Below are 57,671 nucleotides of genomic sequence, written 5' to 3' on the forward strand. Positions count from 1 at the left end.
GCCGTTGGAAGGTCGAGGAATTTCACAAATCCATCAAGTCGAACACGGGCTACGGGGCATCCCCGGCGCACACGGTTCGTAGTCAAAGCAACCATTTGTTTTTGGTGATGCTGGCCTTTGTTAAGTGGGAAGCCTTACGGCTGTCCACATCAAAAAATCATTTTGCTTTAAAGAAATTGCTGACGCTAAATGCAACTAAGTTGGCTTTGCAGGAACTCAACAGCCTCAAAAGTCAATCTACTCTATTGGCCAAGGCTGCGTAACATCAGTATGTAATTGTAAATGCTATTGATCTTGCACCTACGCAGACATCAGTACCACTAGTTTGAAAACATCGAATTAGCCAGCATTAAACTAAAAGGCAACGCTTTTTTATAATCCAGTTCATCGTATTCCAACCCCAACAGCCTGATATTTCGGTAATACAACTGGTGTTGCTGATAGTACATCTTCTCACTCTGTATGAACCAGGCGTTAGTGCCCAGTTTTTCGGCTAGAAACCACTTTTCAATCAATCGGGCACTTCGACCATTTCCGTCATTCCAGGGGTGAATTTTCACGAAGACTAAATGGATCAGAGCTGCGTGAAAGAAAACTTCTTCAAACGACATTTTTTTAGCCAGCAATAGCTTCAGGTCCTTAAAAAACTCTCCCATTTCACCAGGTACCCGTTCGGGCAAAGCAGCGACGTACTCAATGCGTCCGTCATCAGTAGCTACATACATGTGTTGGGTACGGTACCGGCCCATCCAGGCAGTAGCCAACAGGTGCCGACTCAATAGTTTGTGGACTTCCTTAACGTTTTCTTCGTTCAGTTTATTTGCCTGAGCAAAAAGGTAAGCATCATAGAGGTCATCAATCTTTTTGGTATAGTCGGGCTGAAAAGTAATGCCATCCCTTTTGTGCTTAATGTAACTATCTAACTCAATCGCTTCGCCTTCAATTTTGCTGCTGAACACGGAAGCTACCGATGTGTAAAAACTGAAATTGGGGGTAGACAATTCAGCATCCTGCAACACATTGAATGCCTGTTGCAATCCCCCCGGTACGTTCGAAAGGTATTGCGGCAGCAATTCAGCAGGTATCAGTTGTAAACGCATGGCTTATTGATTAATAACGTCTGCGAGGTTTCAGACTATTTTTTTACATCATTGATTGAGTCTCACCATAAACGATGTCAATTGTCACTCCTGCTACAAGGCTACGTTCAGTCGCTTCAAAATTTCACAAACACCACAGTTGCTTGATATCATTAGTCATCTTGCGTCAGAACGTTATTCGCCAGGTCAAAGCAATGAAACGGCGAATAAATGGTTCCACCCTTACGCATTAGTCGTAAGTTGAGTTTTCTGATTGAGTTTATAATTTCAGGCTCGGTCGATAGGATTCTTTCGAGTTCGTCCAAATCTGAAAAATGGAAGCGAATTTGGTCTACTCCTGCAGCTCTGTATCCAGTCCTTTCTGCTTCTAAGGTTTTAAATTTAGCACGAAGCCTGTCAAATTCATCACAGCTGTCAAAGAAAAAGTTGGTTAAGACGATGAAAGCGAACGACTCTTTTGTCTTGCGTTCATAGCCTAAAACAAACACTTCCATTGCGTTCACATTCATGCAGAAATACCTTGGATACGTGCCGCTGTTTGTTGAAGGCATACAGCTTAATGACCAAAAAGACAGTTCTGTTTTCTTAAATGCAGGTAGACAATTTCTGATATATAGATTCAAAATCCGTCTGATTTGTGCGTAATTACTGACTTGCTTCAGTCTATCGAAGTTTTGTCTGTATTTGATTTTATGTTTTATCTCAACAGATGAATATAGGTCATAACCGTAGTTTGAAATCTGTATATCATTTTCAAGCCAATCTTTTTGCTCTTTCGGCGGGATAACTAAATCAAGGTCAGTCTCCCCAATAATATTCGACACATATGTTTTGTTAGTCAGCAATACACCGTTTAACTCTGCTTCTTCAATTAGTCTTTGCTCAACTTCATTCAGTTGGCCTTTTACTACTGACTGAAACCAAAAGCGTACAATGTTGTCATAGTTCTTTCTGTGTTGAGCGAATCGCTTCGCTACATCTATAGCTTGCCCGATATAGAAAGTTTCGTCGGAGAAGTTAAGTAGGTAAATTCCGCAACGACTTTTCGATTTAGGAAACAGGTCTGCAATGGAAAGTCGTCCTTGCACATCGAAGGAGTCATCGAACTGAAATCCTAAATGATTGATTATTTCGGCGGTCATCTCACAATTGCGGTAACTATTAAGTGTACGAGCATTCCCACCTATAACGCTCAACTTTACATTCTTTAATAGGTGAGCGTTGGAAATTAATTTGCACCTACTTGCGCCCGAAATCCGCCGGATTTTCGCCCCAGACGGTGGTTTCCCATTTTAAAATAGGGTTGGCGAATTTGTGGGTCTGAAGCCAGGTTTCGGCCCGGTCGAGGAGGTCGAAGAGTTCGGTGTTGCGGGGCGTTTCTTCAAGTTTGGTATTCGCTTTTTTCTTCTTCACCCAGCCAATAGCCGTCCGGGAATCGGAATACACGGGAATGTTGCTGCCCTTCTGATGCAACAGGGCCAGGGCGTGAACGATGGCCAGAAACTCGCCAATGTTGTTGGTACCATCGCAATAAGGTCCTTTCAGAAATAGCCGCTGCCGCGTACCAAGATAAATACCCTGATACTCCATATCGCCCGAAGCGGTGTTCCAGGCGGCATCCACCACGAGGCTATCCTGTATGGGCAACCCGACCAGCCCGTCGAGTTTCCCCTGTTTGGCCGTGGGTTTCGCCCCTTGACCAACGTGCTGGTGTGGCTTGTCTTTGAAGGCTTTCAGGGCCTCCGGCTTGCTGTCAAACGATTTGAACAACGGTTTGGCAAACCCATCGGTCTGCGCTTTGGCATCGTCCCAGGAGTCATACACACCCGGTTTCCGGCCTTGCCAGACGACGTAAAATTTTGGTTTCTTTTTACCCATCTTCACGGAAAGTTACCCCGCAAAGCTATGAAATACGTTGCCGTTCTGCTACTCGTTCTGTTGGTCCGGGCGGGCATTGTAGCTAATCCAAACTCGTTGCGCCCTAAAAATCTGGCGTTCGGGGGGGGCGGTGCCTGGGGTAGCGCGTCGGTTTCCGAACTGCCGGCCGGCTCAATCTGAACAGATTGCCCGTCAGTTCTTAAAAAACGGGATGCTGTGTAGCTTACAGTACAGCCACAACTGGCATCAGCAGTCAAAAATCACTCCGCACCGGCCAGAAACTCCCCCGGCGACTGCCCCGTGAACTTCCGAAAAGCCCGGTTAAACGTCGCTTTCGAGTTGAACCCACAATCCAGGGCAAGGCCCAGAAAACTCAGGTGGGCATTGGCCGGGTTGCGCACCTGCCGCTTAAATTCATCCACCCGGTATTGATTGACGAAATCATTGAAGTTTTTGCCCGCCCCCGTATTGATTACCTGCGACAGCACCACCGGGTTGGTGTGTAACCGCCGGGCCAGATTAGCCAGCGAAAGTTCGGGTTCGAGGTAGGGTTTGTCGGTTGTCATGTATACCAGCAACCGGTCACGAAGCGGTCGTAACTCGTCCGGTATGCCCAACGGCTCCTTCACGGGTGGCCGGACAGCTACGCTGGCATTAACTTCCAATTCCGGCTCCGCTACGACGGGCACTAACGGGAAATCCGCTACGGGTAGCGGTGGAACGGACATCGAAAACGTCAGTTGACGACCCGACTGAACCTGCGCATAGCCTTGAATACTAACGTAGTAAATCAACACGACCGTAACCAGATTCCCCCACCAGTCCTGCCAGAAATCCAGATTTAGCCATATGTCAATAACCGTCATGAACAGATTAGCTGCTATTGTGATAGTCAGGGCAATCAGAAAATTACGAAACCAGCGAAAACTGATGGTTTCTGTATCAGAGAACTGCGTTTTGGTCCATACCCGATACGCCCGGTAAAGTTGAAACGACCAGTATAGGTACAAAAACTGCTGCCCCTCAGCCCCCACGTATTCAAGCCAGTCGATGCCCCGGTTATGTACGGCTTTCTCCCACTGATGTACAAAGGCTGGCCCCTGCGCAAATACCAGCACATGATAGAGTGTATCGACCACAAACGGGAGAAAGTGCCAGGCATCACGGAGCCGAAACCGGAAACCAGCATCACACTGCGCCCGCAGATAAAAATAAACCAGGGGTGGCAACAGGAAGGTCAGCGTACGCGGAAAAAACTCCAGCCGTTGCCAAAAAATCTCGATGCCGCCAAAGCCCAGCATGTATATCCAAATTTCGAATGCCAGAGCCACCAGCACCCAGCCCAGCAATTGGTCAGACAGCCGTTCCTCCCGACTGCCACGCACCCAAAGCAGAATGGCATAAACCCAGGCCTGCACAAATCCGAACAGTAAAGGCGTTGAATAGGCCGAAAAATAGAAAGTCATTGTAGCAGAAAGACAGGGATAGTCAAAACACAGAAGTTATTTTATATCAAACACCTGACCGTTATCCCCAGCCTTCATAGTCAAAAATGGCTTATCGCTATCTATTCGTTTGCCGCTCATAACTACGTCGACCTGTTTATCATCAGCAATGTACAACTTCGTGCCAACCGAAAACCGTACTGACCGGGTGCCTTTGGGGTTCATCACAAATATATTGGTACTGTTGCCAATTTCGCCCGGTTCGTAGCTGATAAGAGCCACTTTTCTGGGCAACCAACTGGTGTTGTGCAGCCGAACGGCAACAGTCCGTTTGGCTACCGGCGCAACAGTAGTAGGCGCGGATGCAGGCGCGTCTGTTTCTTTCAAACCAGTATCGGTTCCCAGCGTTTTACCTTCATCAGCAGCCGTTACGGTCAAAATAAGTCCCGAAGTAGTTTCCCCATCCCGACTGAAATATAGCCGGGAGCCGACGGGCCAATGGCATGGTACCGTTTCGCGTCGACCCATCGTGAAGTCGTAGGCAATACCCGGCCCTTCTACCCGGAACATCCGGTGGTAACCAAGCGTATTTTTAAGCATAAACGTAATGCGGCTAACCGGTTCGGCAGGCGTGATTTTCTGGGCAGAACCAGCACTGATACATAAGCTGGCAAGAAGCAGGACAAGCAGGAATCGGTTGGGGTTCATGGTAGTTGTATTTTTTGTTATTAGCTGATGCAAACATCGCGCATATGACAGGCTGGTTTCGACTCAAAAAGAATAGACAGGACTCAAATCACGCTTTACGGTTCGTTTTTCATTCAATCACGCTCGTTTACAAATTTCCTTTGGTTTTGATGCGGCTGGCATCGGTACCGGTTTCGCGGTCACGGACAGCTTTTACGTTTTGGTTGCCAAACCGATAACTGAACCGAACACTAACCCGGCGACTCTCCCACTTGCGGTAGATATCGAACTGCTGGTTTCCGGCGTTTCCGGCTTGCTGCCAGCGCATGGTGTTCAGCACATCGTCGACGGTGAAGGTGATTTTACCACGGTCCTGCCACACCTTTTTCTGCACACTCAGGTTCAGCGCCCCCAGTCCGCCAATGCGGTAAATGGTCTGGGTGGTAGGCGCGTTCCAGAAACCCGACACCTGCACCAGCCATAGCGGAGAAAGCCTGAAGGAGTGCTGCATATAGCCTTCGAAAGCAAACGCCCGCTGGTCGAACGGCTCGATGGGGGGAAAACGGCCCACGAACCAGTTCCAGGTAGCACCGGCATACGCGTAGCTACTCCACCAACTGGTAAACTGATACGGCGTACTGATTGACAGGTTCAGCGCATCGACCCGACCCACATTCGCTACCGTCTGGTAAGCAGCCAATCCATCCTGCCGGATGATGTCCGTAGCGTAATCGTTGGTGCGACTGAGGGCCAGTTTCAGGGTAGTGGCATATTTATAGGTATAACTCAATTCGGCATTTTGGGTGTAGGTGGGCCGTAAAAATGGGTTGCCCCGCTGACTTGTATAAGGGTCAATCTGATAAACGAACGGGTTCAAATCCTGGTAGTTGGGCCGTCCAATCCGGCGACCGTAGTTCAGGCCCAGCTGACTTTTGGACGTCACCTGATACTGCAAAAAGGCCGTTGGAAACAGGTTCAGATACATACTGTCGGGCTTCTTGATGCGGTTGTTCAGCAAATCCGTCGACTGTCCCTGAACAGCCGAATACTCAGCCCGGAGACCACCCTGCACCGACCACTTACCCACCGACCGATTCAGGGAAACATAGGCCGCGCTGACCCGTTCCCGATAAATAAAGCGGTTGGTCCGGTTCAGGTCCGGCTGTTCGGGCACGCCCGAGAACGCCAGCAGGTTATTGTTGGTCTGCACATCGGTATGTTTCAGGCCGGTTTCGAGTTTGACCGAAGCGTCGGAACGGGTGTGCGCTTTCCACTCCTTCACAACATCGCTTTTGAGGGTTAGAATAGTGATGTCCGTCGTTGCGTCGAAGCGGGTCCGGCGGGTGAAAAGCGGTTGTTCTGCCCTCCCAATGTAATCGCTCGTGATGGTGTTTGGTGACGTGTTGCCAAAGCCCGTAAAGTCGGCATTGACGTTTAATTCCAGTCCCGTCGTATCAGCGTAGCGGTAATTGAGGGCTGCGTTGATGCGGTTGTTTCGCGATGGATTATCGACCCGATTGAGAATAACTGTATCGGCAACAGTCTGGGGTGGACTGGTCAGAATATCGGTGGTCGTAACCGTACCAAAGCGATTCTGCCCGGTATTTCCCGACACAAGCAGGCCGACTGTGTGTCGTGTTCCCAACAGATAATCGACTCCTGCCTTGTACACCACTGCCCGGGTTCCGTCGGAGTCGTAGCCGCGCTGCAAAAACCGCCCGGCGTTTGTACTGCGGTCGTACCGTACATTGGTAAGCTGGAAATTATCACTCAGGGCTACGCTACCGAACAGATTCAGCCGTTTGGCCCGGTAGTTCAGGTCAGCGGCCATGTTCGCGCGGTGGTGGTCACTCTGCCCATACCCGCCCGACGCATTACCCGTGAGGCCAAGGGTTTTGTCGCGCCGGAATTTGATATTGATAATCCCGGCTCCGCCCTGGGCATCGTACCGGGCCGATGGGTTGGTTATCAGTTCCACTTTATCAATCGTGCTGGCGGGGGTGGCCCGGAGCAGATTGGCCAAGTCGGCCGCCGAGAGGTTCGTTGGTTTTCCGTTGATGAGAACCATTGCTCCCTGTTTTCCTGCCATACGGATGTTATCGTTCGGGTCGATAGCTACGCCGGGCGCCTGTTGAAGCAGTTCGTAGGCCGTTTTCCCCTGTGCCGTAGCATCATCGGCTACGTTCAGTACGGTCTTATCGACCTCGGTACGAATCAGTAGTTTCGGGGCGCGAACCGTCACGGTTTGAAGCTGCCGGTCGGGCAGTGTATCGGCGGGGGGAGTCTGCCGGCCAAGGATCGGCGCGGGAGCCATGACCAGCAGCAACCCCGCAAATGTGAAAAGATGGGACATACCTTCGGGTGGTTAAAATCTGTCCCAAAGGTGGTGTCATCAATATCACTCAATCGACCTAAAATAAATTGAGACGGCTCAACGTATGATTTGAGCCGGTTTACCAGGTGCTGGCGGCATTTCGGTGGCTGTGTCCGACGTAACGGGCATGGCTCACCCCGGATTACCGGGCCAGAATTCGTTCCGCTACGCCCAGCAAAAAAACTAGGGTCCAGCCGATGGTTCGTAGCCAGTTGAAGCTTACCAGTCTATGGAGCGTTTCGGGCGTGGCATCACCAGTGGCAATGGCATTGTGAATCGGTACGGCCTGAAAAGCCGTTGCAGCCCACATCAATCCGACCAGCACGGCCGATACCACCGTGAGCCACGAAACCCGATTCAGTACCGACCACCCGACCAGTATCACCTGTCCCAGCATCAGCGGCCCGACAATAACCGTTACCAGGTTTGAATATTTCGGATGCCAGATGGCGAGTTCGGCGGGGCTATAATACTGAAAACCAGGGTAAATAATTAATTGCACAAGCCAGATCAGCACGACTAAGCCAAAATCAACGGCGATGCGGGCCGTACTCACGCCCGCTCTTCCCAGACCTGCGCCACGTTCACGATTACATCGACAGCGCGGTGCATATCCTGCACCGATACCCACTCCAGCCGGGAGTGAAACGCGTGTTCGCCCGCAAAGATATTGGGACAGGGCAGCCCCATGAACGACAACCGGGACCCGTCGGTACCACCCCGGATACTCCGTCGATTGGCAGATAGCCCCGCCCGGTGAATGGCTTCGAGGGCATTATCGACAACGGCCGGATGCTGGTCCAGTACATCTTTCATGTTGCGATACTGCTCTTTCACGACCAACTCCGCCGAAGAGCCGGGGTAGTTGACCAACACATCGTTCAGTTGATTTTGCAGATAGGTTTCTTTCTCCTGCAGGCCCACTTCCGTAAAGTCGCGGATAATGAACTCCAGCAATGCCTGGTCCTGATTGCCTTCCATCCGGGTTGGGTGAACGAAACCTTCCTTTGCTTCCGTTGTTTCGGGCGAGAGGGATGTTTTTGGCAACGTCGCCAGCAGGTCGGCGGCAATTTTCAGGGCATTTTCGAGTTTACCCTTGGCAAAACCGGGATGCGTACTCACGCCCTGAATGGTGATTTTAACGGCGTCGGCCGAGAACGTTTCATCTTCCAGCGTACCCAGCGACTCACCGTCGATAGTATAGCCAAAATCGGCACCGAGTTTCTGAATATCCACCTTTTCAGTACCGCGTCCTATTTCTTCATCGGGAGTAAACAGCAATCGAATTCGGCCGTGTTTCAGTTCAGGATGCGTCAGTAAGTAGTTAGCCGCGTCCATAATTTCGGCCAGACCCGCTTTGTTGTCGGCCCCCAGTAGCGTAGTACCACTGGCCGTGATAATGTCGTTGCCCAGCTGGTTTTGCAAATCAGGGTGGTCGGCTACGCGGATAACCTGGGTTGCGTCATCCGGCAACGTGATGTCCGAACCACTCCAGTTTTGATGGATGATGGGTTTCACACCCGCCCCCGTCACGTCGGGCGAGGTATCGACGTGCGAACAGAAGCAGATAGTGGGTACGTCCGTCTTATCGGTGTTGGCCAGAATAGTCGCGTACACGTAGCCCCACTCGTCGAGTTCGGCATCGGCAAGACCCATATCGAGCAATTCCTGCAACAACACCCGGCTGAGGTCTTTCTGCTTTTCGGTACTTGGGTTCGTTTTCGACTGCGGGTCGGATTGGGTATCAATCTGCACGTAGCGCAGGAAGCGGTCAACGGCGGTATATGTATAGTTATTCATGGTTAGTTGGTAGTCATTAGGTAGTTATAGGTGGTCATTCGTTGTCATTGGATAGTCATAGGTGGTCTTTGGATTGTCATTAATGATTGTTGGGCGACCAGAAATGGGCAACCATAGTAGAAAGCGGGAAATGACCATTAATGCCAACAGAATGATCACTTAGTGCTAATGAATGACCGATCAATGACTATGAATGTACTATTCCTTCCAGATCGGCCGGGGAGTAGTTCACACTTTTGAGCGTCTTGTGGTCGGCATCGCGGTACACCAGAAATTTACCGTCCGACTCAATGAAGTGGCAGGGAACGCCTTTGGCCCGGTATTCGGCCACGGTAGCTTCGGCTTCGGCTACCGTTCCGCAGGCTTTGCTCATGTTGGAGCGCTGCACTTCATCGAACAATGCCTTGAACGCATCGCCCAGACCAAACTCCAGCACCGCCCCAGACAGTACATACTGCAAATCGCAGAGCGCGTCGGCCACGGCGACAATATCACCGTCGGCGATGGCTTCGCGGAGTTCGTCCAGTTCCTCGGTCAGCAACGATACGCGCAGGTTGCAGCGGGCTTCGGACGGAATTTGTGGGGTTTCTAAAACAGGGGCGTGAAAGGTGCGGTGAAATTCCGCCACCTGGTTAAGCGAATCGGGACTTTGCATAGTATCAAAGAGTGAAAGAGTGAGAGAGTGAATGAGCGAAAGGACGTTTTGAATACTTGTTTGCTTAGTCAGTCTTTCGCTCATTCACTCTTTCACTCTTTAATTCTCCTCCTCGTTGGTGAACGAATAGAGGGTAGTATCGAGGGATAAGGTATTGCTGGTGAAATGTTTGATGAAATCTTCAATGACTTCGTCGGTTACTTCGTCCACGTTCAGGCAAACATCCAGGGCAATGCCGTAATCGGACTCCATATCCACGTCAACATGTTCCTGCACTTTTACCGTTTCGGTCTCCTCGATCTCGTCGATAATCTCGGTCAGGGCCGTTTCTGCTTCTTCTTCCAGTTCCGGCGTAATTTTATAGTTGGGCTTACGGTCTTCGGGTGGTACGTATTCGGGGTAGGTTTTACGTACCTGTTCAAGGGCCATCTCATACACTAAACTGCTGTGGTGCAGTCGAAGTGTATATACCAGCGCATCGAAGATGACCTCATCGCCCTGATACTTACCAGGAAACTGAATATGAGCACATTCGCCCTCTTCCAGCACGTCCAAATCATCGTCCTCTACAAAAACGAACGATTTGCCCTCCTGCTGACATTCGTCTTTGAGGGCACTTATTTCTTCGGGGTCGTAACCCTCATTTTTATAGTTAGCCATAAGGCAAAGCTAGTGAAGATTTTTAGAATGGGGATAGAACAGACCCGACCAATCGGGGCAATCGGCCTAAACAGACCGAATTGGCCTGCGGTATTTACTGTATGGCCGTTTATTTCACCAGACAACCACCAACGCCTGAGCATCACGATAACAACGTCCGTGTAGTGCCTGCCCGGACAACCTGTATCAGCAGCCTGAAAGATGACCTTTTATAAAAACAGGCTTGTATTCATCCTCCCTACCCTGACGCATTCCGTTATTTCGTCCAACTTTTCCGTAAGAATGACTATGTATCGACCGAATACAAACTGATATTTTTGCAACTCTATAACCGAATAGTTAAAAATTCGACATGAACAACGCGCACGTCAGTACTACTTATTCCCTCGGCATCTCCTTCATTTCGGCGTTGGGCGGTTACCTCTTCGGATTCGACTTTGCCGTCATTGCCGGAGCGCTGCCGTTGCTGCGGGATGTGTTCGGGCTGACGGCCTGGTGGGAGGGTTTTCTGACGGGGACGCTGGCGTTGGGGTGCATGGCGGGATGCGTTATAGCAGGCCGACTCGCTGACCGCTACGGACGACGCCCCGCCCTGATGGTAGCGGCTGGCATTTTTGCTGTTTCGTCCATCGGAATGGCCCTGTCCGGTTCGCTGACACTGTTTATGGTGGCCCGGTTTGTGGCGGGCATTGGCGTAGGTATGGCCTCCATGCTGAGTCCGATGTACATTGCCGAGGTATCGCCCGCCGAAATCCGGGGGCGCAACGTGGCTATCAACCAGTTAACCATCGTCATTGGCATCCTGATTACCAACTTAGTCAACTACGGCCTGGCCGACAACGGTCCCAATGCCTGGCGGCTGATGTTCGGACTGGGCGCCATACCGTCGGTTTTGTTTCTGGTCGGCGTTGTCTGGTTGCCCGAAAGCCCCCGCTGGCTGATTCAGCACGGGATGACTGAGCGGGGAACGGCCATTCTGCAACGTATTGGTGGTAGCATGTTTGCCGAAAAGACGGTAGCCGATGTTCATATGTCAGCGGAAAATAAAACGAAGGTAGCCCTGTCGGAGTTGCTGGCACCGGGCATCCGGACGGCGGTTTTCGTCGGTATCGGGCTGGCGGTGTTTCAGCAGTTGTGCGGCATCAACGTTGTGTTTAATTACACCTCTACCATTTTCGAGACCGTGGGGGCAAACTTAGACCGGCAACTGTTCGAGACGGTAGCCATTGGCGTCGTCAACTTAGTCTTCACGGTCGTGGCCATGTGGCAGGTCGATAAGCTGGGCCGCAAGCCGCTGATGCTGTTTGGGTCGATTGGTCTGAGCGTTCTGTACGTCATCATTGCGACGCTGTTACAAACCGGAGCGTCGGCAGGATTATTATCCATCTTTGTGCTGCTGGCCATCGCCACCTACGCCACCTCGCTGGCTCCCGTAACCTGGGTACTTATTTCCGAAATTTTTCCGAACCGGGTGCGCGGATTGGCGTCTTCGGTAGCGATTCTGGCTTTGTGGGGGTCGTATTTCATCCTCGTTTTCACCTTCCCCATCCTCGCCGAAACATTGGGTACGTATGGCCCTTTCTGGCTCTACGCCGGTATATGCCTGATTGGGTTTGTGTTCGTGCTGCGCAACGTGCGCGAAACGAAGGGCAAGACGCTGGAAGAAATGGAAGAAGTTTTTATGCCCCACTGAGTATCACCTGACACTGTCTTTTCTAATTATCTATGCGCCTGATTATCCGTTTTCTCTTCGCCCTTACGCTGCTGCCGCTATCCCTTTCTGCCCAGGACGAGCTGTCGCTGGCAGGGGAATGGGACGTGGCTTTTGATACGAACCTGGATGGGGGCGCGCATCGGTGGCTGAAAAATAAATACCCCCACACGATGCCCCTTCCCGGCACAACGGATGAAGCCGGGCTGGGCGATTCCCTCACGCTGAAACCGTCGCTCGACCGCGAGGCACTGTACCAGCTGGCCCGGAAGCACCGCTACATCGGTACGGCCTGGTACCGGCGCACGGTCAATATTCCGGCGAACTGGAAGGGAAAACAAATCGAACTGATGCTGGAACGGGTGCTCTGGCAGAGCCGCGTGTACGTGGATGGGAACGAATCGAATCCGCAACAGCAGGAAAGCCTGACCACACCCCACCGCTACGACCTGACAAACCTGCTGACACCGGGAATGCATACCATTCAGCTGCGCATCAACAACAACCGGCAGTACGAAATCAGCCATAATACGCTGGCCCACGCCTACACCGATGGTACCCAAACGATCTGGAACGGCGTTATCGGTAAGCTTGCCCTCATTGCCAACGACCCAGTCTATATCACCCATCTGCGCACCGAAACGACGAACGCCAACACGGTTAATGTACAGGTCGGGATGCAAAACAAAACCGGCCGTGCCGCGTCTGGAACGTTGAAACTGATGGTCCGCCTGAACGGAAAAGACCTGCCCATTACCAGGCAAACCGTACGCGTGGATACGGGTCAGCAGCAGGTAAACATGACGTATGATTTAGGTCAGAACAAACAGCTTTGGGATGAGTTTTCGCCTTCTCTCTATCAGTTGACTGCCAAATTTGTGGCAGATGATGCCCAAAGCAACAGTCAGTACCAAACCACGTTTGGTGTTCGGCAACTGACCAATCAGAACAGTTTGCTCCATATCAACGGGCGAAGGTTGTTTCTGCGCGGCACACTCGAATGCGCCATTTTTCCGCTCACGGGCCATCCACCAACCAACCGCGCGGGTTGGGAGAAAGTGTTTGGCACGGCCCGGCAGTACGGCCTGAATCATATCCGGTTCCACTCCTGGTGTCCGCCCGAAGCTGCTTTTGCCGTGGCCGATTCACTGGGTTTCTATTTGCAGATTGAACTGCCGCTGTGGAGTTTGCAGGTGGGCGAAGACCCCAAAGCCGACCAGTTTCTGCGCGACGAAGCGGCCCGCATGAGCCTGGAATACGGCAATCACCCGTCGTTCTGTTTGTGGTCGATGGGGAATGAGCTGGAAGGGCGTATCCCCTTCCTGACCGGCCTGATGACCCACCTTCAGAAGACTGACAAACGCCATCTGTACACCACGACCTCCTACTCGTTTCAACCCCCGTACGGGAGTTGGCCCGAACCCGCCGACGATTATTTCATCACCCAACGGACTAAACTGGGCTGGGTGCGCGGGCAGGGCGTTTTCAACCAGCAGCCCCCGGCGTTTACCGACGATTACTCGGCTTCGCTGGTGGGAATGCCCGTTCCCCTCGTGACGCATGAAGTGGGGCAGTACGCGGTATTTCCGAACATGGCCGAAATAAAAAAGTACACGGGCGTACTGGAACCCATCAGCCTGATATCCATTCGGAATGACCTGCAAAAGAAGGGGCTACTCCCATTGGCCGACGACTACCTGAAAGCAAGCGGCAAACTGGCAGCTATTCTTTATAAAGAGGAACTGGAACGAATTCTGCGGACCAAAGGAGCAAGCGGAATTCAGTTGCTCGACCTGCACGATTTTCCGGGTCAGGGAACGGCGGATATTGGGTTGCTCGACGCCTTTTGGGACAGTAAAGGCATTCTGACCGCCGGGGAGTTCCGGCAGTTTTGCTCGCCCGTAGTACCGCTGCTACGCTTCCCGAAAGCGACCTATACCAACGCGGAGCCTTTCACGGCCACCGCCGAACTCGCCAACTTCGGAGCTATTCCGCTGACGAATGTAACGCCCGAATGGTCGTTGACGGACGAGACGGGCAAGAAGCTGGCCGGAGGAAAACTGCCCAAAACAACGATACCCGTGGGCAACGGTAACCCGCTCGGCAATATCGACGCAAAACTATCGGGTATCAAAACGGCCAGACAACTCACGCTGACCCTGTCGGTGCCCGGTACGCCCTACCACAACACCTGGCACGTTTGGGTGTATCCGGCCACCGTGCCCGATATGGCGACGGATGTAGTCTTCACGCAATCGACCGACGAGGCCATGCAGGCATTGGCGCAGGGAAAAAAGGTACTGCTCAATCCCGACTATAAACAGATGACGGGTATGGAGGGGAAGTTCGTTCCTGTGTTCTGGAGTCCGGTACATTTCCCGGCACAGGCCATTACGATGGGCCTGCTCTGCGACCCGAAGCACCCGGCCCTGCGCGGGTTTCCCACCGATTTTCACACCGACTGGCAATGGTGGGACTTGTGTACCAAATCGACCACGATGATTTTGCCTGACAACAAACTAACCCCCATTGTGCGGCAGATTGACAACTTCGCCAACAACCGCTATCTGGCAAGCATTGTGGAAGCAAAAGTGGGCGACGGGCGGCTGATGCTTTGTAGTTTCGACATCAGCAGCGACTTAAGTAACCGTCCGGTGTCCCGCCAGTTGAAGTATAGTTTACTGAACTACATGAATACGAAGGCATTTAACCCAACGGTCGCGCTGTCTGTTGACGAGGTCAAAGCACTCACGGCGAAAAAGTCCGAACAGGCCCTTAAAAAGTAGATTACTCATGAAACGACCCACCCAGTTCGCGGCCGTATTCGCCCTTTTTACTTTGCTGACGGCTTCCCGCCCGGCTCCATTCGATGTGGCTGACCCGGCCACTTTTTTGACGGACATCAAGACGGAACTGACAAAAGAATGGCCAAAAAACCGGTCGATTACGCTGCTGTTTCACGGGCACAGCGTTCCGGCGGGGTATTTCAAAACGCCGGTGGTCAACACGCTCGGTGCGTATCCGAATCAGTTGCTGAAACGCCTGAAAGAACGGTATCCCTACGCGGTCATTAACATACTGGTAACAGCCATCGGGGGCGAAAACTCCGAACAGGGAGCTGCCCGCTTTCAGACCGATGTACTGCCCCACAAACCCGACGTACTGTTCATCGACTACGCCCTCAACGACCGGCGAATCGGCCTGGAGAAAGCCAGAAAGTCGTGGCAGACGATGATTGAACAGGCGCAGCGGGCGGGTATTAAAGTCATTCTGCTCACGCCCACGCCCGATTTGAACGTAGACATGAACAATCTAGACAATAAACTAAATCAGCACGCCAACCAGATTCGGCAACTAGCGTCTATCTACCAGACGGGCCTGGCTGACAGCTATCAGGTCTTCGATGCCAAACGGCAACAGGGCGATACCCTAAGCCGGTACATGGCGCAGGGCAACCACCCCAACGAGGCCGGGCATTCGCTGATTGTGGACGAATTGATCAAGTGGTTTTAGGGAATCATTTTATCTGATACATACCATCACCTTTTTTTATCAGTACGCTATGTTACAAGAAGTTCGTGTCTGGGAAGAACCCGTAATTATCCCCACCTACGGCGTAGGAAAGCCCGAAAAGAACCCGATGTTTCTCGAAAAACGGGTGTATCAGGGGAGCAGTGGCGTGGTGTATCCCAACGCAGTTATTGAGAAAATAAACGACCATAAGGAAGATAAGACCTACCAGGCGGTTTATCTGGAAAACGAGTACCTCAAAATCATGATTCTGCCCCAGTTGGGCGGGCGGGTTCAGATGGCGTTCGACAAGGTTAAAAATCGTCATTTCGTCTATTATAATCAGGTCATCAAACCCGCCCTCGTGGGACTGACCGGCCCCTGGATTTCGGGTGGTATCGAGTTCAACTGGCCGCAGCACCACCGTCCCAGCACCTTTGAGGCCGTCGATTTTACGACGGAAGCACACGCCGATGGGTCCAAAACGGTGTGGGTAAGCGAAGTGGAGCGGATGTTTGGAACAAAAGGCATGGCCGGCTTCCGGCTTCACCCCGGCAAAGCGTACCTCGAAATTCAGGGGGTCCTCTACAACCGGACCGACGTGCCGCAGACGTTTCTGTGGTGGAGCAACCCGGCCCTGAAGGTGAACGACCACTACCAGTCGGTATTTCCGCCCGACGTTCACGCCGTTTTCGACCACGGTCGCCGGGATGTTTCGTCGTTTCCCATTGCCAAAGGCACGTACTACAAAGTGGATTATTCGCCGGGGACCGATATTTCGCGCTACAAAAATATCCCCGTACCCACGTCATACATGGCGGTCGAGTCGAAATACGATTTCGTGGGTGGGTACGAGCACGACACGCGCGGGGGATTGCTGCACGTGGCAAGTCATCACGTATCGCCGGGCAAAAAACAGTGGACCTGGGGCAACGGCGAATTCGGCTTCGCCTGGGACCGTAACCTGACCGATGAAGACGGACCATACGTGGAGTTGATGACGGGGGTGTTTACCGACAATCAGCCCGATTTTTCGTGGATTATGCCCAATGAAGAACGCACATTCGTACAGTACTTCATGCCCTACAGCGAGATTGGCATCGTCAAAAACGCTACGAAAGAAGCGGCTGTCAATCTGGAGTTTGCAGAAAAAGAAATTCAGATAAGCATCTATACAACAGCCGCTTATCCGGAAGCTATGGTTCGGTTAACAGATGCAGAGCAGGTCGTTTTTGAGCAGCGCGTTGACCTGTCGCCGGCAGCACCGTTTCTGCACAGCATAGCGGCAACGGTCAGTAAACAAACCGCTATACGGGTCAGTGTGACCAGTGCCGACGGCCTTGAACTGGTGGCCTACCAGCCCGACGACAGTCCGGTTGAACCGGCCATTCCGGAACCGGCCATCGCGGCCAAAGCCCCGGCCGAGGTCGAGAACAATGAGCAACTATTCCTGACCGGGCACCACATCGAGCAGTACCGCCACGCCACGTATTCGGCAACGGATTACTACGAAGAAGCCCTGCGCCGGGACCCGAAAGACAGCCGCTGCAACAACGCACTGGGGCTGTGGTACTACAAACGCGGGCAATTTACCAAAGCCGAACCGTATTTCCGGGCGGCCATTCAGACGCTGACAGCCCGCAACCCGAACCCCTACGACAGCGAAGCGTACTACAATCTTGGCCTGTGCCTGACCAAACTGACCCGGTACGACGACGCCTTCGACGCGTTCTTCAAAGCCACCTGGAATGCCGCCTGGCAGGATACCAGCTTTCTGGAACTGGCCCGCATCGCCACCCGCCGGAAAAACTATCAGCAGGCACTGGAGCTGGTCGAAAAGTCACTGGTACGTAATGGACACGGGCATTCGGCCCGGCACCTGAACGTGGCCCTGCTGCGCAAAACGGGCAAGATAGCCGAGGCCCAGCGGCTCATTGATGATACGCTGGCCATCGACAAATTTCATTTCGGCTGCCTGTTCGAGCGGGTGCTGCTGGAAGGCGCTGCTGGTCAATCGGTTGAACCACAATCCCGGCCGGCACTGAACGGCCTCATGCGGCAGTACGTCCACAACTACCTGGAATACGCCCTCGATTATGGCCGGGGCGGACTGTACGACGAAGCGGCTCAGTTGCTCATGGAACTGGTTAACTCCCAACCCGCTGTGTACCCGATTGTCTATTATTGCCTGGCCTATTTCTACGACCAACTGGGGCAAACCGACCGGAGTGCGACCTACCTCAAAAAAGCGACGGAAGCCAGCCCGGACTTTGTGTTCCCCAACCGGCTCGACGAACTGATTATCCTGCAATGGGCCACTACGCAGACCGGATACAACCACGCCCGCACGCGCCATTACCTCGGTAACTTCTGGTACGGCAACCGGCAATACCCGGAGGCCATCGACGCCTGGGAGCAGTCGGCCAAACTGGACGACACCTTCCCCACGGTGTTCCGTAACCTGTCACTGGCGTATCAGAACAAGGTACAGCGGCCGGATGATGCACTTCGGATGCTGGAACGCGCCTTCGCGCTCGACACCACCGATGCGCGGGTGCTGATGGAGCTGGACCAGCTGTACAAAAAACGAAACCACGCCCCCGCTGACCGGCTGGCTTTACTGGAAAAACACGGTACTGCCACCGAACAGCGGGATGATCTGTACCTCGAACGCATCACGCTGCACAACCAGTTGGGCCACTACCAGACCGCCCGGCAATTACTGGCCGCCCGGCAGTTTCACCCGTGGGAAGGGGGCGAAGGCAAAGTTGTCGGTCAGTATCTGATCAGCCACATCGAACTGGCCAAACAGGCGCTTCAAACTGAGAACCCGACGGAGGCACTCGACCTGCTGACCGCTGCCGAAACCTATCCCTTTAACCTGGGCGAGGGCAAACTATACGGCGTGCAGGAGAATGACATTTTCTACCTGAAAGGGCTGGCCCACGAAGCGTTGGGCGATACGGCTGCGGCAATCGCGCAGTACGAACGGGCCACGTCGGGCCTGGACGCGCCCGTACAGGCCATTTTCTATAACGACCAGCAACCCGACAAGCTATTTTATCAGGGTTTGGCCTGGAAAAAACTACACGACGGCGAACGGGCCGAACGGCTATTTGCGAAGCTGATTCAATACGGGGAAACGCACCTGAACGACGAAATCAAACTCGACTATTTCGCCGTGTCGCTGCCCGATATGCTGGTCTTCGATACAGACCTCAACGAGCGCAACCGGATTCACTGTTACTACCTGATGGCTATCGGCAACCTAGGTTTGGGCAACGACCATACCCCTCAGGCCATCACCTATTTTGATAACGTGCTGACGCTGAATATCAACCATCAGGGAGCCATCATCCACCGCAACCTGGTCGATTTTCTACTCACGCAGGAAGTGTCGGGTTAGACCTTCCGCAGCTTCCGAAAATCGCGGGGGGGAACGCCCATGACATTGGCGAAGACCCGGCTGAAGTGATACGGGTCGCTGTAGCCAATCTGGTAAGCTACTTCTTTGATGCGTATCTGGGTGTTTTCGAGAAGCCGACAGGCTTCCTGAATTTTCAGGAACGTGAAAAAATTGATGGGCGCACTCTGCACTTTCTCCCGAAAAACCGCCGAATAATGAGACGCTGACATACCCGCTATCTCCGCCAGTTCTTCCAGTTTGAGCGACTGACTGAGGTTTTGTTTCATATAGGTGATAGTCTGACTAATGGGGTCGTCCTCTACCGGGTTTATCGCATTCGGCGTGTACACGGCATTGTTGAACGTAGCCAGGAAGCGGGCCAGGCTGGTGTTGGCATAGACGATGCTGTCCATGTTGTACGACATCTCAACGTGCGACAGGATATCGTCGAACAGGGCAAAGCGCTCGGGCTGGGGTGATACGGTTAAGGGCGATGGGTCGCTATCCTGGTGTAGAAACGTCAGAAAATGATGGGCCTGCGCCCCCGTGAAGTGCAGCCAGTAGATGGTCCAGGGGTTGATATCATCCGTTCCGTATCGGTGCGCCACGTTGGCAGGTAATACAAATGCCTGATTGGGTCTGACCGTATATTTCCGATCATTCAGATGATACCACCCTTCGCCCTTGACGCAGTAAATCAGTATATATTGCGGGCTGCCTTTGCGCCGTTCCCGGGCATGAAGGGTTGCATGAGGATAATAGCCAATATCGGTGATATAAAGATTATCGCACAGGGGGTGCGTAGCAATCTGTCGCATTAGTTCCGTCGGCAGTACGCAACTGCGCTGCCCGGCAAAGCCCTCTTTCTTACTTAGCATGCCATAGCTTTATCTATGTATCCGGGTTGGTACTGTTTGTCACGATTGTCTAAAAAAAACGGAAATTATGGATTTCTACCCATACAAGGGCGTTTAACTGCGTACGTCCAGCCTATTAATCATTTTTTAATAATATTATCCATTATTATCAAAATTCCCTCCATTGAATAAGTGAAGCAGGTCGTTCAACTTTGTAAAAAATAGTCTTCACCCTTTAAAACTTTGTATTTTATCAGTATTGAAAAGTTTCCTTATTTTCATTTTCTCTTAATCCTATCATATTAACTAACTCTCCAACCGATATGCGAAACGCTTTACGATGCCTGCAACTTCTCTGTTTGCTGGCCATTTCAACCCTCACCGCCCTCGCCCAGACCCCTATTTCGGGACGGGTAACCGGTGAGCAGAACGAAGGAATTCCCGGCGTAACGGTGTCTATAAAAGGCTCCACCCGCGGAACAACGACGGATGCCACAGGAACCTTTAAACTCAACGCATCCAGTAACGAAACGCTGGTATTCAGCTATGTAGGCTACACCAGTCAGGAAGCACTGGTGGGTAATAAAACAGAGTTCTCCATCAAACTCGCCCCCGACACCCGGAGCCTGGAGGAGATTGTGGTGGTAGGGTACGGTACCGTTAAGAAGAGTGATTTGACCGGGTCTGTATCGACCATCAAAGCGGAAGCCATCAAAGAAATGCCGGTAGTTTCTGTCGATCAGGCCATTCAGGCGCGGGCTGCGGGCGTACAGGTAACGCAGAGTTCGGCCGCACCGGGCGGGGGAATATCCATCCGGGTGCGCGGGGCCAACTCCATCAACAGCGGCAGCGAGCCGCTTTACGTTATCGACGGATTTCCGCTCTATCCCGACAATGGCGCTATCGGCACCGGGGGCAACCGGCAGCCAACGAACGCAATGGCTACCATCAACCCCAATGAAATTGAAAGTATCGAAATTCTAAAAGATGCCTCGGCTACCTCTATTTACGGCTCGCGGGGCGCGAATGGCGTGGTACTCATTACCACCAAACGCGGTAAGGAAGGCCAGAGCCGGGTCGATTACGAAGGGTCCTATTCCACGCAAACCATCGCCCGCAATATCGACGTGCTGAACGGTGGCGACTACGCCCGTTACCTGAATATTCTGGAGAAAAGTCAGGGCGGCAACCCGCGCTTTACCGATACCCAAATCAATCAGATTGGACAGGGGACCAACTGGATGGACGTTATTTCGGGCACGGGTAGCCTGTCTAACCACCAGCTTTCGTTTACGGGTGGCAATAAGTCCATGCGCTACGCCGTGGTGGGTAACTACGTGGAGAACAAGGGCGTAATTACCAATACGTTCTTTAAACGGTACGGCTTCCGGCTCAACCTCGATAATGATTTCCTGAATGGCCGGGCTACGCTGAGCAATAGCTGGTCGTATAACCGGACGGGCAACAGCAATGTACCCACCGACCGGGGCGGTCCGGGGGGTATCATCATCACAGCCCTCGGCCTCGACCCAACCGTGCCGGTCTACAACTCGAACGGAAATTACAATTACCCCAGCTACGACCAGCGATTCACGATCAACCCCTTAGCCGAAGCGCAGCAGGGCTACGACCGCGATAACCTCAACCGTCTGTTCGGTACCACCGCCGTCACGTTTAATATTATTGACGGGCTTAAATTCCGGACCAGCATCGGGGCCGATGTGCTGAGTGCCGAACGGACTACGTTCTACAACAGCTATACTTACCTCGGCCGGCAGTACGACCGGCAACTGGAGAAAGCAGACCGGAACGTAACCAGCCTGCTGAACGAGAACATTCTGAGCTACAACAAACAGCTCGCGCCAGGCCATACCATCGACGCAACGCTGGGCTACACCTACCAGAAAGAAAGCAACCTGTACAATTCGGTGGCTACGCGGGGGTTACCCTCCGACGATGCCCTGTCGGTGAACCTGCAAAACGGCAGCAAGCCGCAGATTCCATTTTCGGGTCGGCAGGACTGGACGCTACAATCCATGCTGGGCCGGGTAAACTACAACCTCAATGACCGGTATTTGCTCACGTTCACCTTCCGGCGCGATGGGTCGTCCAAATTCGGGCCAAACAATAAGTGGGCTACCTTCCCATCCGGGGCTATTGGCTGGCGCGTGGTCAACGAGAACTTCTTTCAGAGTTCAGGACTGGGCAAGGTGTTCAACGATTTCAAGTTCCGGGCCAGCTACGGCCTGACGGGTAACTCGCAGATTCCGGTGTACCGGTCGGTGGGTGGTCTGGTACCGTACAACTACGTGCTTGGCGGCAACCTGGTAGCGGGCTACGGCCCCGACCGGATTGCGAATCCCGACCTTAAATGGGAAAGCACCGCCATGCTGGACCTAGGCCTTGACCTGGCCCTGCTGAACAACCGGCTCTCGATGACCTTCGATGTATTCAGCAACAAGACCAGCGATTTGCTGCTCGACGTGTCAATTCCGCAGAGTACCGGCTTCAGCACCATCCTGCTCAATTCCGGTTCACTGACCAATAAAGGCGTTGAGTTTTCGACCAATTACAAAGTAATCAGCAACAAGGCACTGACCTGGGATGTGAGCGGTAACATTTCGGTACTGCGGAATGAAATCACCAGCCTGGGACAGAGCACGCCCTTCTTCGCCAACAGCACGAGCGGTCACCTCGGCGTTTTCGGTAGCTGGGTAGAAGCGGGCAACCCCATCGGCGTCTGGAAAGGCTACAAGTACACGGGCCTGTTCCAGACCGACGAAGAAGCGAAAACCTTCGCGGCCCGTGCAGGCTACCCGAAGTATGAAGATGTGAACGGTGATGGTAAGTACACCTCCGACGATTACCAGATTATTGGCAACCCGAACCCGAAATTTACGTGGGGCCTGAATTCCAGCGTGAAGTTCAGTAACTTCGATTTCACGATTTTCTTCCGGGGCGTTCAGGGCAATCAGGTGCGTAACCTGCAGCAGTCCGAAATGGGCGATGGTGTTCAGAAAATCAACCAGATTGCCAACATCCTGACCGATTCATGGACGCCCACCAACACGGGCGCCAGCCGCCCCGTTATTGATGGTCGCCGGGACTTTATCTCCTTTCGCCGGTCGTCATTCTTCATTCAGGATGGTTCGTTTGTCCGGCTGCAAAACGTAGTGCTGGGCTATACCATACCCCTCAAGACGAAGTTCATTCGTAACGCCCGCGTCTACGCCAGTGGTCAGAACCTGTTCCTGATCACGAAGTACAAAGGCTTCGACCCGGAGGTAAATAACCAGGGACAGAACAACCTGAACCGGGGCGACGACTACGATGCGTACCCCCGCGCCCGGATGCTGACATTCGGTGTAAATCTTGGCTTATAATCCTCAGAACTTCCTAAGACAACATATAGCATGAAAATCAACCTATCTCCCCGAATCACGTACCCGCTGCTGGTGGCCCTGATGGCCGCCGGTGCCGGTTGTTCGGACCTCAAAGAAAATCCGGATTTCATCAACCCTGACACGTTCTACAAATCGGCGACGGAACTCCAGTTGGGGGTCAACGGCGTATACGACGACCTAAACTCCGGCTTCTCCGGCTACTTCTACGACCGCTACGTGTTCGAGTGCCTCACGGGCGATCAGATTGGCTGGGAAAAAGGGCCGTTGCAGTACAACCTCGGCAACGTCAGTTCGGCAGATGAGTACATTGAAGCATACTGGTCTATCAGCTACCGGTCCATCAACCGGGCCAACGCCGTAATCGAAACCGCCGACGCCATGAAAGACGCCACGAACGATGCGCTGGTGAAGCGACTGAAAGGGGAAGCGCAATTTCTGCGGGCGTTCTACTACTACGGCCTGCTGAGTTATTTCGATAGCCCGCCCCTCACCACCAAATCGACCAAAGGCATCAGCGAACTGCCATCCAACACGGGCGGTAAACGGGCGGTAATCGACCAGATTTATGCCGATGCCAAAGCCGCTGCCGATGTACTTCCTGCATCTTATACCGGTGCCGATGTGGGCCGGGCCACAAAATGGGCCGCCAAAACGATTCTGATGAAGGCCCAGTTATGGGACGAGAAATGGGCCGATGCCAAAACAACGGCCGATGACATCATCACCAACAGTGGCGTTCAGTTGTTCGATAACTTTGCTTATAACTTCGACCTGGCGCACGAAAACCAGGGCGAGCGGTTGTTTGAAGCGCAAATATCAGCATCCGCCAACGCTAACGAATACAATGTTCATTCGGCCCACTTTAACCCCGAAGACTACCCCAGCGATTTGGGCGGAGCGGGCTGGAGCTGGCTGAGTGCTACGCAGGAGTTCCGGGCGTCATACGATGCGAAGGACAAACGGATTGACGGTACCTTTATCGAGACCTACCCTACGGGCCGGTTCGGCAAAGTGGATGGTGCCTACCCAATGGTGAAATGGAGTCCAAAAGCGGATTTTAACCTGTCGCGTTTCGGCGGTATCGTCAAGTCGGATGCCAACCCCCGCGACCCGGCGCAAATGATTTTCGGTAAAGCCTGGTCAAATAAATTGGTGGAACTGGGCACTAACTGGACCAACACCGAGAAGAATACCATCTACCTGCGTTTGGCTGATGTGCTGCTGGGCCATTCCGAAGCGTGCAATGAAAGCGGCCAGGGTGACAAGTTTATGGGTATCAACAAAGTACGTGCCCGCGCTGGCCTGACAGCCCTGAGCGGTTTGAGTCAATCGGCCCTGCGCGATGCCATTATTCAGGAGCGCGAACAGGAGTTCGTATTTGAGCAGGTAATGTACCCGGAGTTGCGCCGGAAGAGTAAATTCGGGGCAACGCCGGATTATCTGGGCAACCACATCAACCATTACATCACTAAATATAACGCGGGCCGGACGCTAAAGGCGCGGGACTATGTACTGCCGCTGCCACTAAAGGAAATGCAGGGGAATACTAATGTTACCCAGAACAAAGAGTGGCAGTAAGCAAATTGAATCAAAAAAAGGGGCTTGAGAAAGCCCTTTTTTTGATTCAAAACCCGGCTCCGTTGGCTAAAGCCGAACGGCAACCAATAAAAAGCCCCCAAGGACTGGATAAATTGAGCTCCACCGGGGCTTTTAGTCCATTGCTGTTGGGCTTATTGAGTTGAACAAAGTAACCGCCGACCAACAATCGCCTTTTCGCCCCTGCTGATCTGGTCGCAATCCGGCGGTTATTTACGTCAAATCAATTGGCCGACGGTGAGAAAGCATAAAAGGCAATACGACAATTCCTCCTATGAAGTACGTAACAGCGGTATGGTTTATTTGTAGTCTGATGGCCTGTTCGCACACATCAGACACGCTGTTTACGACACTTTCCCCAGCTGAATCGGGCGTTGATTTTCAGAATACCATCGCCGAAAACGACACCGTCAACCTCGTCGATTACTACTACGTCTACAACGGTGGGGGTGTGGCCGTAGGTGACATTAATAATGACGATTTGCCCGATTTGTACTTCACCGGCAATCAGGTGGGCGACCGGTTGTATCTGAACATTACGAAGCCCGGTTCGGAGCATCCCCAATTTAAAGACATCACCCAAACGTCGGGCATCCGCAAAGCGGGCTGGTCGACAGGGGTAACGATGGCGGATGTCAACGCCGACGGGCTGCTGGACATTTACGTCTGCAAATCAGGCAATTACCCCGGAAATCGCCGAAAAAATCAACTGTACATCAACAAAGGCAGTGCAGCAGGAGAGTCACCTCATTTTGCCGAACAGGCCGACCAGTACGGCCTTGCCGATACGACCTACACCAATCAGGCGGCTTTTCTGGACTATGACCACGATGGCGACCTCGACGTTTATCTACTCACGAGTACCAACCTGATTCGTAACCCCAATCAGGTAACGCCCGTCATTGCCGACGGCTCCGGACTAGCTAGCGACAAGCTATTTCGCAACGACTCCGATGCCAGCGGCCCGCACTTCACCGACGTAACGAAAGCCGCCGGGATTCTACACGATGGCATGGGGTTGGGCCTGACGGTAGCCGATTTCAATCAGGATGGCTGGGACGATATTTACGTGGCGAATGATTTTCTGGCGAATGATTTCCTGTACCTCAACAACCGCAGTACCCGCCCTGGCGAATCGGCGTTCAGCGAAGTCGGCAAGACCTATTTCAAGCACCACAGTCAGTTTTCCATGGGCTGCGATGCCGCCGACATCAACAACGACGGACTGACGGACCTCGTGGTGGCCGATATGCTCCCGGCCGATAACGAGCAACGCAAGAAAATGGCGGGACCGGCTAACTATCAGCAGTTTGAATCCATTACCAGGCAAGGGTATCACCCGCAGTTTATGCGGAATATGCTCCAGGTAAACGGGGGCAAAGCACCCGACGGGCGCATGGTCTTTTCCGAAATCGGGCAGTTGGCGGGTGTGTCGGCTACCGACTGGAGCTGGTCGCCGTTGCTCGCCGACCTGGACAATGACGGGTGGCGCGATTTGTTCATCACCAACGGCTACCTCCGCGACATTACCGACCTGGACTTTGTATCGTTCAACAACAACGTGGCGCAGGAAGGAAGTCGCACCCCGGACGAGGTTAACCGGTATCTAAGGCAGGGAGCCACTAAAATGCCCAGTATCAACAAGCCAAACCGCTTCTTCCGCAATCGGCACGATTTGACCTTCGACGACGTTACGGCAAGCTGGTTCGGGACGGAGTCATCCCTCTCCAACGGGGCCTCCTATGCCGACCTCGACCGCGATGGTGACCTTGATCTGGTCGTCAACAATATCAACCAACCCGCCTTCATTCTCCAGAATAACACCGCCAACACGCATTACGTCCAGCTAAAACTACGGGGACCGGCACAAAACCTCTTCGGGCTGGGAGCCGACGTAACGGTGTACAGCCGGGGGCTGACGCAAACGTACCATCAGGCCGTTACGCGGGGCTACCAGTCGTCGGGCGATTACATTATTCACGTCGGGCTGGGATCGGCCAGTCAACTTGACTCGGTGCGGGTGGTTTGGCCCGATGGTAAAGCGCAGACGCTAACCAACCCACCCATCAACCAACTTCTTACCCTGGAACATGGGCAGGCCCGCACGATACCGGCGCGGCCCCAGCCAGCACCATCCACCCTGCTCACGGACGTAACGGAAGCTTCCGGCCTGAATTTTACGCATCAGGAAGAGCCGTATTTAGACTATAACCAGGAGCCCCTGCTGCCCCATAAACTCTCCCAACAGGGGCCGAAACTAACCGCCGGTGATGTTAATGGCGACGGACTCGAAGACCTGTTTGTGGGTGGCTCGTTCCGGCATTATGGCAAACTGCTGCTCCAGACGTCGGCGGGGCGGTTTATCGAGAAAGCCTACACCGATGAGTCGCAGCCGAAAGATGAAGAAGACGTGGGCGCGTTGCTGTTCGATGCAGATGGCGATGGCGATAAGGACCTCTACATCGTGAGTGGCTCCAACGAGTATTACGACGGCTCGGTCTATTACCAGGACCGGCTCTACCTCAACAACGGCAGCGGCACCTTCACCAACGCCACGGACCACCTGCCCCCCATCCGGCACAGTGGCTCATGCATCGTAGCGGCTGATATTGACCACGATGGCGACCTCGATTTATTCCGGGGGGGGCGGCTGCGGGCGTTGCAGTACCCGCTGTCCGGCGAAAGCAGTTTGCTCATCAACGAAGGCGGGCGGTTTCGGGAAGCTACCGATGCGCTGGCGCCCGGCCTGAAGTCGGCCGGTATGGTGACGGATGCTATCTGGGCCGACATTGACCGGGATTCGTGGCCGGACCTGATTGTGGTGGGTGAGATGATGCCGATAACCATTTTCAGGAACAACAAAGGACATCTGGAGCATCTGGAAAGCCAGTCGCTGGCGGGATCGGACGGGTTCTGGAACTGCATCCGGGCGGGTGACTTCGACAACGACGGCGACCCTGATTTCGTGCTGGGAAACCTCGGCCTGAACAGTCGCTACCGGGTTTCGCCCACACAGCCCATGCGCGTCTACGCCGGAGATTTCGACGGTAACGGGCGGCTGGATGCCATCTCGACCTATTACTTGCAGGACCAGGAATACCCTATCGCATCCCGCGATGAGTTGGGACGGCAGTGGCCGGGCATCAAAAAGCAGTTCACGAGCTACGCGCTCTACGCCAAAGCCAGGCTCACGGACTTACTGTCGCCGGAGCAGCAAAAAGCCAGTACCAGGCTGCGGGCCTGCGTGCAGCAAAGTATCCTGCTCGAAAACACGGGAAACGGCACGTTCCGGCTGAAGCCTTTACCGATGCTGGCACAGTGGGCACCCATTCAGGATTTTCTGGTCGATGATATTGACCGGGACGGTAATCTGGATGTGCTGGCCGTTGGCAACGCCTACGATACTGAGTCGATAGCCGGGCAGTACGACGCCATGACGGGGCTACTGCTACGGGGCGACGGACGCGGAAAATTCCAGCCATTGCTTTTCTCCAAAAGTGGTTTTCTGGCCGATGGTGATTGTAAAAGTATTGTCCGATTGACCAGTAAAGCCCAGCCGATCTATGTGGTATCAGCGAATAAAGCACCCTTACGGGTGTTCCAGTCTCAAAATCAAAAATCAACAGCATTGCCCTAGTTTTTAATTGTAGGTTGGTTACAAAAAGGCTGTCGGGTGGTTCCTGGCAGCTTTTTTTCTATGTTCATCCTGACCAAAGCGTATCCACACCACTCGACCAGTCACCCTTTTTCACCCGGCGTAATTAATGAAATAGACAGGCCGATGGCCAGAAAATAAGGTACTATAGCCCTCATAACCATAATAATGTCCATTAAAAGCGAAATTTGCTCCATTCCGGTTAGGACTATAATGGCTTAAATTTGTGCTGAGTCAATATCTCTCAGCGTATGTACCTAAAATCGTTCGTCTTTATTGGAATAGGAATTGGGGGGGCATTACTGCTATCCTCCTTCTTTGGCCTGTTTGGGGAGCGGGTCGATTTCAATACACAGGTTAAGCCACTCCTGAATAAAAACTGCATTGCCTGCCACGGCGGGGTCAAGAAAGCGGGGGGCTTTTCGGTGCTGTTCCGGCACGAAGCCGTTGCCCCCACCAAGTCGGGCAAACCCGCCATCATTCCCGGTGATGCCGATGCCAGCGAAATGATTCGCCGGCTCACGCTGGAGGACCACACCGAACGGATGCCGCTTGAAGCTGCCCCCCTCAAACCGGACGATATTGCCCTGCTTCGGAAATGGATCGACCAGGGGGCCGACTGGGGCGACCACTGGGCCTATACGCGCATCGAGAAACCCGACGTACCCGCCATTGGCACGTTCTGGAGCCGGTTAGGCCTACGTAACAACGCCGAACTGGACTGGGCTAAGAATGATATCGACCATTTTACGCTTCAGAAAATGAAGGAGCAATCTCTGCTGCCTTCCCCCCAAGCCGACCGGGCTACCCTGCTCCGGCGCGTCTCCCTCGACCTCACGGGCCTACCCCCAACGGAGCAGGAAGTAGCTGATTTCAGCAACGACAAATCATCCGGCGCGTACGAAAAAGTAGTGGACCGCCTGCTGGCCTCACCTGCCTACGGGGAACGCTGGACCGCCCTCTGGCTCGACCTGGCCCGGTACGCCGACTCGAAAGGCTACGAGAAAGATACCGAACGAAAAATATGGCGGTACCGCGACTGGGTCATCAACGCCTTCAATCAGGATAAGCCGTACGACCAGTTTGTGGTAGAGCAACTGGCAGGTGATTTACTCCCGAACCGGACGGATGCGCAGCTAATTGCTACCGGTTTTCACCGCAATACCATGACTAATGATGAGGGTGGTACGCAGGATGAAGAGTTTCGCACGGCAGCCGTTATCGACCGGGTCAGCACGACCTGGGATGTATTTCAGGGCACCACATTTGCCTGTGTGCAGTGTCACAGCCACCCGTATGATCCGTTCACGCATGAGGAGTACTACAAATATTTAGCTTTCTTCAACAACACGCGCGACGAAGATGTGCAGTCGGACACTCCGACGCTCCGATTCTTTAAAGACCAGGATTCTGTTCGGGTGGCGGAGTTAAAAACATGGCTTATCGCCCAAAAGACGCAACCGGAACAGGTACAGGACTGGGTCAACTTCGTCCGGCTTACCGAGCCTAAAATTAACTCGCACGATTTCGATCAGTACGTGAATGCATCACTACTGGATGCCAAGAACTTTGGGGTGCAGGACGGTGGCTCGGCCCGGATAAAAACCGTTAACCTGACCGGCATCAACCGGCTCGTCATAGCTATTGGCACAAAGGCGGAGAAAGCTGTACTGACGGTTCATCAGGATAGCCCGACCGGCCCTTCCCTGCTGACGATACCCGTAATCAATACGGGAGGGAAAGATACGGTGATGGTGTATGCCCTGCCCCAGGTTACCGGCAAACATGCTCTCTACCTGACGCTGGCCAGCCCGAAGCAACTGAAAGAGTGGGTGGTTATAAAATGGGTGTCGTTTCGCCCCGCCCTGCCGGGCACATCGGCTACGACGCTGAGCGATATGGACGCGAAACTCCAGGCCATTTTAAACGCCAAACCGGAATCGACTCCCGTACTGGTAGAAGCTACCGGCGATATGGCCCGAAAGACGCATATTTTCGAGCGGGGTAACTGGCTGGTGAAAGGCAGGCAGGTGCAGCCGGACGTACCGAAATCATTGCCGCCCCTGCCTACCGATTCGACCGGAAAGCCGGTACCCCGCAACCGCCTGGGTCTTGCCAAATGGATGGTGCAACGCGACCATCCTTTAACGGCGCGGGTGGCGGTCAACCGATTCTGGGAACAGCTTTTCGGTACGGGGCTGGTGGAAACGGTGGAAGATATGGGCACGCAGGGTATTCAACCCACCCACCGTGAATTGCTGGACTACCTGGCGGCTGAGTTCATGGACACCGACCACTGGTCGATGAAACGCCTGCTGAAACGCATCGTAACCTCTGCCACGTATCGTCAGCAATCGGTAGCTTCCCCCGAATTGATCGCCGAAGACCCGTTCAACACCTGGCTGGCGCGGGGGCCCCGCGTTCGGCTAACGGCTGAGCAGGTACGCGATCAGGCTCTCGCGGTGAGTGGCCTGCTGAGTCACAAACGACTTGGCCCCAGCGTAAAGCCCATACAGCCGGAGGGCATCTGGCAATCGCCCTACAACGGCGAAAGCTGGCAACTGAGCGAGGGAGAAGACCAGTATCGCCGGGCCATTTACACCTACTGGAAGCGCACGGCCCCCTACCCGTCCATGACCACCTTCGACAGCCCCAGCCGGGAGTTCTGTCAGGTCCGGCGCATCCGGACCAACACGCCGTTGCAGGCGCTGGTTACGCTGAACGACCCGGTATTTATCGAATCGGCTCAATCACTGGCAACACTGATGCAGCAGCGCGGCAAAACCCCGGAACAGCAAATAAAAGCTGGCTTTCGTCAGGTTACCCAGCGGGATGCGTCTCCGCAGAAAATGGCGGTGCTGCTAAAATTATACCAGCAGTCGGCAACGTATTATGAACAGCATCCGGCCGATACCCAAACGTTTCTGGGTGGTGCCAATGCCACGCCACAGGTAGCCGCGCTGACCGTTACGGCCAATACACTGCTCAACCTGGACGAGACTATTACGAAAGAATAAGATGAAAAAACTCCTTGACGAACTTCAGCAGGCAGCCCTCCAGCGCGAAACGCGTCGGCATTTCCTGCATACCTGCTCCACCGGACTCGGTGCTATGGCACTGGGGTCTTTTCTGGAGAGTTGCGGCTTTGCCGGTGGTGCCTCGGACAAAAAAGCCGTTCAGGCACCTGTAACGGGCAGTTCTGACGAATCGCCGATGGCTGTGCAACCGGCGCAATTTTCGGGTAAAGCCAAGCGGGTGATTTATATTCACATGGCGGGTTCGCCCTCCCAGCTCGAACTGTTCGACTACAAGCCCGAACTGGTCAAGTACAACGGCAAAGACTGTCCGCAGGAACTGCTGACGGGCAAGAAATTCGCGTTTATCCGGGGCGTTCCCAAAATGCTGGGACCGCAGGGCAAGTTTGCCCAACACGGCCAGTCGGGGGCGTGGGTGTCCGATTATTTACCCCATTTGCAGGGGGTAGTCGATGATATCACGTTCCTGAAAGCCATGCACACCGATCAGTTCAACCACGCCCCGGCGCAGTTGCTGATGCACACGGGTTCGGCCCGGCTGGGCAGGCCCAGTATTGGCTCGTGGGTGACGTATGGACTTGGTTCCGAGAATGATAACCTGCCGGGCTACATTGTGCTGGCATCGGGTGGTAAGCAGCCGGATGCCGGTAAATCCGTTTGGGGTAGCGGCTTCCTGCCGTCTGTGTACCAAGGCGTGCAATGCCGTACCGATGGCGACCCAGTGCTGTACGCGTCCGACCCGGCGGGCATGCCCCGCAGTTTGCGCGGCAAGACGATTGAGGCCATATCCGCCATCAATCAGCAGCAGTACAACGACGTGAAAGACCCGGAAATCCTGACCCGGATTGCCCAGTACGAACTGGCTTACCGCATGCAGATGTCGGTGCCGGATTCGATGGACATCAAGAGCGAACCCCAGTACATCCTCGACATGTACGGCGTTGACCCGAACCAGGGGTCGTTCGCCCGGAATTGCCTGCTGGCCCGGCGGCTGGTAGAGCGCGGTGTTCGCTTCGTGCAACTCTTCGACTGGGGTTGGGATACGCACGGCACCAGTGCCGATGGGTCTATCGACGTGGGGCTGCACGATAAGTGCCGCCAGTCGGACCAGGCCGTAGCGGCTCTGCTCAGAGATCTGAAACAGCGCGGGTTGCTGGACGATACGCTGGTGGTATGGGGGGGAGAGTTTGGCCGGACCCCTATGCAGGAAAACCGCGATGGGCAGACGCTGCCGTTCATGGGTCGTGACCATCACCTGGATGCGTTCACGGTCTGGATGGCCGGCGGGGGCGTTAAAAAGGGCTTCTCTTTCGGCGAAACCGATGATATTGGCTACTACGGCGTAAAAGACCAGGTCCATGTGCACGACCTTCAGGCTACCATCCTGCACCTGCTGGGCTTTGACCACGAGAAGTTAACCTACCAGTTTCAGGGTCGCCCGTTCCGATTGACCGACGTAGCCGGAAAAGTAGTGAAGCCAATTCTGGCGTGATAAGATAGGATCCGGCATTCGTAACGGGCTACACGTTGATTGCCTGAATCGGCCTGTGTAGAGACGATTGGTGACCTGTCTATCTGAAATACGGCCTTACCGAACGGATTCAAATCGTTTCTAAAGAATGGTGAGCCGGGAAAATCAACAGTAAATCTGACGGCTAATTCACTCTTTTGGGTAAGTGTGCGCATGACTCAACCGGATGCCGGCAATCACGTCAATCGCTGAACCCGATTAATGAACCAGTTAAACCAGTGCTACTGAAGTCGTATAGCATACGGCCCATTTCCCCCATGAAACAACTACTCTTTTTTGTCGTTATCGCGCTCCTGGGTTGCCAGACGGACCATAATAAAGCCACTGCGCAGTCAAAGAAAATACCTGCTACAACCCCCAACATCCTGATTATCTACGCCGATGACCTGGGCTACGGCGACGTAAGCGCGTATGATCAGGGCACCCTAAAAACGCCTAACATCGACCAGCTTGCCACATCAGGCATTCGGTTTACCAACGGGTATGCCACGTCGGCAACCTGCACTCCCAGCCGATTTGCCCTGCTGACGGGTACGTACCCCTGGCGCAACGAAAACGCCAAAATCCTCCCGGGTGACGCTCCCCTGCTCATCGATACAGCCGCTGTCACCGTGGCCAGTATGCTGAAAAAGCAGGGATACGCTACCGGCGTAGTGGGCAAATGGCACCTCGGCCTGGGCAATGGTAATGTGGACTGGAACAAAGCGATTGCCAAAACACCCAACGACCTGGGTTTCGACGAATCCTACATCATGGCTGCCACCGGCGACCGGGTACCGACGGTGTACGTTGAGAATCGGAAGGTGGCGGGCTTACAGGCCAGTGACCCCCTGTACGTCAGCTACGAAAAGAACTTCCCCGGCCAGCCCACCGCCCTGACCAATCCCGAGCTGATGACCAAAATGAAGTGGCATCATGGCCATAATCAGAGCGTTGTGAACGGCATCCCACGTATTGGCTTCATGAAAGGGGGTAAAACCGCTGTTTGGACCGATGAAACCATGGCCGACGTGTTCCTGAGTAAAGCGGAAGCGTTTATTGACCGGCATAAGAAAAACCCTTTTTTCCTTTACTACGCCCTGCATGAGCCGCACGTACCCCGCGTACCGGGCGAAAAGTTTGCCGGAAAATCGGGACTGGGGCCACGCGGTGATGCCATTCTGGAAGCCGACTGGTGCGTGGGAGAAATCATGAAAAAACTCAAAACTGATGGGTTGCTCGATAATACACTGGTTATTCTTTCGAGTGATAACGGCCCCGTGCTGAACGATGGTTATTACGACGAAGCGGTGGAGAAAAACGGCAAACACACACCCTGGGGAAAGTTTCGGGGTGGTAAGTACAGCTTGTTCGATGCCGGAACCCACGTACCGTTTATTGTTTCGTGGCCGAGCCGCATCAAAAAAGGGGTATCGGATGCGGTAGTCTGTCAGGTGGATCTACTGGCATCACTGGCCGCATTAGTGGGTAGTACCGACAAAACGACAGACAGTGAGAACGTACTCGATGCGTTACTGGGAAAAGCTAAAACCGGCCGGCCGAATCTGGTGCTGGAAGCCTCCGGGCGACTGGCCTTCCGGGCGGGGGAGTGGGCGTTTATCCCGGCCTATCCGGGCAGACCGCTCAATAAGGAGGTCAACATAGAAACTGGCCTGAGTCAGACTCCCCAACTCTACAATCTCCAGACCGACCCCGGTCAGCGTACGAATCTGGCTACGACCAACCCGGATAAATTAGCCGACATGGAAAAACAAATGAAACAGATTGTGGGTGCTGCCTATCAGGCTAAAACGGATGAGTTAAAACTACATTGACCCATAGTGGCTGCTTCGGAATTACGCACGATTCACCAGAGCCTCACGATGAACTCGTTAAACTGAAGGAAAATAATGAGACGCTCACCGTCAACGAAGTATCGCAGGAAGACAGCAGCAATAACAGACGCTACGCTATTGTGTCCCTACGGGACGAGCCAAATGGGTAAACGTATTCTTCTACCGACGCTACGCTGTTTTGTCCCTGTGGGACGCTGGTTACGGAGGTATGTACCTGTGCTCTTTTGCTTTCTGGTCGCACTCGCTGCTTCAGGACAAAGCAAGCCCAACATCCTGTGGCTGACGTTTGAAGATACCTCGCCTGAGTTTATCGGCTGCTACGGCAATAAAGCAGCCAAAACGCCCGTCATGGATATACTAGCCGCCGAAGGCACCCGTTTCACGTCGGCCTATTCGACGGGCAGCGTGTGTTCGCCCAGCCGGAACGCGTTGATTCTGGGCTGCAAAACCTACACCCTCGGCACGGGCAATCACCGGAGCAACTACCCCATTCCCGATACCATGACGGGCTTCCCGAAGTACCTGCGCGATGCGGGGTATTACACGACCAACAACGCTAAAACCGACTATAACACATCGGCAGCCAGTCGCATTATTCAGGAATCATGGGACGAGAGTTCAGGGCAGGCCGGGTGGTGGAAACGCAAAGATGGGCAACCGTTTTTTGCGGTTTTCAACTCCATGTCGAGTCACCAGTCACGGACGATGACCGAGCCGTTTGCCCAGTACAAAAAACAGATTATCGACCAGTTGGCGGAGAGTCAGCAAACCAAAGACGCGGATATTGTAATGCCGCCGTTCTACCGCGATTCGCCGGCCATGCGCAGACAGACGGCCCGGATTTATAACGCCATCACCAAAACCGATACCGAGTTTGGTGAATTGCTGGCACGGCTGGAGAAAGAAGGTCTGCGGGAGAACACCATCATTTTCGTGTTTGCCGACCACGGCGAAGGCATGCCCGATGCCAAAACCAATGGTAAGGGATTAGGCCACCGGGTGCCGTTCATCGTCTGGTTTCCCGAAAAGTACAAACACCTCTCCCCCTGGAAGCAAGGCCCGGCCAGGAGTGGCGGTGCCGTAACCAACGAAAAGATTGATTTCGTGGACCTGGCGCCAACCGTATTGTCATTGGCAGGTGTGGAAATTCCGTCGTACATGCAGGGGCGTAGTCTGATGGGGAAGTTTGGAACGCCGGAACGCCGGACCGCGGAACCACCGTATTTGTTCCTCTCCTCCGACCGCTCCGACGAAAGTTACGACCTGACCCGGACGGTTATCAAAGGTCACTACGCCTACACCCGGATATTCATGCCTTATATACCCGAATTGCGATACCTTCAGTATATGGACATAGGGGAGATTACGCAACACATTCGGAGCGATTTTAAAGACAAAAAGCTAAACAATGTACAGCAGCAAATGGTCCTCCCCCGGCCCGCCGAGTTGCTGTACGACTTGGAGAAAGATCCCTGGGAAATTGATAACCTGGCTCAGAAAAAGGGTTACGAGCCATTGCTAAACGAGTTTAGAACGCAGCTTCGCAGCAACGTACTTAGTCAGCGCGATGTGCTTTTCCTGCCCGAATACGAGATTGCCAATCTGTCTAAAACCACCAACGCCTACACATTCCGGCAACAGGACGCAAACTACCCGATCCGGGACATCTACGAAGTCGCCAGCTTATCGGGTTTCCACGATGCGGCCACGCTCACGAAACAGATCGGCTCACTGAAGAGCGGGAATTCAATGGTGCGTTATTGGGCGTTGATGGGCCTTCGTTCGCAACCTAAACCGGATTTAATGCCGTATCAGGCCCAGCTGACGGCGGCTCTGGCCGATAGCTATCCCCTTAATCAGGTTATCGCTGCGTCAATCCTGAACGGAAATTTTGACGACAACGCGGCTAAAGCAGTTCTGCGGAAACACCTCGATTCAGCCGATGATAACGTGGCCAATGTGGTGATGCAGCAACTCATGTACCAGCCCAACGCCAGCGACTGGGTTGCGGACGTTGAGCAGTTTTATACCCTCAAAAAAACGCTGAAAGCAAAGCCGTACCACGCCTTACTGTCGGCCAGTGTCTTTTTGTACGCCCACGGGGGACGCCTGTTACGAAACGAAACCGAATGACGGATACGGACTGCGTTCAAAGTAATCGGCAAATCCGTTAAATGGCCGCTTGACGTACTGAGTAGAAACTGTTGACTGACTTCTGTAATCCATCGGGAAGTACCCCGCTAATTGATTGAATAAACTATGTTTAAACAGCACACGTTGGCACAAATCAGCCATCGCATCCATCTGGCAGCTATCATCGGATTTCTGTTCACGTTAGTGCTGACCGCTGGGTTCGTTGGTTCGGTTGAGCGTTCCAAACCCGCGAACCCGAACGCGACGGAACGCAGCCCGGCGGGCCGGGCTGCCGGACCACCCAACATCCTGTTCATTCTGGTTGACGACCTGGGCTGGCGGGATATCGGGGCTTTTGGCAGTTCGTTCTACGAAACCCCGAACATCGACGCCCTGACCCAAAAGGGCGTTAAGTTTACCAACGCCTACGCAGCCTGCCCCGTCTGCTCGCCAACCAGGGCCAGCATCATGACCGGCAAGTACCCCGCCCGGATGCATACGACCGACTGGTTTGGTGCCCCGCAGCCCGAAACGGTCGGTAAACACTGGACAAAGAACAAACCACTGCTGCCTGCTCCTTACGAAGAGAACCTGCCACTGAGCGAAATTACCCTGGCCGAAGCGTTAAAGAGCCACGGGTACAGCACCTTTTTCGCGGGGAAGTGGCACCTGGGCGAAACGGCCGACTTCTGGCCCGAAAAACAAGGTTTTGATATCAATAAAGGGGGCTACGAAGCCGGTTCACCGCGCGGAAAAGGCTATTTCGTTCCCTACGCCAATCCCCGCCTGACCGATGGCCCGCCGGGCGAAAACCTCACCAACCGCCTGGCCGACGAGACCGTAGCGTTTATCAACGAACACAAGTCCGGTCCGGGCCGCGTTCGGCCTTTTCTGGCCTACCTTTCTTTTTACGCAGTACATAATCCGCTGGGTGCTCCGCAGGAGCTGGTCGATAAGTACACCGAAAAAAGGAAGAGGCTGGGTCTGGACGATCAGTGGGGTCAAGAAGGAAAGAGCAAAGTCCGGCTTAATCAGTCGCTGCCCGTGTACGCGGCTCTGGTCGAGACGATGGACCGGGCGGTGGGCAAGGTAATAGCTTCGTTAGCGAAAAACGGGGTAGACAGGAACACCATCGTTATTTTCATGTCCGACAACGGGGGCTTGTCAACGGCCGAGGGGCATCCCACCTCGAACCTGCCCCTGCGGGGCGGTAAGGGCTGGCTCTACGAAGGGGGCATCCGGGAGCCGATGGTTATTTACTGGCCGGGCCACGCTTGGCCCGGCGTTACGAAAGCGGGCCGCACCAGTGACCAGGTGGTAACGAGCACCGATTTTTATCCGACCATCCTGGAGATGACGGGGCTGCCTTTGTTACCCGCCCAGCATAGAGATGGCATAAGTATGGTACCCGTCCTGCGCGGCAAAAAAATGCCGCGCGGGCCCGTTTACTGGCATTACCCACACTACGGCAATCAGGGCGGCTCACCCGGTTCGGCGGTGCGGGATGGCGACTGGAAGCTGATCGAATGGTTTGAGGACGGGCGTGGTCTGGAACTCTACAACCTCTCCTCCGACATCGGCGAACAAAAAAATCTGGCCGCAAGTAATCCGGCTAAAGTGCGCGAACTGCACGATAAACTGGTATCCTGGCGGAAGGCAGTCGATGCCCGCCTACCCACAAAGAATCCGGCTGCGGTGGAACCGTAAGGACGGATTCTACGGATGTAGCACAACTCGCAAAAATGGTTGAGCTGTTTAGCACGCTTTTCCGACTGAAAAAACTAAGCTATTGAGCCTTACCGCATACAGGTGACAGACATCGGAGCCAGCAGCCACTCGGTGGGACTAACTGGAATCTGCTGGCTTTTATGATCCCTGAACAGTTCGTTCCAGAAGGCCGATGACTGGTCGTATATGGCGTTAGGAGCACAATTTCCAACACAAGTGAATGCCAGGAGAACGGGGATGGTGAACCAGTGTCCGCCCGTCTTTTCACAATCCCTGCACTGCCAGTACACCTGGCTTTCCCGGATGCTTTTTTCGCCCAGCGCCCGCAGTTCCGGGTGAATATCTCCGTAGAAAGCAACGCTGTCGATAACAGCTTTTTGCCTGACACGAAACCGGTACCAGCCCATTTCGTAGCACCGCACATCCCTTATCCGGCTTCTCAAAGCAAAATCACTTAAATAGTTGCTTGCCGTCTCCAGTTTACCGTTTCGGGGGTTTTTATAATCGAAGAAAATAGTAGTCTGCCCGTACACCTTCCCCGAAATGAGAAGCAGGGCACATAGCACTACTTTGACAATCCCTGTGGCTCACTTAGCTGCATTTATAGAATCCATTAACCTGTCGTTTGTACTAGCTGCAAAAGCAGTTGACAGCCCTCCGTATACGTTGTTATTGCCTGCAACTTAGCGAACTGTATTATTGGCATAATCCTATTTTTTCGGACAGCAAACTATGGTGGCTGGTGTTTCTCTGTGGACATGAAAAATTCTTCATTCTATTTAGCCTATCTTTTTGTTTCTTTGCCGGAATTAATTCGATTTTAATTCACATTCATCACTCACTTACAACCCTTTTCTGCTTATGGGAGCACGTATACGCAGTGCATTTCTTGTACTCCTCACCCTGGCACTATTACCCGACTTGTACGCCCAGGGGCAAGTCATCACGGGCACAGTTACATCGGCCAAAGATGGCAGTGTTTTACCGGGTGCCAACGTCCAGGTCAAAGGCACCAGCCGGGGCACAACCACCGATGGTTCGGGCAACTACAAACTAACCGTTGGGCCTAACGCTACACTCGTCTTTAGCCTGATTGGTATGGTCAGCCAAACGGTTGAGGCTGGTTCGAGAAGTCAGATTAACGTTAGTCTGGCAGAATCAGCTTCCGAACTAAACGAGGTCATCGTAACGGCGCTCGGTATTCGTCAGGAGAAACGGGCATTGGGCTACACCGTAAGCGAAGTAAAAGGGCAGGATATTGTCAATGCCCAGCGCGACAACTTCCTGGTGGGTTTACAGGGGCGCGTGGCGGGTCTGACCATGACCACCACCTCGGGAACACCCGGCTCGTCGGCGTCGATTCAGTTGCGGGGTGCCAGCTCCATTGGGGGCAATAACCAGCCTTTGTTTGTGGTGGACGGTCTGCCCATCGACAACCGTACCTTCAATCAGGGCGCCCTGGTATCCAACCGCCCCAACCGCGACAACGATTACCTGAACCGGGCCGCCGACATTAACCCGAATGATATCGAGAGCATTACGGTACTGAAAGGGCCGGAAGCCGCAGCCCTCTACGGCATCGATGCCTCCTCGGGTGCCATTGTTATCACCACCAAACGGGGTGCCAAAGGGGCCGCCCGCGTCACGTACGACAACCGCTTTCAGAGCACGGAAGTATACCGGTTTCCCGAAGCCCAAACCACCTACGGACGCGGTACCCTGGGGTATCCCAATGCCAATGCCACCACGTATTTTGGCCCCAAATACCCGTCTGATGCCCCTATTTACGACAACGTGCGCAGCTTTTTCCAGAAAGGCTTCACGCAGGTACACAACATCGGTTTCGAGGGGGGCAGCGACGTGGCCACCTACCGGCTTTCGACTAACTACACCAACCAAACGGGCGTTGTGCCTACCACGGGCTACAAACGCCTGTCTGTCCGCCTGACCGGTACGGCCCGCATCAACCCGAAACTGGACGTGATGACCTCGTTCAACTACGTCAATTCGCAGGTAACGAAGGCCATTCGGGGCAATAGTGGATTCCTGATTGGGCTGCTTGCCTGGCCCGCCAACGATGATATTACCAGTTACCTGAATCCGGACGGTACCCGCCGGATTTTACTGGGCAGCATCAACCAGGGAGAGCCTGATAACCCGTTTTTCTCCGTCAACAGAAATAAAAGTGGCGACGTGACGAACCGGACCATCGCCAACTTCCAGTTGAATTATAACCCAACGCCCTGGCTGAATCTGGTTGGTCGTTTTGGTGCCGATTTGTATTCTACACAGAGCAATCTGTTCCTGAATCCGGAATCGTGGCAGGGAACGGACGTAACCCTGGGTGGTTTTTCAACGAGAGGATCGGTGGAGAATGCCCTGGAAAACAGCCAGTTGCTCAACGGAAACTTCCTGGCTACGGTGAAGAAAAACTTTGGCAAACTGAGCACCTCGCTGTTGATGGGTACTACCATCGACGACCGAAACTATAAGGTAACGACGGCCTACGGCGAACGGCTGTACCTGCCCGATTTCAACTCGACCAACAACACGGACCCGACCACGCAGCGCAACAAATACACTCAAACGCAGCAGCGGCTACAGAGTGTACTGGGTAGCCTGACGCTGAACTACGATGAGTTGCTGATTCTGACCCTGACCGGCCGGAATGACTGGTCGAGTACCCTGCCGGCTGCCAACCGGAGCTTCTTCTACCCGGCGGCTTCGCTGGCGTTCAACTTCTCCGACTTGCCCGCGTTCAAAAATCGGGGCAACACGTTCTACTACGGTAAACTACGGGCCAGCTACGGCCAGACCGGCCGGGATGCGCCCCCGTATAAAGTGGCCGCCACGCTGGTTCCCCAGACGACTACCGGTGGCGGTTTCGCGTATGACTTCTACGGGAGCAATTCAGACCTGAAACCAGAGCGCGGAGAGAGTTACGAGCTGGGTACCGAACTGATGTTTTACGGCGGACGCCTGGGTCTCGACTTTGCCTATTATAACAAGACACTGTCGCAGCAGATTGTTACGCAGCGACTCAGCTACGGAACGGGCTACATCTTCGGGCTGCTCAACGGCGGCACGTTCAACAACCGGGGGGTCGAGATTCAGTTGAAAGGTACGCCCGTCAAAAAGGCTGATTTTGGCTGGGATGTTATCCTGAACTTCTCAAAACTGGCTACGGACGTTAAGAATCTGCCCGCCGACGTACCGGAATATTACAATTCAGATACCTGGCTGTATAACAACGCCCGCTCCAGTGCGTTCGTGAACAACCTGCCGTCTTATTTCCCCAGCGACAACCCGGCCTACCGCAGCTATAACTTCGATTATTATCAGCGCGGTAGTGGCTCGGCTACGGCCATTGGGGGGTACAGTTACGCCCGGAATAAAGCCGGTGATATCCTGGTTAACCCAACGAACGGACTGCCCATTACAAACAATACCTTCCTGCCCATTGGCGACCGGAATCCGGACTTCACCATTGGCCTGACGAACTCGTTCCGATATAAATCCCTGAGTCTATCGTTCCTGCTCGACATCCGCAAAGGGGGCGACGTGTTCAACGGCACGGCCATGTACCTCTGGCGCACCGGCCTGAGCAAGCGCACCCTCGACCGCGATGTACCCGTTACGTTCAAGGGCGTTTTGCGCGATGGCAAAGAAGATACCGGCACCCCAACGCCGAACACCATTCAGGTGGTACCCGCGCTGCGCTCAACGGATTATTACAATTCCATTCCGGAGTCGGAGTTTGTGGAGCGGGACATCAACTGGCTACGATTGCGCGACGTGACCATTAGCTACGTGATTCCAACGGCCCTGCTGACCCGGACGAAGGTGTTCAAGCAGGCCAGTGTCTTTTTGAACGGCACCGACCTGTTTCTGTGGACCAATTACACCGGGGCCGACCCGAACGTAAACGGCACTACGGCAACATCGGGTGGTGTTGGCGCGGGCGGCATCGACTTCGGCACGCTATCCGTCCCCCGCGGCCTATCCGCCGGTATACGTCTTGGATTCTAATCGGACCTCTTACATCTTATCACATACATCAATGAAACGTTTTACACTCGTCGCCCTGCTAATCAGTCTGATGACGCTGAGCAGCTGCGATAACTACCTCAATATAAACCGGGATCCCTCGAACCCACAGGTGGCGGAAGGGTATGTACTGTTGCCCCCCATGTTTGCCCAGATGGCCTTTGGCGAGCAGTTCGATTCCCGCTTTATCGGCAAATACGTTCAGAACTGGGGCGATGCCTCGGTCAATAACAACTGGGACCGCATGGGCTACGATGCCGGTTCCGACAATGCCGGGTTAATCTGGCGGGTACACTACTGGAACCTCGGCGAAAACATCCGGCTTGTGCTCGACGATGCAGCTGCCAAGCAGAAGTGGGATTATAGTGGCGTAGCCAAAGCGATATTCGCCTGGAGCTGGCAAACGACTACCGACTACCACGGCGAAATAATCCTAAAAGAAGCCTTCGAGCCAAACCGCTATGTGTTCGATTATGATACGCAGGAAGAAGTGTACGCCTACGTCCAGAAACTGACGAACGATGCCATCACGGACCTGAACCGCACCGATGGTAACGTATCGCAGGCATCGCTGGCGCGGGGTGACCTGGTTTACGGGGGCGACCGCAGCAAATGGATTAAGTTCGCCTACGGTGTGCTGGCCCGGAATGCCAACCACATCAGCAACAAGGCGAGCTACAAACCCGATGTGGTGATTGATTACTGCAACAAATCGCTGGCGAGTAATGCCGACAATTTCAACGTGCCTTTCACGGCTGGTGGCAACTCGGCCCTGATGAATTTCTTCGGCACTACCCGGAGCAACATCGGTACCTATCGCCAAACAGATTTTCTGGTCAGTTTGCTGGATGGCCGGGTCTTTAACGGGGTAACCGACCCCCGTTTACCGATTCTGGCTACGGCTTCGCCCGACGGCGTTTATCGCGGTGTTACGCCTACGCAGGGCGATCCGAACAACGTGAACGGAAACACGAAACGGGTTCCTACATTCTGGGGTGAATTACCGAACCTGGTATCCAGCACCTCACCGGGTAAGTACATTTACAAAGATGGCGCCCCTTTCGCCATCCTGACCTACGCTGAAATTCAGTTCATCAAAGCCGAAGCGGCCTTCATTAAAGGCGACAAAGCAACGGCTCTGAGTGCGTATCAGGCGGGTATCGGAGCGGCCCTCGATTACGCGGGCATAGCATCGGCCGACAAAGCAAAGTATCTGGCCAGTGCGGCCGTAGCGCAGTCGGGCGGCACGCTGAAAATCAGCGACATTATGATGCAGAAATACCTCGCGCTGGCGGGTCACGGTATCATTGAAAGCTGGGTGGATTTGCGCCGGTACCACTACGACCCTACGGTGTACGTTGGTTTCACGCCCCCACCCACCAACAACCTCTTCCCCGACAACAACGGAAAACTGGCCTATCGGGTACGTCCGCGCTATAACTCCGAATACGTCTGGAACCGGGCATCACTGGATAAATACGGCGGCAACGCGTTGGATTATCACACGATGGAGCCCTGGTTCAGTCAGAAGTAAGCGAACGAAAGCCCTTCATGGGGCCTGTCAACCTATCAACTCATTCATCCAATGAATTATAAACCAACAGCATTCCTGCTCCTCATCAGTACTCTTTTCCTGTGGTCATGCGGGGATACGGCCGACTTCCGGAACTCGGTGGTGCCCGCTACGGGAGCGCGGGTCAAGTTTTACCACGCAGCCCCCGACGCAGCCGGTATTGACATCTACGTGAACGACCAGAAGTTTTCGGGAGTCAACACCGTTCCACCAGCGGTACCCGCCCTACTGACGTACTTCAACTCGTTCCCGAATCAGGACTACGCCCTTGTAACACCGGGTACGGCTAAGGTGAAAGTAGTAACACCGGCCAGCACTACAGTAACCACCGATGCCACCCTGGCGACTGCCGATTTGACTACGCAGGCCGATACGTACTATTCGGTGTTCCTGTATGGCACGGCACCAACGTACAACACCCTGACACTGACCGATAACCTGACCGTTCAGGACCCGGCACAGGCATATGTACGCCTGGTAAACCTCGTATCGGGCGCAGATGCCGCTGCTACCTACGATTTGGTCGTTAATGGTACGGTGGTTGCATCAGGCATTGCTCCATTGAAAGGAGCAGCTACGTTCTTTCCCATACCCGCCATTGCCTACGCGACGACGGCGGTACCAGTTCAGATTAGACCTACTGGTGCATCAACCGTCCTTGCATCAACTACGCTGCAACCGTATGCCAGTCGGTTCTATACGTTAGTGGCACGGGGTATAGTGGGCGGTACCACTACCAAAGCGGTTATTCTGTCGGTTTCCACCAATAGGTAAAGACAGCAACTACCGAATAAAAAACGGGGTGCCACTTTCTGAAAGTGGCACCCCGTTTTATGTGTGTATGTTTTTCTACTTAGCCCGGCGATTAGCCGCAGCCAGTTCGGCACGGAGTTCGGCCTGCTCCTTGGCACTTGGATTGGCGGCAAGCCCCTGATTAATCCATTTCGTAACCGTTGGTACGTCCTTACTGTCAGGGCTGAACCGGTTGAACAAGCGGGCAATGTAAATGTATTCCGGCACCGTCAGCTTGTTGGAGTTAACCTGATTATCCATCCGCTCGACCGCTTTAGCCGTTTGACCCGCTTTGAAATACGCATTTACTTCGGGCAGCAGGGTACGATTAGCCGCCACTTTGGGGTCAATACCAATCTTTACCAGCCCCTGCCGGATCTGCATAATTTTATCAATCGGATACTTAGCCCCCCGCCCGCTGAACAGCGACGACATCAGGATATTTTCGGCCACATCCTGAGCCTCTTTAGCCCCGTATGCTTTACGGTAGGTATCCATGTGCCCCATCATGTACTGAAACATCGGGTTTTCGTAATCCAGTACCAGTTTTTGCAGAGCCAGCCAGTTAGTCTGATTGGCGTAGGAAGCGGTTGGTTGTTGTTTGGCGTACTCGTTCATGGCCGCTATGTTCGCCAGGGTATCTTTGGTTACCCGACTATACATAGCGTAATCGATCAGAAAATTAGCGGAGCGTTCACCCTGCTGATACCGCGACTTCATGGTTTGGCTGCGAGCCTTCGGGTTCAGCGCGTTTGTCCCATGCCGGATAACCTCATCGGTGGAGTTGTTACTCATGGCAAAATGGATCAGGTTCTGCTGTGGGTCGAAATACAGGAACAGCGGCAACGAAGGCACGAACAATCGGCGACTGTCCAGAAAAGCACGGGTGGAGGGCTGGTTGATATCCAGCTTGGTGCTGATAAACTTACTGTTATAAAAAGCGCCAACCCGACTATCGGCAAGGGTCGGTATAAAACTCTGGCACGTGTGGCAGGTAGGCGAATAAATTTCAACAAATACGGGCTTTCCGGTCCTGCGCGCATCCTGAAACACGTTTGCAATGGGTGATGCACTAAACTGAATGCCTTTTTGCCCAAAGGCAATGTTGGCCACGAAGAGTAGCAGTAGCAGACTTTTTTTCATGAAGAATGGAGAATCGTTCGTAAACAGGTACTAACAAATTAACGACCAATGTGCGAGGGTCGTACTTGAGAAGCGGGATAAGTGAAAGAAGTTGAATTCCAGAACGTCGTAACTGGCTGACGACAGCCGGAATGTTGCGTCAGCCAGTTACGACGTTCTGGGCATCCTTCTACCGTTTACTTCTGCTGTTTTATTTCTTCTTCCAGCCGTTTGCTCAGTACCTGGCAGGTCTTTTCGATATCATCGGCCATGCGCTGATCGCCGGTGGCACTCACGGCCGTATCGGCAATGCCGCTCATGATCTCAATCAGGAAGCGTTTCATATCGACTACTTCCATCTCCTTGGTCCACAGGTCAATTTTGAGGGTGCTGTTGTGGTAATGATCCCATATAGAAATGGCGAAGGCGCGGGTATCGCTGAGTCCCTCGTTGGGGTTGTCGGTGGCTTCCCAGTAGATTTTTTCGGGAACGTTCTGATTATCTAACTCAACCGAAAAGTGAATGTCTGACTTTTTCATGGGGCAAAAGTACGGAACGGGGCGCGGAAATAGCAGCGATGGGTGTAGAACAAGTTTGTATCAGCCACCGGTTTTAACTGTTGGTTGATACAGATACCGAATGCTACACAACGTGTTACAATAACGCCTGCGCCACGGCCTCCCACGATTTTACGCGCCGGAACTCCCGGTCGTCCCGGTTGTGCAGGGCATCGAAGAGTAATCCTTCCCCCTGAAACGTGCGGAGATTCCGGGGCAGATCGTCGATCAGAAAATCCGTATTGAGCACGCTCTTGTCACCCATAAAAATGTAATTCCGCCACGAGATGGCCGGAAAAAACTCCTGGAGCCAGTCCCATTTTTCGCGCAGTGAGTTGGGAAATTCCTGCGCGGCCGATGCAATGTAAACGTCATACGTCTGCATCAGGTCGGCAATTACGTCCTGCGCTCCTTCCATAACGGGAATATCCCGGAAGAAACCCGGCTCATACACCCGTTGGGAGATGGCCTGATACTCATCCTCGTCAAACAATTCGTGGAACGATTTTTCCCTGAGTTCTTCCAGCGAGTAGCGGGGCATCTCGCCTTCCAGATAAAGCCGGATAAATTTACTGTGGGTATCGGCCATGACATCGTCCATGTCGATAGCAATGCGTTGTTTCATAGGTTGTCGAAACCAGGATTTCAACCAGATTAAAATGATTTTCAGGATTATCAGCCATACATCATTCTAATCCTTTCAATCCGGTTAAAATCCTGGTCAGATTTTCTGGTTTGTATCAAATTGCTCTAAATAATCGGCTACGCGCCGGACAAACTGACCGCCCAGAGAGCCATCCACCACGCGGTGATCGTAGGAGTGCGAGAGGAACATGAGTTGGCGGATACCGATAAAATCGCCTTCGCTGGTTTCAACGACAGCCGGTTTTTTAACGATAGCGCCGAAAGCCATGATGGCTACCTGTGGCTGCATAATAATGGGTGTACCCATCAGGTTGCCAAACGTGCCAATGTTGGAAATGGTGTAAGTTCCCCCCGCCAAGTCGTCGGCCACGAGCTTGTTTTCCCGCGCCCGTTTGGTCAGGTCATTAACTTTTTTAGTTAATCCCACCAGGTTGTACTGATCGGCATTATGAATAACCGGCACAATCAGGTTACCCGTGGGCAGGGCCACCGCCATACCGATGTTGATGGCTTTTTTGACAATAATCGTGTCTTTATCGACCGATATATTGATCATCGGAAAATCCTTTATGGCTTTCACAATGGCCTCAACAAGTACCGGCGTGTAGGTAAGGTTCTCGCCGGTTTGCTGTTTAAACTGCTCTTTTACCCAGGCACGCCACTGCACAATATTCGTCATATCGGCTTCAACAAACGAGCTGACGTGGGGCGCAGTCTGCTTCGACTCCACCATCCGATGCGCAATCATTTTCCGCATCCGGTCCATCTGAACAATATCGTCCTGACCGTTTAGCGAACTGCCTTTGGCCGGTGCAGCGGGAGCCGGTCCAGATGATGGCTGACCTGGGGCATTGGTTACCGGAGATGGTTGCTGCCGGGGCGATGAAGCAAAATCGGTCGGAAGCCGCCCCTCGGCCCGGTCGATCACATACGCCAGAATATCCTTTTTCGTCACCCGATTTTCGGCCCCGGAGCCGGGAATGCGGTCGAGTTCATCGCGCGATACGCCTTCCTCCCGGGCAATGGTCAACACCAGCGGGGAGTAAAACCGGTCGGTGAACACCTCCGTATTGGCACCCGCCAGTGTAGTAGCCGACGTAGCGACTGCTTTCTCTGCCGGTGCCGGACGGCTGCTCATGGCCGATATACTGGCTTCAATTTCCTGCGCTGCGGTAGCTACTTCCGGCTCATGAACGGCTTTTTGTTCGGCTTCCTGCGGTACGTTGGCTACATCGCCAACGCCAACGGGTGTTTGATCCGGGTTTTCCGGCTGGGTTTCATCATCGTCGTCGGGAGACTCTTCCTTACCTGATCCATTCTCAACGGGTTCCTGCACGTCAATACGCGCTATAGGCGCGCCAACCGCCACCACATCCCCTTCCTGAACCAATACTTCTTTCAGGATGCCGTTGTGCAGCGAGGGTACGTCGGTATCTACTTTGTCCGTAGCTACTTCCAGCACCGATTCATCCGTTTCAATACGGTCGCCGGGCTTTTTAAGCCAGGTAATGACCGTACATTCCATTATACTCTCGCCCATTTTGGGCATAATCATATCGATGAGTGCCATGTTTATTTTGAGAAGTGAGAAGTGAGAAGTGAGAAGTGAGGAGCCATCCGGTTCGTTTTTTGCTTTTGCCGGATGGCTCCTCACTCCTCGCTCCCAACTCCTGCATACTGAACTAAAATCTCTTCCCGCAGCATGTTCAGCAGGTAATTGGTCGTTAGTTGTATGTTCTGATCGCGGTACTGACCTAGTTTCAGGAGCCGCGTGATAGTACGCTGATGGGTGGCGCAGGCAATCCAGATGGTGCCAACGGGCTTGTCGGGTGTGCCGCCGTCCGGCCCGGCAATACCACTAGTGGCAATGCCCACGTCAGTACCAAGTGCCGTGCGAACGCCTTCAGCCATTTCCCGGATGGTTTCTTCGCTCACCGCCCCAAATTGTTGCAGTGTTTCGGGCTTTACCCCCAACACGTTCTCTTTCACGGAATTGCTGTAGCTGACTACACTACCCCAGAAATAAGCCGATGCACCGGGCACCTTCGTAATCTGGGCCGACACATAGCCCCCGGTGCAACTTTCGGCTACACCCAAAGTCAATGGTTTGCCATCAACCCCTTTCTCCTTTAATAACTTTCCAATGACCGTTTCGAGTTCGTCACTGTCAAAACCATACACACTTTTTTTAATCAATGGCATCACCTTTTCCACCTGTTCGGCCAGTTCATGGTCAAGTAGGGCGTTATCGTCGCCGGTAGCGGTCAGGCGGAGCTTTACCCCCCCAAAGCTGGGCAGGTAAGCCAGTTTGATGTGGGCCGGCAGCCCATCCTCCCAGGCTTCGATTCGCTCGGCCAGAAACGACTCGCCAATGCCGACGGTCCGAATCATCTTATGCTTGATGATGGGCGTTTCGAAGTGCTGAGTCAGGAGGGGCAGAATCCGGTTGGTCATGAGGTGCTTCATCTCGAACGGTACACCGGGGAGGGAAACGTACACCCGTTTCGATTCATCGGACTTCGCGAACTCAAACCACATGCCGGGTGCGGTTCCCCAGTCGTTTTGCATGTACAACGCGTTGGCGGGCAGGTCGGCCTGGGCACGGTTGAGGTCGGTCATGGCCCGGCCCCGCTTCTCAAAAAAGCCGGTTACCAGGGCCAAAGCCGTTTCGTTACGCAGCATCCCAACCCCAAAATAAGTGCAGAGGGTTTTCTTGGTGATATCGTCTTTGGTAGGGCCAAGGCCCCCCGTTAGGATGATGATATCGGCCCGTTCGTGGGCTTCGTGCAGGCTTTGGAGAATGGCGTCGGCCTGGTCACCAACGGAGGTTTTCCGCACTACCCGGATGCCAATATTGGTAAGTTCGGTGCCCAGCCAGGCGGTGTTGGTATCGGTAATCTGTCCGAAGAGTATTTCATCACCGATGGTAATTACTTCGGCGCGTATGGTATTGGTCATGGAGAAATGAATGATGGATAATGATTAATGTACGATGGTGTTACAGATGCTTTTGCCCGGACCCAAAAGAGATTATCCATTGACAATCAATTTTTTATGAATTATTTTACATTCTCCATTTTACATTTTTCATTCTAACCTGTCAAAAGTACGAAAAAACGATTTAGAGCCATTGGGAGTTACTCAATGACAATCTGATAAATGCATGATGATGAAAAATGTTCTTATAGCCGGATTGCTGGCACTTACAGTTACACAGGTTGGTTTTGCCCAACAGGATACAACCCAGCCCAAATCGTCGGGAGGAGGGCTTTTCGGCCGGATTCTGAACGCCGTCACGCAGCAAACTACGGGTACGGCCGGGAGTTTGAGCAGCAGTGAGATTGCTACGGGGCTGAAAGAAGCCCTTGCCATTGGGGTCAGGCATGGGTCGACTCAGGCATCGGCCCTGAACGGGTATTTCAAGAATCCATTGCTGAAAATTGCGTTCCCGCCCGAAGCCCAGAAAGTAGCGTCTACACTGCGCGAGATTGGCCTGGGTAAGCAGGTCGATCAGTTCGAATTATCGCTGAACCGGGCCGCTGAAGATGCCGCTAAAAAAGCCGCTCCGGTGTTTGTGAAGGCCATCACCTCCATGAGCATTCAGGATGCGGTGGGTATTCTGGGTGGTCAGGACGATGCTGCTACGCAGTATTTACGCCGTACATCGGGTCAGCAACTGGTGGCGGAGTTTACGCCCATTATCGACAGCACGCTGAATAAAAACAACGCCACGAAATACTACAGCAGCCTGGTGAACACCTACAATAAAATCCCGTTCATTGCGCAGAAAGTGGACCCGAATCTGACGTCCTACGCTACGAATAAAGCGGTAGACGGGTTGTTTATTCTGGTAGCACAGGAGGAAAAGAAAATTCGTGAAAACCCGGCCGCCCGGGTCACCGATATTCTGAAGAAGGTATTCAGCAAGCAGTAAAGAGGAATGTAGAATGTAAAATGAACAAAATCCATTTTACATTCTACATTATCCATAGTTGAGGTAGTCCAGCTTTTGACTCCAGACCAGCGCAATCTGCGTAGCCCGCTGCCGAACCTGCTCCGCCGTTTCTCCGGTGAACCGTTCGCTCAGGGTTTCGGAAAATAACGCTAACCAGCGCTGAAAATGATCGCTGGTTAGCGTATGTTTTTGATTGACAAGCAAGTGTGGTTGAAAGGGATGCCCGTCGTAGGCATTATTACCCAGAATAATAGATTCCCAGAAAGCGTACATTTTAGGCAGGTGGTGAGACCAGTCTACCTGCGCAACCTCCGTGAAGATGGGGCCAACCAGCGTATCGGCCTGCACTTTTTCGTAGAATGAATCCACCATGTATTTAATCGCTTCCGGCGAATCCAGCGTTCTCCTTACCATATTCATGTGTTTACAGAGACAACCCCGACCTAGCCGGAAAATGTTTCATTGTACACATCGGCCTTGAAACCCAACGCCACAATGCGGCCCGCTGCTTCGACCAGCGGACGACGAATAACGGACGGCTTCTGTATCATCAGGGTAATGGCTTCTTCGGCATTGGTGGGCTTTTGGGTATCGGGGAGTTGTTTCCAGGTCATACCCGCGCGGTTGACCAGTTCTTCCCAGGTCTTTTGTGTGAGCCAGTGCTCAATCGTTTGCCGGTCTATTCCCTGCTTTTTGTAATCATGAAACGTGTAGTCGATACCGTGCCCGGCCAGCCAGGTCCGGGCTTTTTTGACGGTGTCGCAGTTGGGAATGGCGTATAGCGTGTACATGATGCTAAAATTCTTTTCTGGGGCAAAAGTAACCGGTCCTTCGCATTTCTATTGTTGTGTACCCATCCGTTGAAGACACCATTTACACTAGTTCGGTGAAAATGGGAGTATGGAAAAGGCATGGTAGTTTTGGTACTTCGACTTCCTGAACCAACCATGCCCTGAGTGAAGCCTTTGCATCGCTGGCTATAATAGTAGCCACTATACCCATACAGCCTTTCATCGGGATGTAGCGCTGACACCGGGTCCTCAGGAACGCCGGGATAAAGACATTGATTTAGTCGATCACTACGCGTAAGGATTGCATTAGCCTTCTGATGAACTGCTGACTATCAGTAATTATTCAGCTATTGATGCCTATTTTGGTAAGAAAAGTTTTGTTGACCGCATCACCACCCCAGCCTGCATCTGGAGATTATTTGTCTGTTGCGTCAGGAAGCTAATCTACAAGTTACCAATTTGTACTACCTTGAGCAAAAATAACCTGATAATCAACTAAATATGGAACCAAAATTAGTTTCCGGGACTGGGGTAGAGACAAAATCAATTATGGAAGCAATCACGGAACACGGTTGGGCTATTAAAGGGTGGAAAATCCATTTCTTATTTTCAGAAAAACAACTTCATCAAGTCAAAAAACTATCTGTAATTGACAGATGGTATGAAGATCCGATTGTAATAGATACTTGCTATGACAGACTTAGGACTTGCTTCAAAAGTATCCGTAAGTTTCACGCCACGTTTGGCATATTACCTCAAGTTGGAGACAGGTTATTCGATGAAGACTCGGGCCTAATTGTTCAGGAACGATCCATCGACGGGGATCTAATGATTATTAGTTTTATACTCAGTATTTAACTGAAAAGACGTTTCCAAAGGCTTCTCTTTCCTTGTTCAGCTATTCGATCCGGCCCAAAGTCTTATTTTTGGCCGACTTTCAGAACCGGCGCTGGTGTATCACCAGGATTTCCAAACTCGGGCTATGGCTAAACAAGCTGTGTTTGACTATGTTGAGATTTGCCGGGCCAACGGTGCAGTACAATTGCCAGCGAACGCATTCCACGTTAGATTATCTTTCCCCTTTTGACTATTACAATGGGCAATTCCAACCTGTTGCTTGACTATTTGGCCAGTCTTTTGTTGCAAGTCCAATTTACAGACAATGATTTTCACTAGACACAAAAAAGCCGTTTTCCGGGCGAAAAAACGGCTTTTGAGCATAAGAACGTTACGAACTGCGGCCACCGCCGAACAACTTCGAAATAATCCAGATGATAATACCAATAACGACAATAACACCGATGATACCGGTGTAGGCACCAGCTTTGAAAATACTGCCGATGGCTTCACAACTGGTTAGAAATAGGGTTAAAAATAGGGCCACAACGGCCATTGGAAAGAAACGGGACAGGGTTTTCATACTCCTTGACTAGGTTTTGTGTAGTTGAGATCCGGTCGACCTTCGGCGGATTTCACAATAAACCAGCACACAAACAGTTTGTTTGTCGAATACCCCTTAAAGATTCCACCAGTACGTCCACTTCAACACCAGTGCCCGGTTTTTGACCGAGAAGAAACCTGGCACATCCTGCCCAATCTGCGCTGAGTTGGGCAGGTAATTATCCGTATAGACCAGAAAAAAATCAGATGCGGGCTTGTAGCGCCACTGCACACGCGCATTCACGTTCATGTTTTTTTGCTGCTCGTTGTACTGCACAAACGTAGTGAGGTAGAGGGTATTGGTTACTGTTAGATCGAACCGGGGCCCAACCAGCCAGAACGTAGTATGGCCCCAGGGCTGGGGTAGCCGAATATCGTTATAACTGGCACTAGCCGCCAGACTCACGTAGGGCTGAAACCGGTAGCCCAGGTCGGCCGTGAGATTCAGGCGGGTGCCGTTGGCATAGTACCCGCCGTAGCGCGATGAAAATCCATAGGTAAACAAACTCTGCGGTTTGGAGTCAAATTCCGTTCCCCAGGCTGTCCAGTTATTTTCCACACCCGTGGCCAGCGTTTCCCGACCGGTGTTCGTTGGATCGAAAGGTTGCAGGAGCCGTACATAATCCGTAGCTACCCAGGCCTGAAGGACGCTCTTACTTCGGAAGGTAACGGTGTAATTCAGCAGACTTTCGTTATCACTCTGCCGCCCGGCCGGGTCGAAAAAGTAGGTTGAATTAAGCGTTGGCCCGTGACTCAGGATTCCGCTGCCCGTTGGTAAAAACGTGTAGCCCAGAGTGCCCAGCACCCGCTCGTAGCCCCGGCGCGGTACGTAACCCGCTTCGGCGGTATAATTTTCCCCTACGGATTCTATCTGCCCGCTGATGAGCCATTTCCGGCTGAAATATTGCAGGTTGGCGGCATACACCGCACTGGCCCCGCTGCCTGTGGCAGAGCTGGCTTCCTGCCCCGGATTGAGCGGTTGCGTGGGACTGAACGACTGGACATACATGGCTTTACCCGTCCATAAATTATTGGCCGAAGCCAGGTTATATTCAACACCGAGGTTCCGGTTATAGTGAGAGTAAAGCGTTTTGTTACTAACCGATTCGTAGCCCATTGACTCTTTATTGACAAACATGATCCCAATATTGGACCGGGCAAACACGCGCCGTTGCAGGGCCATAACGGCAAAATTCTGAGCGGGTAATCCTGTTTCGCTAACGCCCCCGGTCTGCATATCCATGATGCCAATACGCCAGTCTTTATTGAGTTTACCACTCAGCCGGGCGCCAAACCGAATGGGTACACCGCCCAACCCAATCCTGCGACTGAAAAACGGCCGAATGGTGGCATACCCGAAGTTGGTAAACTGATCGCCGTTTTCCAGAAAAAACTGGCGTTTTTCGGGGAAGAAGAGTTCGTATCGATCCAGGTTGGTTACCTGCTGGTCAACATCCACCTGCGAGAAATCAGGATTGACCGTCAGGTCCAGATTTAGGGATGACGTAACGGCTACTTTAGCATCCAGGCCCGCATTAAATCTCCCTTTTGTATCAATATTGTTCTGGTAATCGCGGGTCAGGCCGCTCAGGGCGTAAGGAATCAACGAAATATTGGGTCCCGGCTGCGGTGGGGGCTGGTCCCAGATCAACACCCCGGTCAGGGCCAGTGAGGCCGTTGGAAATTGCCGCTGAATGGGTGTCCACGACGACTTTTCGGTTGTTTTGAGGTCCAGTCGGCTGAAATTGATTCCCCAGCGCGATATTCCCTTCTTGTACCGGATCGTTTTGAAGGGAATAGCCATTTCCAGCACGTAGCGATCGCTGTAGTTCTTCACGACCGATGTCCATTTGTTATCCCAGCTAAGGTTAGCTTTTCCGCCTTCATACAGTAACCCATCCCACTGCGCGCCGGCGGCATTGGTCCCAAAGGTGAACCCGTTGGTCTGGTCATCGAAGGTGTCCATAAAGAAGATGAAGTTGTCATTCTTGCTGAAACTCCAGTCGCGCCGGAGCGACTCGACAATGTATGGCCCGGGCACATCGCCCAGAAAACAGACGGCACTCAGGTACACGTTATGCTCATCGTAGGTCATCCGCACATCGGTTCGCACCTTAGCGCGGCTGGTATCCATGGGCAATACCATCCAGAAATCAGAGGCTACTTCGGCGGCTTGCCAGGCGGGTTCGTCAACGGAACCATCAAGGACAACCGGGGAGGTAGCACGGCTGATGTGGAGTTGATAAGATTCATTTTTTTTCTGCGCCAGCAGGCTACTATGGCTCAGCAATAGATAAGCAAATAAGAACGAAACGGGGAGTTTCACCAGGCGAAGTCTTTTTAAACGTACAATTAGTAAAGTAAAGATAATGCCGATTTACCCCATTGTAGTAGAAAGATGCCACAGTTAGTCGGCTAAAGAACCCTTATGCCTTCGGGAAAGACGGATAGCTGGCACCTGAACCAACACTTCTGGCTTCTGCAGACGTCCTGCTATTGCAATCGAACAGGGATTGATCCTGCGCCTGTTCTTACCGAATAATAAACCTTTTGGGGCATTGGGGCTATCCCGGACCAGTACTACGTACGATTGAGCGTACGGTAGAGCAGTTTTCAGAAATTCAGGCTAGTATCGCTGCTAGATACAACTCATCTTACCCATGCCTACTTCCGTTAGCAGTTCAGCCGTACGAACCGTTCTGGCCAATGCGTCTATCCCACAACGCCGAGACGTATCCATTGGCAATCAATCGATTACCATAAACACGCCCTTTCCCTCACCGCCCGACTGGCGCGATGTCTGGATTTACTTCCTGCTCATCGACCGGTTCAATAATCCGCTGGCCCCACCCCACCGCCTGCCTTTTGATAGTGAACAGGGCACTTTTCAGGGAGGCACGTTCAATGGTGTTCGCGAACAACTGGACTACCTTCAGCAACTGGGCGTAGGGGCTATCTGGCTATCGCCGGTGATAAAAAACTGCCAGTACGAGGATACGACCTATCATGGCTACGGCTTTCAGGACTTTTTGCAGATTGACCCCCGGTTTGCTTCCGATCCGGTCGCGGCCCGGCAGAATCCCCAACTGGTAGAAGACGAACTACGCGCCCTGGTCGATGCGGCCCACGCTCACAACATATACGTGATTTTCGATATTGTTCTGAACCACGCCGGTAACGTTTTTGGCTATGACCTGCCGGGAAATCATAACTCCGCCGAAGCGCCGGGGCGGAATGACGTTTACCCGATCCGCTGGCACGATGCTCAGGGGCAACCGGATTTTGCGAATTTTACCGGCGTTGGCGTTGTTGCCGATGATGCAGCCATCTGGCCGGTCGAGCTACAGCGTAATGAACTGTTTCGGCGGAAGGGCCGGGGCGCGGAAGACGGGGGTGATTTTAGCTCACTCAAAGAACTGGTGACGGATTTCAGCGAGTCAACGCCCTTTAACCGGGCCTTTCCCGTGCGTACTACCCTGATTCTTGCCTACCAGTACCTGATTGCGAAGTACGACATCGACGGTTTTCGAATTGATACGCTGAAGTTTATCGAGGCTGAGTTTGCCCGCATTTTTGCCAATGCCATGCGGGAATTTTCGTTGAGCATTGGTAAGAGAAACTTCTTTACGTATGGTGAAGTCTTCGACGAGGAAGAAAAGATCAATCAGTTTATCGGCCGCGCCACGAACCTGACCGACGAACCGATTGGGGTGGATGCGGCCCTTGACTTCCCGCTCTATTTCCGGCTC

41 protein-coding genes and 1 pseudogene (1 of these 42 running past the window's edge) are annotated in these 57,671 nt (G+C 53.1%); 21 read left to right on the top strand and 21 right to left on the bottom strand.

Going from position 1 to position 57,671, the window contains the following annotated elements:
* Positions 1 to 263, top strand: a pseudogene (locus B157_RS38920) (IS701 family transposase); the annotation flags it as partial.
* Between the two features lie 57 nt (positions 264 to 320).
* Here the strand turns inward: B157_RS38920 and B157_RS0108560 are convergent.
* From B157_RS0108560 to B157_RS0108570, 3 genes are all read right to left on the bottom strand, one after another.
* A complete protein-coding gene (locus tag B157_RS0108560) occupies positions 321 to 1,100 on the bottom strand; it encodes a Fic family protein (protein ID WP_020602933.1) in 780 nt (259 codons plus the stop codon).
* A gap of 152 nt (positions 1,101 to 1,252) precedes the next feature.
* On the bottom strand, positions 1,253 to 2,242 hold the full coding sequence (locus tag B157_RS0108565) for a GIY-YIG nuclease family protein (protein WP_020602934.1): 990 nt from the start codon (positions 2,240 to 2,242) through the stop codon (positions 1,253 to 1,255).
* A gap of 97 nt (positions 2,243 to 2,339) precedes the next feature.
* The gene (locus B157_RS0108570; protein WP_020602935.1) at positions 2,340 to 2,978 is read right to left on the bottom strand and encodes a ribonuclease H1 domain-containing protein; all 639 of its coding nucleotides are present in this window, start codon (positions 2,976 to 2,978) and stop codon (positions 2,340 to 2,342) included.
* A gap of 27 nt (positions 2,979 to 3,005) precedes the next feature.
* On the opposite strand from B157_RS0108570, the gene B157_RS38135 reads away from it, so the two are divergent.
* Positions 3,006 to 3,158, top strand: coding sequence for a hypothetical protein (locus tag B157_RS38135; RefSeq protein WP_020602936.1), 153 nt, complete (start codon positions 3,006 to 3,008; stop codon positions 3,156 to 3,158).
* Positions 3,159 to 3,238: 80 nt separating this feature from the next.
* On the opposite strand, the gene B157_RS0108580 is transcribed toward B157_RS38135, so the two are convergent.
* The 7 genes from B157_RS0108580 to B157_RS0108610 all read right to left on the bottom strand — a co-directional run bounded on the left by B157_RS0108580 (position 3,239) and on the right by B157_RS0108610 (position 10,599).
* Entirely contained in the window at positions 3,239 to 4,444 is a 1,206-nt protein-coding gene (locus tag B157_RS0108580; protein WP_020602937.1) for a helix-turn-helix domain-containing protein, read from the bottom strand.
* A gap of 36 nt (positions 4,445 to 4,480) precedes the next feature.
* Complete coding sequence (locus B157_RS0108585; RefSeq protein WP_020602938.1) at positions 4,481 to 5,131, bottom strand: hypothetical protein; 651 nt, start codon at positions 5,129 to 5,131, stop codon at positions 4,481 to 4,483.
* Positions 5,132 to 5,258: 127 nt separating this feature from the next.
* A complete protein-coding gene (locus tag B157_RS0108590; protein WP_020602939.1) occupies positions 5,259 to 7,463 on the bottom strand; it encodes an outer membrane beta-barrel family protein in 2,205 nt (734 codons plus the stop codon).
* Positions 7,464 to 7,626: 163 nt separating this feature from the next.
* On the bottom strand, positions 7,627 to 8,040 hold the full coding sequence (locus B157_RS0108595) for a hypothetical protein (RefSeq protein WP_020602940.1): 414 nt from the start codon (positions 8,038 to 8,040) through the stop codon (positions 7,627 to 7,629).
* Positions 8,037 to 9,284 carry a peptidase T gene (pepT, locus tag B157_RS0108600; protein WP_020602941.1) on the bottom strand — a complete coding sequence of 416 codons (1,248 nt, stop codon included), beginning with the start codon at positions 9,282 to 9,284 and terminating at the stop codon, positions 8,037 to 8,039. Before pepT ends, B157_RS0108595 begins: the two co-directional genes overlap by 4 nt.
* Before the next feature lie 187 nt (positions 9,285 to 9,471).
* Positions 9,472 to 9,939 carry a pyrophosphohydrolase domain-containing protein gene (locus tag B157_RS0108605; RefSeq protein ID WP_020602942.1) on the bottom strand — a complete coding sequence of 156 codons (468 nt, stop codon included), beginning with the start codon at positions 9,937 to 9,939 and terminating at the stop codon, positions 9,472 to 9,474.
* Between the two features lie 99 nt (positions 9,940 to 10,038).
* Positions 10,039 to 10,599, bottom strand: a complete 561-nt coding sequence (locus B157_RS0108610) for a hypothetical protein (RefSeq protein WP_020602943.1) — start codon at positions 10,597 to 10,599, stop codon at positions 10,039 to 10,041.
* Between the two features lie 352 nt (positions 10,600 to 10,951).
* On the opposite strand from B157_RS0108610, the gene B157_RS0108615 reads away from it, so the two are divergent.
* From B157_RS0108615 to B157_RS0108630, 4 genes are read left to right on the top strand one after another with little or no spacing between them, the layout of a single operon-like run.
* The gene (locus B157_RS0108615; protein WP_020602944.1) at positions 10,952 to 12,292 is read left to right on the top strand and encodes a sugar porter family MFS transporter; all 1,341 of its coding nucleotides are present in this window, start codon (positions 10,952 to 10,954) and stop codon (positions 12,290 to 12,292) included.
* 32 nt (positions 12,293 to 12,324) lie between these two features.
* Positions 12,325 to 15,096: a glycoside hydrolase family 2 gene (locus B157_RS0108620; protein ID WP_020602945.1), complete on the top strand. Its 2,772-nt coding sequence runs from the start codon at positions 12,325 to 12,327 to the stop codon at positions 15,094 to 15,096.
* A 7-nt stretch (positions 15,097 to 15,103) separates the two neighbouring features.
* The gene (locus tag B157_RS0108625) at positions 15,104 to 15,823 is read left to right on the top strand and encodes an SGNH/GDSL hydrolase family protein (RefSeq protein ID WP_020602946.1); all 720 of its coding nucleotides are present in this window, start codon (positions 15,104 to 15,106) and stop codon (positions 15,821 to 15,823) included.
* Between the two features lie 49 nt (positions 15,824 to 15,872).
* Entirely contained in the window at positions 15,873 to 19,226 is a 3,354-nt protein-coding gene (locus B157_RS0108630) for a DUF5107 domain-containing protein (RefSeq protein WP_020602947.1), read from the top strand.
* Here the strand turns inward: B157_RS0108630 and B157_RS0108635 are convergent.
* The gene (locus B157_RS0108635) at positions 19,223 to 20,104 is read right to left on the bottom strand and encodes a helix-turn-helix domain-containing protein (protein ID WP_020602948.1); all 882 of its coding nucleotides are present in this window, start codon (positions 20,102 to 20,104) and stop codon (positions 19,223 to 19,225) included. The genes B157_RS0108630 and B157_RS0108635 overlap by 4 nt on opposite strands.
* Positions 20,105 to 20,406: 302 nt before the next feature.
* Here B157_RS0108635 and B157_RS0108640 point away from each other — a divergent pair, with 302 nt between their 5' ends.
* From B157_RS0108640 to B157_RS0108685, 9 genes are all read left to right on the top strand, one after another.
* Positions 20,407 to 23,466 carry a SusC/RagA family TonB-linked outer membrane protein gene (locus B157_RS0108640; RefSeq protein ID WP_020602949.1) on the top strand — a complete coding sequence of 1,020 codons (3,060 nt, stop codon included), beginning with the start codon at positions 20,407 to 20,409 and terminating at the stop codon, positions 23,464 to 23,466.
* A 30-nt stretch (positions 23,467 to 23,496) separates the two neighbouring features.
* Positions 23,497 to 25,065 carry a RagB/SusD family nutrient uptake outer membrane protein gene (locus tag B157_RS0108645; protein ID WP_020602950.1) on the top strand — a complete coding sequence of 523 codons (1,569 nt, stop codon included), beginning with the start codon at positions 23,497 to 23,499 and terminating at the stop codon, positions 25,063 to 25,065.
* Between the two features lie 292 nt (positions 25,066 to 25,357).
* The gene (locus tag B157_RS34795) at positions 25,358 to 28,720 is read left to right on the top strand and encodes a VCBS repeat-containing protein (protein ID WP_020602952.1); all 3,363 of its coding nucleotides are present in this window, start codon (positions 25,358 to 25,360) and stop codon (positions 28,718 to 28,720) included.
* A 269-nt stretch (positions 28,721 to 28,989) separates the two neighbouring features.
* A complete protein-coding gene (locus tag B157_RS0108665; RefSeq protein ID WP_020602954.1) occupies positions 28,990 to 31,755 on the top strand; it encodes a DUF1553 domain-containing protein in 2,766 nt (921 codons plus the stop codon).
* Position 31,756: 1 nt separating this feature from the next.
* Positions 31,757 to 33,265: a DUF1501 domain-containing protein gene (locus B157_RS0108670; protein ID WP_020602955.1), complete on the top strand. Its 1,509-nt coding sequence runs from the start codon at positions 31,757 to 31,759 to the stop codon at positions 33,263 to 33,265.
* Positions 33,266 to 33,561: 296 nt separating this feature from the next.
* Positions 33,562 to 35,118 carry a sulfatase family protein gene (locus B157_RS0108675; protein ID WP_041951990.1) on the top strand — a complete coding sequence of 519 codons (1,557 nt, stop codon included), beginning with the start codon at positions 33,562 to 33,564 and terminating at the stop codon, positions 35,116 to 35,118.
* Positions 35,115 to 35,288, top strand: a complete 174-nt coding sequence (locus B157_RS39670) for a hypothetical protein (protein ID WP_245565045.1) — start codon at positions 35,115 to 35,117, stop codon at positions 35,286 to 35,288. The genes B157_RS0108675 and B157_RS39670 overlap by 4 nt, the downstream gene beginning before the upstream one ends.
* Before the next feature lie 37 nt (positions 35,289 to 35,325).
* Positions 35,326 to 37,272 carry a sulfatase family protein gene (locus tag B157_RS34800; protein ID WP_020602957.1) on the top strand — a complete coding sequence of 649 codons (1,947 nt, stop codon included), beginning with the start codon at positions 35,326 to 35,328 and terminating at the stop codon, positions 37,270 to 37,272.
* Between the two features lie 126 nt (positions 37,273 to 37,398).
* The gene (locus B157_RS0108685; RefSeq protein ID WP_020602958.1) at positions 37,399 to 38,979 is read left to right on the top strand and encodes a sulfatase; all 1,581 of its coding nucleotides are present in this window, start codon (positions 37,399 to 37,401) and stop codon (positions 38,977 to 38,979) included.
* 89 nt (positions 38,980 to 39,068) lie between these two features.
* On the opposite strand, the gene B157_RS0108690 is transcribed toward B157_RS0108685, so the two are convergent.
* Complete coding sequence (locus B157_RS0108690; protein WP_020602959.1) at positions 39,069 to 39,566, bottom strand: hypothetical protein; 498 nt, start codon at positions 39,564 to 39,566, stop codon at positions 39,069 to 39,071.
* A gap of 295 nt (positions 39,567 to 39,861) precedes the next feature.
* Here B157_RS0108690 and B157_RS0108695 point away from each other — a divergent pair, with 295 nt between their 5' ends.
* Genes B157_RS0108695 through B157_RS0108705 form a run of 3 tightly spaced genes read left to right on the top strand, consistent with a single transcriptional unit; the run spans position 39,862 to position 45,394 of the window.
* Complete coding sequence (locus tag B157_RS0108695; RefSeq protein WP_020602960.1) at positions 39,862 to 43,029, top strand: SusC/RagA family TonB-linked outer membrane protein; 3,168 nt, start codon at positions 39,862 to 39,864, stop codon at positions 43,027 to 43,029.
* Positions 43,030 to 43,060: 31 nt separating this feature from the next.
* Entirely contained in the window at positions 43,061 to 44,581 is a 1,521-nt protein-coding gene (locus tag B157_RS0108700; protein WP_020602961.1) for a SusD/RagB family nutrient-binding outer membrane lipoprotein, read from the top strand.
* A gap of 51 nt (positions 44,582 to 44,632) precedes the next feature.
* Positions 44,633 to 45,394, top strand: coding sequence for a DUF4397 domain-containing protein (locus B157_RS0108705; protein ID WP_020602962.1), 762 nt, complete (start codon positions 44,633 to 44,635; stop codon positions 45,392 to 45,394).
* A 75-nt stretch (positions 45,395 to 45,469) separates the two neighbouring features.
* Here B157_RS0108705 and B157_RS0108710 read toward each other — a convergent pair whose 3' ends face one another.
* From B157_RS0108710 to B157_RS0108730, 5 genes are all read right to left on the bottom strand, one after another.
* Positions 45,470 to 46,555: a thioredoxin family protein gene (locus B157_RS0108710; RefSeq protein WP_020602963.1), complete on the bottom strand. Its 1,086-nt coding sequence runs from the start codon at positions 46,553 to 46,555 to the stop codon at positions 45,470 to 45,472.
* A 176-nt stretch (positions 46,556 to 46,731) separates the two neighbouring features.
* Positions 46,732 to 47,073: a gliding motility protein GldC gene (gene gldC, locus B157_RS0108715; protein WP_020602964.1), complete on the bottom strand. Its 342-nt coding sequence runs from the start codon at positions 47,071 to 47,073 to the stop codon at positions 46,732 to 46,734.
* Positions 47,074 to 47,188: 115 nt separating this feature from the next.
* Positions 47,189 to 47,716, bottom strand: coding sequence for a 5' nucleotidase, NT5C type (locus B157_RS0108720; RefSeq protein ID WP_020602965.1), 528 nt, complete (start codon positions 47,714 to 47,716; stop codon positions 47,189 to 47,191).
* A 96-nt stretch (positions 47,717 to 47,812) separates the two neighbouring features.
* Positions 47,813 to 49,306: a dihydrolipoamide acetyltransferase family protein gene (locus B157_RS0108725; RefSeq protein WP_020602966.1), complete on the bottom strand. Its 1,494-nt coding sequence runs from the start codon at positions 49,304 to 49,306 to the stop codon at positions 47,813 to 47,815.
* Between the two features lie 80 nt (positions 49,307 to 49,386).
* Entirely contained in the window at positions 49,387 to 50,694 is a 1,308-nt protein-coding gene (locus tag B157_RS0108730) for a competence/damage-inducible protein A (RefSeq protein ID WP_020602967.1), read from the bottom strand.
* Positions 50,695 to 50,899: 205 nt separating this feature from the next.
* Here B157_RS0108730 and B157_RS0108735 point away from each other — a divergent pair, with 205 nt between their 5' ends.
* Positions 50,900 to 51,670, top strand: a complete 771-nt coding sequence (locus B157_RS0108735) for a DUF4197 domain-containing protein (RefSeq protein WP_020602968.1) — start codon at positions 50,900 to 50,902, stop codon at positions 51,668 to 51,670.
* 48 nt (positions 51,671 to 51,718) lie between these two features.
* Here B157_RS0108735 and B157_RS0108740 read toward each other — a convergent pair whose 3' ends face one another.
* Both B157_RS0108740 and B157_RS0108745 read right to left on the bottom strand, forming a co-directional pair.
* Positions 51,719 to 52,111 (bottom strand): group III truncated hemoglobin, encoded by a 393-nt coding sequence (locus B157_RS0108740; protein WP_020602969.1) that lies wholly within the window; start codon positions 52,109 to 52,111, stop codon positions 51,719 to 51,721.
* A 23-nt stretch (positions 52,112 to 52,134) separates the two neighbouring features.
* A complete protein-coding gene (locus B157_RS0108745; RefSeq protein ID WP_020602970.1) occupies positions 52,135 to 52,482 on the bottom strand; it encodes an ArsC family reductase in 348 nt (115 codons plus the stop codon).
* Between the two features lie 501 nt (positions 52,483 to 52,983).
* Here B157_RS0108745 and B157_RS0108750 point away from each other — a divergent pair.
* The gene (locus B157_RS0108750) at positions 52,984 to 53,340 is read left to right on the top strand and encodes a hypothetical protein (RefSeq protein ID WP_020602971.1); all 357 of its coding nucleotides are present in this window, start codon (positions 52,984 to 52,986) and stop codon (positions 53,338 to 53,340) included.
* A gap of 370 nt (positions 53,341 to 53,710) precedes the next feature.
* Here the strand turns inward: B157_RS0108750 and B157_RS0108755 are convergent, their stop codons facing one another.
* Positions 53,711 to 53,902, bottom strand: coding sequence for a hypothetical protein (locus tag B157_RS0108755; RefSeq protein WP_020602972.1), 192 nt, complete (start codon positions 53,900 to 53,902; stop codon positions 53,711 to 53,713).
* Positions 53,903 to 53,998: 96 nt separating this feature from the next.
* Positions 53,999 to 56,248, bottom strand: a complete 2,250-nt coding sequence (locus tag B157_RS0108760) for a carbohydrate binding family 9 domain-containing protein (RefSeq protein WP_020602973.1) — start codon at positions 56,246 to 56,248, stop codon at positions 53,999 to 54,001.
* 334 nt (positions 56,249 to 56,582) lie between these two features.
* Between B157_RS0108760 and B157_RS0108765 the strand changes: the two genes are divergently transcribed.
* A protein-coding gene (locus B157_RS0108765) for an alpha-amylase family glycosyl hydrolase (RefSeq protein ID WP_020602974.1) crosses the window boundary here: on the top strand, positions 56,583 to 57,671 show its 5' portion. It continues 792 nt past the right edge of the window; the window shows 1,089 of its 1,881 coding nt (coding positions 1-1,089); the start codon lies at positions 56,583 to 56,585; its stop codon lies off the right edge, out of view.

It is taken from the genome of Spirosoma spitsbergense DSM 19989 (genome assembly GCF_000374085.1).
GTDB lineage: Bacteria > Bacteroidota > Bacteroidia > Cytophagales > Spirosomataceae > Spirosoma > Spirosoma spitsbergense.

Coding starts and splice junctions, on each gene's coding strand:
- B157_RS0108560 (WP_020602933.1), bottom strand. CDS start 1,100: ATGCGTTTACAACTGATACCTGCTGAATTGCTGCCGCAATACCTTTCG.
- B157_RS0108565 (WP_020602934.1), bottom strand. CDS start 2,242: ATGACCGCCGAAATAATCAATCATTTAGGATTTCAGTTCGATGACTCC.
- B157_RS0108570 (WP_020602935.1), bottom strand. CDS start 2,978: ATGGGTAAAAAGAAACCAAAATTTTACGTCGTCTGGCAAGGCCGGAAA.
- B157_RS38135 (WP_020602936.1), top strand. CDS start 3,006: ATGAAATACGTTGCCGTTCTGCTACTCGTTCTGTTGGTCCGGGCGGGC.
- B157_RS0108580 (WP_020602937.1), bottom strand. CDS start 4,444: ATGACTTTCTATTTTTCGGCCTATTCAACGCCTTTACTGTTCGGATTT.
- B157_RS0108585 (WP_020602938.1), bottom strand. CDS start 5,131: ATGAACCCCAACCGATTCCTGCTTGTCCTGCTTCTTGCCAGCTTATGT.
- B157_RS0108590 (WP_020602939.1), bottom strand. CDS start 7,463: ATGTCCCATCTTTTCACATTTGCGGGGTTGCTGCTGGTCATGGCTCCC.
- pepT (WP_020602941.1), bottom strand. CDS start 9,284: ATGAATAACTATACATATACCGCCGTTGACCGCTTCCTGCGCTACGTG.
- B157_RS0108605 (WP_020602942.1), bottom strand. CDS start 9,939: ATGCAAAGTCCCGATTCGCTTAACCAGGTGGCGGAATTTCACCGCACC.
- B157_RS0108610 (WP_020602943.1), bottom strand. CDS start 10,599: ATGGCTAACTATAAAAATGAGGGTTACGACCCCGAAGAAATAAGTGCC.
- B157_RS0108615 (WP_020602944.1), top strand. CDS start 10,952: ATGAACAACGCGCACGTCAGTACTACTTATTCCCTCGGCATCTCCTTC.
- B157_RS0108620 (WP_020602945.1), top strand. CDS start 12,325: ATGCGCCTGATTATCCGTTTTCTCTTCGCCCTTACGCTGCTGCCGCTA.
- B157_RS0108625 (WP_020602946.1), top strand. CDS start 15,104: ATGAAACGACCCACCCAGTTCGCGGCCGTATTCGCCCTTTTTACTTTG.
- B157_RS0108630 (WP_020602947.1), top strand. CDS start 15,873: ATGTTACAAGAAGTTCGTGTCTGGGAAGAACCCGTAATTATCCCCACC.
- B157_RS0108635 (WP_020602948.1), bottom strand. CDS start 20,104: ATGCTAAGTAAGAAAGAGGGCTTTGCCGGGCAGCGCAGTTGCGTACTG.
- B157_RS0108640 (WP_020602949.1), top strand. CDS start 20,407: ATGCGAAACGCTTTACGATGCCTGCAACTTCTCTGTTTGCTGGCCATT.
- B157_RS0108645 (WP_020602950.1), top strand. CDS start 23,497: ATGAAAATCAACCTATCTCCCCGAATCACGTACCCGCTGCTGGTGGCC.
- B157_RS34795 (WP_020602952.1), top strand. CDS start 25,358: ATGAAGTACGTAACAGCGGTATGGTTTATTTGTAGTCTGATGGCCTGT.
- B157_RS0108665 (WP_020602954.1), top strand. CDS start 28,990: ATGTACCTAAAATCGTTCGTCTTTATTGGAATAGGAATTGGGGGGGCA.
- B157_RS0108670 (WP_020602955.1), top strand. CDS start 31,757: ATGAAAAAACTCCTTGACGAACTTCAGCAGGCAGCCCTCCAGCGCGAA.
- B157_RS0108675 (WP_041951990.1), top strand. CDS start 33,562: ATGAAACAACTACTCTTTTTTGTCGTTATCGCGCTCCTGGGTTGCCAG.
- B157_RS0108685 (WP_020602958.1), top strand. CDS start 37,399: ATGTTTAAACAGCACACGTTGGCACAAATCAGCCATCGCATCCATCTG.
- B157_RS0108695 (WP_020602960.1), top strand. CDS start 39,862: ATGGGAGCACGTATACGCAGTGCATTTCTTGTACTCCTCACCCTGGCA.
- B157_RS0108700 (WP_020602961.1), top strand. CDS start 43,061: ATGAAACGTTTTACACTCGTCGCCCTGCTAATCAGTCTGATGACGCTG.
- B157_RS0108705 (WP_020602962.1), top strand. CDS start 44,633: ATGAATTATAAACCAACAGCATTCCTGCTCCTCATCAGTACTCTTTTC.
- B157_RS0108710 (WP_020602963.1), bottom strand. CDS start 46,555: ATGAAAAAAAGTCTGCTACTGCTACTCTTCGTGGCCAACATTGCCTTT.
- gldC (WP_020602964.1), bottom strand. CDS start 47,073: ATGAAAAAGTCAGACATTCACTTTTCGGTTGAGTTAGATAATCAGAAC.
- B157_RS0108720 (WP_020602965.1), bottom strand. CDS start 47,716: ATGAAACAACGCATTGCTATCGACATGGACGATGTCATGGCCGATACC.
- B157_RS0108725 (WP_020602966.1), bottom strand. CDS start 49,306: ATGGCACTCATCGATATGATTATGCCCAAAATGGGCGAGAGTATAATG.
- B157_RS0108730 (WP_020602967.1), bottom strand. CDS start 50,694: ATGACCAATACCATACGCGCCGAAGTAATTACCATCGGTGATGAAATA.
- B157_RS0108735 (WP_020602968.1), top strand. CDS start 50,900: ATGATGATGAAAAATGTTCTTATAGCCGGATTGCTGGCACTTACAGTT.
- B157_RS0108740 (WP_020602969.1), bottom strand. CDS start 52,111: ATGAATATGGTAAGGAGAACGCTGGATTCGCCGGAAGCGATTAAATAC.
- B157_RS0108745 (WP_020602970.1), bottom strand. CDS start 52,482: ATGTACACGCTATACGCCATTCCCAACTGCGACACCGTCAAAAAAGCC.
- B157_RS0108750 (WP_020602971.1), top strand. CDS start 52,984: ATGGAACCAAAATTAGTTTCCGGGACTGGGGTAGAGACAAAATCAATT.
- B157_RS0108755 (WP_020602972.1), bottom strand. CDS start 53,902: ATGAAAACCCTGTCCCGTTTCTTTCCAATGGCCGTTGTGGCCCTATTT.